The 57671-nt window shown below is 43.2% G+C and carries 54 protein-coding genes and 1 tRNA gene (1 of these 55 only partly in view); 40 read left to right on the top strand and 15 right to left on the bottom strand.

Annotated elements, in window-relative coordinates; genetic code table 11:
• The 3 genes in view from AC3WU2_RS25825 to AC3WU2_RS25815 are tightly spaced (at most 53 nt apart) and all read left to right on the top strand, a layout consistent with a single transcriptional unit that may run on beyond the window.
• On the top strand, positions 1 to 456 hold the 3' portion of the coding sequence (locus AC3WU2_RS25825; RefSeq protein WP_492457840.1) for an RsmF rRNA methyltransferase first C-terminal domain-containing protein. The gene continues 1029 nt to the left of window position 1, outside the view; only the last 456 of its 1485 coding nucleotides appear in the window; the start codon falls outside the window, past its left edge; it ends in the stop codon at positions 454 to 456.
• A gap of 4 nt (positions 457 to 460) precedes the next feature.
• On the top strand, positions 461 to 1204 hold the full coding sequence (locus AC3WU2_RS25820) for a pseudouridine synthase (RefSeq protein ID WP_492457839.1): 744 nt from the start codon (positions 461 to 463) through the stop codon (positions 1202 to 1204).
• A gap of 53 nt (positions 1205 to 1257) precedes the next feature.
• A complete protein-coding gene (locus AC3WU2_RS25815; protein ID WP_492457838.1) occupies positions 1258 to 2058 on the top strand; it encodes a Cof-type HAD-IIB family hydrolase in 801 nt (266 codons plus the stop codon).
• A gap of 112 nt (positions 2059 to 2170) precedes the next feature.
• On the opposite strand, the gene AC3WU2_RS25810 is transcribed toward AC3WU2_RS25815, so the two are convergent.
• Complete coding sequence (locus AC3WU2_RS25810; protein ID WP_492457837.1) at positions 2171 to 4006, bottom strand: hypothetical protein; 1836 nt, start codon at positions 4004 to 4006, stop codon at positions 2171 to 2173.
• Between the two features lie 554 nt (positions 4007 to 4560).
• Here AC3WU2_RS25810 and AC3WU2_RS25805 point away from each other — a divergent pair.
• Positions 4561 to 5634, top strand: coding sequence for a hypothetical protein (locus AC3WU2_RS25805; protein WP_492457836.1), 1074 nt, complete (start codon positions 4561 to 4563; stop codon positions 5632 to 5634).
• Between the two features lie 76 nt (positions 5635 to 5710).
• Here AC3WU2_RS25805 and AC3WU2_RS25800 read toward each other — a convergent pair whose 3' ends face one another.
• Both AC3WU2_RS25800 and AC3WU2_RS25795 read right to left on the bottom strand, forming a co-directional pair.
• The gene (locus AC3WU2_RS25800; protein WP_492457835.1) at positions 5711 to 7108 is read right to left on the bottom strand and encodes an RsmB/NOP family class I SAM-dependent RNA methyltransferase; all 1398 of its coding nucleotides are present in this window, start codon (positions 7106 to 7108) and stop codon (positions 5711 to 5713) included.
• A gap of 148 nt (positions 7109 to 7256) precedes the next feature.
• A complete protein-coding gene (locus AC3WU2_RS25795; RefSeq protein WP_492457834.1) occupies positions 7257 to 8447 on the bottom strand; it encodes a GGDEF domain-containing protein in 1191 nt (396 codons plus the stop codon).
• Between the two features lie 362 nt (positions 8448 to 8809).
• Between AC3WU2_RS25795 and AC3WU2_RS25790 the strand changes: the two genes are divergently transcribed.
• The 3 genes from AC3WU2_RS25790 to AC3WU2_RS25780 are packed head-to-tail and all read left to right on the top strand — an operon-like array spanning position 8810 to position 14598.
• Positions 8810 to 9940, top strand: a complete 1131-nt coding sequence (locus tag AC3WU2_RS25790) for a glycosyltransferase family 4 protein (protein ID WP_379349700.1) — start codon at positions 8810 to 8812, stop codon at positions 9938 to 9940.
• A gap of 30 nt (positions 9941 to 9970) precedes the next feature.
• Positions 9971 to 11308 (top strand): metallophosphoesterase family protein, encoded by a 1338-nt coding sequence (locus AC3WU2_RS25785; RefSeq protein ID WP_492457833.1) that lies wholly within the window; start codon positions 9971 to 9973, stop codon positions 11306 to 11308.
• Positions 11305 to 14598 carry an AAA family ATPase gene (locus tag AC3WU2_RS25780; protein WP_492457832.1) on the top strand — a complete coding sequence of 1098 codons (3294 nt, stop codon included), beginning with the start codon at positions 11305 to 11307 and terminating at the stop codon, positions 14596 to 14598. The genes AC3WU2_RS25785 and AC3WU2_RS25780 overlap by 4 nt, the downstream gene beginning before the upstream one ends.
• On the opposite strand, the gene AC3WU2_RS25775 is transcribed toward AC3WU2_RS25780, so the two are convergent.
• On the bottom strand, positions 14584 to 15612 hold the full coding sequence (locus tag AC3WU2_RS25775) for a YkvI family membrane protein (RefSeq protein ID WP_018755772.1): 1029 nt from the start codon (positions 15610 to 15612) through the stop codon (positions 14584 to 14586). The two genes, AC3WU2_RS25780 and AC3WU2_RS25775, sit on opposite strands and share 15 nt — an antisense overlap.
• A 110-nt stretch (positions 15613 to 15722) precedes the next feature.
• Here AC3WU2_RS25775 and AC3WU2_RS25770 point away from each other — a divergent pair, with 110 nt between their 5' ends.
• Positions 15723 to 16316, top strand: a complete 594-nt coding sequence (locus AC3WU2_RS25770; protein ID WP_492457831.1) for a DedA family protein — start codon at positions 15723 to 15725, stop codon at positions 16314 to 16316.
• A gap of 8 nt (positions 16317 to 16324) precedes the next feature.
• Here AC3WU2_RS25770 and AC3WU2_RS25765 read toward each other — a convergent pair whose 3' ends face one another.
• Positions 16325 to 17032 carry a hypothetical protein gene (locus AC3WU2_RS25765; RefSeq protein WP_492457830.1) on the bottom strand — a complete coding sequence of 236 codons (708 nt, stop codon included), beginning with the start codon at positions 17030 to 17032 and terminating at the stop codon, positions 16325 to 16327.
• 158 nt (positions 17033 to 17190) lie between these two features.
• Between AC3WU2_RS25765 and AC3WU2_RS25760 the strand changes: the two genes are divergently transcribed.
• From AC3WU2_RS25760 to AC3WU2_RS25735, 6 genes are all read left to right on the top strand, one after another.
• Complete coding sequence (locus AC3WU2_RS25760) at positions 17191 to 17763, top strand: xanthine phosphoribosyltransferase (RefSeq protein ID WP_492457829.1); 573 nt, start codon at positions 17191 to 17193, stop codon at positions 17761 to 17763.
• Between the two features lie 86 nt (positions 17764 to 17849).
• Positions 17850 to 18179 (top strand): hypothetical protein, encoded by a 330-nt coding sequence (locus AC3WU2_RS25755; protein ID WP_492457828.1) that lies wholly within the window; start codon positions 17850 to 17852, stop codon positions 18177 to 18179.
• Between the two features lie 59 nt (positions 18180 to 18238).
• Positions 18239 to 18460 carry a hypothetical protein gene (locus tag AC3WU2_RS25750; RefSeq protein ID WP_379349684.1) on the top strand — a complete coding sequence of 74 codons (222 nt, stop codon included), beginning with the start codon at positions 18239 to 18241 and terminating at the stop codon, positions 18458 to 18460.
• A 76-nt stretch (positions 18461 to 18536) separates the two neighbouring features.
• A complete protein-coding gene (locus tag AC3WU2_RS25745; protein ID WP_492457827.1) occupies positions 18537 to 18863 on the top strand; it encodes a TFIIB-type zinc ribbon-containing protein in 327 nt (108 codons plus the stop codon).
• 141 nt (positions 18864 to 19004) lie between these two features.
• Positions 19005 to 19226: a DUF2614 family zinc ribbon-containing protein gene (locus AC3WU2_RS25740; RefSeq protein WP_492457826.1), complete on the top strand. Its 222-nt coding sequence runs from the start codon at positions 19005 to 19007 to the stop codon at positions 19224 to 19226.
• Between the two features lie 323 nt (positions 19227 to 19549).
• A tRNA-Leu gene (locus AC3WU2_RS25735) sits at positions 19550 to 19633 on the top strand.
• Between the two features lie 122 nt (positions 19634 to 19755).
• Here the strand turns inward: AC3WU2_RS25735 and AC3WU2_RS25730 are convergent.
• Positions 19756 to 21141, bottom strand: a complete 1386-nt coding sequence (locus AC3WU2_RS25730) for an MFS transporter (protein ID WP_492457825.1) — start codon at positions 21139 to 21141, stop codon at positions 19756 to 19758.
• Positions 21142 to 21252: 111 nt separating this feature from the next.
• Here AC3WU2_RS25730 and AC3WU2_RS25725 point away from each other — a divergent pair, with 111 nt between their 5' ends.
• A complete protein-coding gene (locus AC3WU2_RS25725; protein WP_492457824.1) occupies positions 21253 to 22140 on the top strand; it encodes a LysR family transcriptional regulator in 888 nt (295 codons plus the stop codon).
• 153 nt (positions 22141 to 22293) lie between these two features.
• Positions 22294 to 23118, top strand: coding sequence for a divergent polysaccharide deacetylase family protein (locus tag AC3WU2_RS25720; protein WP_492457823.1), 825 nt, complete (start codon positions 22294 to 22296; stop codon positions 23116 to 23118).
• On the opposite strand, the gene AC3WU2_RS25715 is transcribed toward AC3WU2_RS25720, so the two are convergent.
• Positions 23100 to 23798, bottom strand: a complete 699-nt coding sequence (locus tag AC3WU2_RS25715) for an N-acetylmuramoyl-L-alanine amidase family protein (protein ID WP_492457822.1) — start codon at positions 23796 to 23798, stop codon at positions 23100 to 23102. The two genes, AC3WU2_RS25720 and AC3WU2_RS25715, sit on opposite strands and share 19 nt — an antisense overlap.
• Positions 23799 to 23930: 132 nt before the next feature.
• Here AC3WU2_RS25715 and AC3WU2_RS25710 point away from each other — a divergent pair, with 132 nt between their 5' ends.
• Positions 23931 to 24149 carry a YqzE family protein gene (locus AC3WU2_RS25710; protein ID WP_314587943.1) on the top strand — a complete coding sequence of 73 codons (219 nt, stop codon included), beginning with the start codon at positions 23931 to 23933 and terminating at the stop codon, positions 24147 to 24149.
• A gap of 58 nt (positions 24150 to 24207) precedes the next feature.
• Entirely contained in the window at positions 24208 to 24756 is a 549-nt protein-coding gene (locus AC3WU2_RS25705; protein WP_492457861.1) for a ribonuclease FAU-1 family protein, read from the top strand.
• Here the strand turns inward: AC3WU2_RS25705 and AC3WU2_RS25700 are convergent.
• The 3 genes from AC3WU2_RS25700 to AC3WU2_RS25690 form a co-directional block, all read right to left on the bottom strand.
• Complete coding sequence (locus AC3WU2_RS25700; RefSeq protein WP_492457821.1) at positions 24747 to 25733, bottom strand: hypothetical protein; 987 nt, start codon at positions 25731 to 25733, stop codon at positions 24747 to 24749. The two genes, AC3WU2_RS25705 and AC3WU2_RS25700, sit on opposite strands and share 10 nt — an antisense overlap.
• A gap of 119 nt (positions 25734 to 25852) precedes the next feature.
• Positions 25853 to 26734, bottom strand: coding sequence for a YqhG family protein (locus tag AC3WU2_RS25695; RefSeq protein WP_018755750.1), 882 nt, complete (start codon positions 26732 to 26734; stop codon positions 25853 to 25855).
• Positions 26734 to 28485, bottom strand: coding sequence for a DEAD/DEAH box helicase (locus tag AC3WU2_RS25690; RefSeq protein WP_492457820.1), 1752 nt, complete (start codon positions 28483 to 28485; stop codon positions 26734 to 26736). The genes AC3WU2_RS25695 and AC3WU2_RS25690 overlap by 1 nt, the downstream gene beginning before the upstream one ends.
• A 361-nt stretch (positions 28486 to 28846) precedes the next feature.
• On the opposite strand from AC3WU2_RS25690, the gene AC3WU2_RS25685 reads away from it, so the two are divergent.
• Positions 28847 to 31450, top strand: a complete 2604-nt coding sequence (locus tag AC3WU2_RS25685) for an adenosylcobalamin-dependent ribonucleoside-diphosphate reductase (RefSeq protein ID WP_492457819.1) — start codon at positions 28847 to 28849, stop codon at positions 31448 to 31450.
• An 815-nt stretch (positions 31451 to 32265) separates the two neighbouring features.
• On the opposite strand, the gene AC3WU2_RS25680 is transcribed toward AC3WU2_RS25685, so the two are convergent.
• Positions 32266 to 32607, bottom strand: coding sequence for a helix-turn-helix domain-containing protein (locus AC3WU2_RS25680; protein WP_492457818.1), 342 nt, complete (start codon positions 32605 to 32607; stop codon positions 32266 to 32268).
• 149 nt (positions 32608 to 32756) lie between these two features.
• On the opposite strand from AC3WU2_RS25680, the gene AC3WU2_RS25675 reads away from it, so the two are divergent.
• The 8 genes from AC3WU2_RS25675 to AC3WU2_RS25640 all read left to right on the top strand — a co-directional run bounded on the left by AC3WU2_RS25675 (position 32757) and on the right by AC3WU2_RS25640 (position 39525).
• Complete coding sequence (locus tag AC3WU2_RS25675; protein WP_492457817.1) at positions 32757 to 33083, top strand: hypothetical protein; 327 nt, start codon at positions 32757 to 32759, stop codon at positions 33081 to 33083.
• Complete coding sequence (locus tag AC3WU2_RS25670; RefSeq protein ID WP_492457816.1) at positions 33080 to 34816, top strand: TniQ family protein; 1737 nt, start codon at positions 33080 to 33082, stop codon at positions 34814 to 34816. The genes AC3WU2_RS25675 and AC3WU2_RS25670 overlap by 4 nt, the downstream gene beginning before the upstream one ends.
• A 45-nt stretch (positions 34817 to 34861) precedes the next feature.
• Positions 34862 to 35623 (top strand): hypothetical protein, encoded by a 762-nt coding sequence (locus tag AC3WU2_RS25665; protein WP_492457815.1) that lies wholly within the window; start codon positions 34862 to 34864, stop codon positions 35621 to 35623.
• A gap of 281 nt (positions 35624 to 35904) precedes the next feature.
• Positions 35905 to 36747, top strand: coding sequence for a tyrosine-type recombinase/integrase (locus AC3WU2_RS25660; RefSeq protein ID WP_492457814.1), 843 nt, complete (start codon positions 35905 to 35907; stop codon positions 36745 to 36747).
• Positions 36748 to 36877: 130 nt separating this feature from the next.
• Entirely contained in the window at positions 36878 to 37213 is a 336-nt protein-coding gene (locus tag AC3WU2_RS25655) for a hypothetical protein (RefSeq protein WP_492457813.1), read from the top strand.
• Between the two features lie 293 nt (positions 37214 to 37506).
• Entirely contained in the window at positions 37507 to 37638 is a 132-nt protein-coding gene (locus AC3WU2_RS25650; RefSeq protein ID WP_492457812.1) for a VOC family protein, read from the top strand.
• Between the two features lie 264 nt (positions 37639 to 37902).
• Positions 37903 to 38694: a VOC family protein gene (locus tag AC3WU2_RS25645; RefSeq protein ID WP_492457811.1), complete on the top strand. Its 792-nt coding sequence runs from the start codon at positions 37903 to 37905 to the stop codon at positions 38692 to 38694.
• A gap of 18 nt (positions 38695 to 38712) precedes the next feature.
• Positions 38713 to 39525 carry a helix-turn-helix domain-containing protein gene (locus AC3WU2_RS25640; protein ID WP_492457810.1) on the top strand — a complete coding sequence of 271 codons (813 nt, stop codon included), beginning with the start codon at positions 38713 to 38715 and terminating at the stop codon, positions 39523 to 39525.
• Here AC3WU2_RS25640 and AC3WU2_RS25635 read toward each other — a convergent pair.
• A complete protein-coding gene (locus AC3WU2_RS25635) occupies positions 39507 to 39677 on the bottom strand; it encodes a four-helix bundle copper-binding protein (protein WP_492457809.1) in 171 nt (56 codons plus the stop codon). The genes AC3WU2_RS25640 and AC3WU2_RS25635 overlap by 19 nt on opposite strands.
• Positions 39678 to 40064: 387 nt before the next feature.
• On the opposite strand from AC3WU2_RS25635, the gene AC3WU2_RS25630 reads away from it, so the two are divergent.
• The 8 genes from AC3WU2_RS25630 to AC3WU2_RS25595 all read left to right on the top strand — a co-directional run bounded on the left by AC3WU2_RS25630 (position 40065) and on the right by AC3WU2_RS25595 (position 50571).
• Positions 40065 to 40760, top strand: coding sequence for a response regulator transcription factor (locus AC3WU2_RS25630; RefSeq protein WP_492457808.1), 696 nt, complete (start codon positions 40065 to 40067; stop codon positions 40758 to 40760).
• A 20-nt stretch (positions 40761 to 40780) separates the two neighbouring features.
• Positions 40781 to 42214 (top strand): HAMP domain-containing sensor histidine kinase, encoded by a 1434-nt coding sequence (locus AC3WU2_RS25625; RefSeq protein WP_492457807.1) that lies wholly within the window; start codon positions 40781 to 40783, stop codon positions 42212 to 42214.
• 100 nt (positions 42215 to 42314) lie between these two features.
• Positions 42315 to 43082 (top strand): ABC transporter ATP-binding protein, encoded by a 768-nt coding sequence (locus AC3WU2_RS25620; protein ID WP_492457806.1) that lies wholly within the window; start codon positions 42315 to 42317, stop codon positions 43080 to 43082.
• Positions 43083 to 43087: 5 nt separating this feature from the next.
• Entirely contained in the window at positions 43088 to 45496 is a 2409-nt protein-coding gene (locus tag AC3WU2_RS25615) for an ABC transporter permease (protein ID WP_492457805.1), read from the top strand.
• A gap of 625 nt (positions 45497 to 46121) precedes the next feature.
• Positions 46122 to 46532, top strand: coding sequence for a YjdF family protein (locus tag AC3WU2_RS25610; RefSeq protein WP_018759789.1), 411 nt, complete (start codon positions 46122 to 46124; stop codon positions 46530 to 46532).
• A gap of 1052 nt (positions 46533 to 47584) precedes the next feature.
• Complete coding sequence (locus AC3WU2_RS25605) at positions 47585 to 48739, top strand: sensor histidine kinase (RefSeq protein ID WP_492457804.1); 1155 nt, start codon at positions 47585 to 47587, stop codon at positions 48737 to 48739.
• Positions 48740 to 48744: 5 nt separating this feature from the next.
• Positions 48745 to 49416, top strand: coding sequence for a response regulator transcription factor (locus tag AC3WU2_RS25600; RefSeq protein WP_492457803.1), 672 nt, complete (start codon positions 48745 to 48747; stop codon positions 49414 to 49416).
• Between the two features lie 123 nt (positions 49417 to 49539).
• On the top strand, positions 49540 to 50571 hold the full coding sequence (locus tag AC3WU2_RS25595) for an alpha/beta hydrolase (protein WP_492457802.1): 1032 nt from the start codon (positions 49540 to 49542) through the stop codon (positions 50569 to 50571).
• Between the two features lie 164 nt (positions 50572 to 50735).
• On the opposite strand, the gene AC3WU2_RS25590 is transcribed toward AC3WU2_RS25595, so the two are convergent.
• A complete protein-coding gene (locus AC3WU2_RS25590; protein WP_492457801.1) occupies positions 50736 to 50891 on the bottom strand; it encodes a hypothetical protein in 156 nt (51 codons plus the stop codon).
• A gap of 432 nt (positions 50892 to 51323) precedes the next feature.
• On the opposite strand from AC3WU2_RS25590, the gene AC3WU2_RS25585 reads away from it, so the two are divergent.
• Both AC3WU2_RS25585 and AC3WU2_RS25580 read left to right on the top strand, forming a co-directional pair.
• Positions 51324 to 51590 carry a hypothetical protein gene (locus AC3WU2_RS25585; protein ID WP_492457800.1) on the top strand — a complete coding sequence of 89 codons (267 nt, stop codon included), beginning with the start codon at positions 51324 to 51326 and terminating at the stop codon, positions 51588 to 51590.
• A 219-nt stretch (positions 51591 to 51809) separates the two neighbouring features.
• Positions 51810 to 52253, top strand: coding sequence for a GNAT family N-acetyltransferase (locus AC3WU2_RS25580; protein ID WP_492457799.1), 444 nt, complete (start codon positions 51810 to 51812; stop codon positions 52251 to 52253).
• A gap of 313 nt (positions 52254 to 52566) precedes the next feature.
• Here AC3WU2_RS25580 and AC3WU2_RS25575 read toward each other — a convergent pair whose 3' ends face one another.
• The gene (locus tag AC3WU2_RS25575) at positions 52567 to 54018 is read right to left on the bottom strand and encodes a serine hydrolase domain-containing protein (RefSeq protein ID WP_492457798.1); all 1452 of its coding nucleotides are present in this window, start codon (positions 54016 to 54018) and stop codon (positions 52567 to 52569) included.
• Positions 54019 to 54682: 664 nt separating this feature from the next.
• Here AC3WU2_RS25575 and AC3WU2_RS25570 point away from each other — a divergent pair.
• Both AC3WU2_RS25570 and AC3WU2_RS25565 read left to right on the top strand, forming a co-directional pair.
• Complete coding sequence (locus AC3WU2_RS25570; RefSeq protein WP_379345257.1) at positions 54683 to 55099, top strand: hypothetical protein; 417 nt, start codon at positions 54683 to 54685, stop codon at positions 55097 to 55099.
• A 202-nt stretch (positions 55100 to 55301) separates the two neighbouring features.
• Entirely contained in the window at positions 55302 to 55658 is a 357-nt protein-coding gene (locus tag AC3WU2_RS25565) for a VOC family protein (protein ID WP_492457797.1), read from the top strand.
• 284 nt (positions 55659 to 55942) lie between these two features.
• Here AC3WU2_RS25565 and AC3WU2_RS25560 read toward each other — a convergent pair whose 3' ends face one another.
• Positions 55943 to 56572, bottom strand: a complete 630-nt coding sequence (locus AC3WU2_RS25560) for a cysteine hydrolase family protein (protein WP_492457796.1) — start codon at positions 56570 to 56572, stop codon at positions 55943 to 55945.
• A 465-nt stretch (positions 56573 to 57037) separates the two neighbouring features.
• Here AC3WU2_RS25560 and AC3WU2_RS25555 point away from each other — a divergent pair.
• A partial coding sequence (locus AC3WU2_RS25555) for a helix-turn-helix domain-containing protein (protein ID WP_492457795.1) occupies positions 57038 to 57671 on the top strand: 634 nt, incomplete at its 3' end.

Below are 57671 nucleotides of genomic sequence, written 5' to 3'. Positions count from 1 at the left end.
ACAAAATTAAGGAACGAAGAACGAGAGCTCCTACAGCAGTTCTTACGCGATCATATTGTGAGTGAGTTGCCTGGACGAGCAGTCCGCTATGGGCAGCATGTGTATCTATCTCCTGTTGAAGATGAGCATCTATCAGGATTGAAAGTGGTAAGGCCTGGATTCTTCATTGGGACGTTAAAGAAAAACCGATTCGAGCCTTCGCATCCTCTTGCTACAGCATTACATCCGCAGGAGGTTGTAAGACGCATTGATCTACAATCTAGCACGGATGAAGCGGTCCGTTATTTGAAAGGCGAGACATTATCGATTCCGGTAGAACGTGTGCAGCTTGCAAATGAGAAGGTAGCTGCAAAAGGATATGTGCTCATCTGTATTGACGGTTATTCTGTTGGATGGGGTAAATGGATCGATGGCATGTTAAAGAATGAATACCCAGCTGGGTGGAGGTGGACATAAATCGATGAGAAATACGATTCGATTAGATAAAGTGCTAAGTCATATGGGACTTGGTACGCGCAGTGAGATTAAGAAGTGGGCCAAGCAGGGCAGAATTACGGTGAATGACCGCGTGGTCAAGGATAACGGATTACAAGTCCAGCCGGAAGAAGATATTATTATGCTGGATGGTGAGCGGGTACACTACCGGGAGTTCATATATCTGATGTTGAACAAACCAGCAGGGGTAATCTCCGCGACAGAAGATCGGCATGACCAGACGGTCATTGATCTACTGGATGACGAAGAACGCGTCTTCGAACCATTCCCCGTGGGGCGCTTGGACAAAGATACCGTAGGACTATTGCTCTTAACGAATGACGGGAAACTCTCCCACGAGCTGTTATCTCCTAGGAAACATGTCCCGAAGACCTATATTGCGAATGTTGTTGGAGACGTCGGGGAATCAGATATTGCGGCATTTATAGAGGGTGTTACATTGGATGATGGGTATGTCACGAAACCTGCAGAATTAACGATTCTAAGTCACGATCGTTCGGGACCCGAAGTGGTCTCCAGAATCCAATTGACCATTACAGAAGGCAAATTCCATCAAGTCAAGCGGATGTTCGAATCGGTCGGTAAGAAGGTCGTCTATCTCCAGCGGATCTCGATGGGCTCATTGATACTTGATTCAGCGCTTGAGGAAGGCCATTATCGTGAGTTGACAAAGGAAGAGCTTGCAGGACTTAAGCAAGAGCAGGAATAGCCGCGGCATATAGAAAGGTCGAACAGAGGCCGAAGAGATAGGAGCAGAAGCATATGAACCGTTTTCAAATGATTGCACTAGACGTCGATGGAACTTTGATTAATGATCATCATGAAATTACACCCAAAACAAGAGAGTCGGTTCTCGAGGTCGCAAAGCAAGGCGCAGAGATCGTATTATGTACGGGGCGCAACCCGAGTAGCACGATTCCATTGCTGGAACAATTAGGACTTGTGGGGACAGTCATTACACACAACGGCGCTGTGACGATGGAGTCGGCCACACGTAAGATTATTCATCAGTATGTGATTGCAGATAGCGAGCTAGCCCCATTCAAGGCGTATTGCCGAGAACATCACTATCATTTTGACCTCAATACGGCCAATGATCTGTATGTTGAGCGGGAAGATATTCTGACAGAAGAAGTGCTCGCAATGTACGGCAAATTCTATGTCGTGCCATTGGTGCTACCCGTGGATGGATCACTAACGGACCAGATGGTCAAAATGACGGCTTTCGGTACGAAAGAACAAATGGATGAGCTTGAAGCAGAGTGGAATACATGGATACACGAGCTCACGATTATTCGCAGTGGGGATTATTTCATCGATATTATGCATGCGAGAGCCTCGAAGGGAAATGCTCTGAAGCATTGCGCTGCAAGTCGAGAGGTAGACGCTAGCGCAATCTTGGCGATCGGTAACTATTATAACGATATTACGATGCTTCAATTCGCGGGTGTGGGGATTGCGATGGACAACTCTCCTATCGAAGTAAAAGCAGCTGCTGATGATATTACTTTGAGCAATAATGAAGAGGGTGTCCATATGGCGCTTGTGAAATATTGTCTCTAATTCATGACCATTAACTCTATGATCAGCTTTTTCTCATCGTTTTAAATGAATATGGTTGAAATGAAAAGAACTGGCTGCGAGCCAGTTCTTTTTGGTATCATCTATGGCGGATTTAGGGCTTCCAGTTGCCTAATGCGGCGTATCCGTCTGCGACGTGGTCTTGATCGAATTGGAGGATGGTCATGTACTGGCCGAGGAGATTAAAGTTTATGTCGTACACACCGAGAACAATGAATCGATCATTGATCTGTCGTATTTCCAGCTCATGATCCGACTTGAAATGGAGTGTATCCTCTAGCGTCTGCCGCCCCTGCTCAATATAATCAATCGTTCGCGGGTCAGATAATGACGTTGTGGGGTAGCCGTCGCCAGGCGTGATTCCCAGCTTGAATTCATCCACAGCAAGCCCTCGGAGAAATGTGCTGGTCGGTAAATCCATTTCGATTTCACCTTCCACGTAGTATTTTGCTTTGGGCATGATGAGACGCAGCTTCTCGCTATCTAAGGATACATGATAGCCATAGGAGAATGGCGTTGTATAGTTTGGGTTAGTCTTCAATTGGTCAAGAAGCTCTTGTTTGGAATAGGCTACTGCTGTGAAGTCAATATCATTCTTGAATACCTTCGCAGGATTGAAATTGTAATGATATTGTCCAGAGGCAAGCAACTGATTATCGCGATAAATTTCTACATTCCATACCCCCTCACGAGTGGTTATGTTGTTCTCGAATAGAGAGCAGCCTTGACTATCAACGCATCTTAGAAATGGAACCTTTTCATTTTCTCTGAAGAATAGAATTGAATCGGTTGGCCGTATCAGTTCACCGTTGATCATACCCGTTTTTAAGACATAAGAAGTTCCTTGCGTATAGGGCCCGCCAGGCTTTCCTACCTTGTGGAATTTAGATTCGAATTTCAATCCTTCTTGAATGGTTTTTGGGTGCTGGAAATAGATATAGTACACCTTAAGATTTGATCCCTCTCGATCAGACACTTCAAGCGCGATGTGATAATTACTCATCGGCGGGATAGGAACTTCGAACGTATTGTGATCATTCGTGACGGAACCCGACTGGATATATGTATTGGCCATCGTTCCTACAAAATATTTAATTGAAGCATCCTTAGATTTCGTAATCGTAAGGGTCGGTGTAATCGTTAGATTTCGCGGCGTGACGACATTGTATTGGTAAACAATTGGGTTATAGTTGATTTCCCCCGTCGTATAGCGATTCGAATCCAATTGGTTCAATGTGAGTCCAGATACAGTAATCCCTTGTAAACTCGCGGCTTTGCATGCGTCTTGGCTGCTGTCCGAGCATGGTGTGGGTTGGTTACTAGCGCCAGCACCTTGCATGAGGATGGGACGCGATTGAAAGGAGGATTCTCTGGCTCCTGCGCTTATAATAGCTAGATCGATGTTCCCTTGTCCGAGTAGTTTGGTTACAGCATTCAAGTTCAGTTGCATGATCGATGCATCGGAGCCTAGTGTAATTTCAGAATTCGTTGCAGCTAGTTCGACGTTAAGTTGGTGAATAGATCCACGGGGAACTTTTAATCTGAGGTTCGAAGCCTTGATGGCTATCGTATTGTAGTGTCCAGTCATTTGAATTTGTCCGCCGGATTGTATAGAGGTTGTCCCTCGCACAGTTACCTTGTCCAAAATAACTTCGCCTTCTTGCATGGATTCGGATAGGATTAGATTCCCTTCAATGATCGTGTTCTGAAGCTTGATGCCTGATGCGGCAACGGTGACATTTCCTTTAACCGTTTCCATTCCCGATGCAGGTCCGTAGATACCGGCTGAATTGTAGACGACCTCTTGCAGCTTCTTCATCTGTTGGTCCTCTTTGGGTGCTTGTACCGCCCATGCTGTTGATAGGATGGAAGATAGTGCGATAAAAATAATGATGCTAATCGTCTTTTTCGCGTAGTGCATGAAAGACATTTTCTTAGCTCCCTCTATAAAAGTTTAAAATGGAAAAATAACCCATAACCATCCTATTATATTTGGTACACAGGATATCGTCAAAGAGAAAATGTGATAACAAAAAGAAAAAGAGACGTTCCTTCGTAGTAACCTACGGGTGGGAATGCCTCTTTTGTGTGCATAGGATCATACGTAATCCCCATTGATGCAAGATCGAATCATCTATTTAGATGCTGGTTATATCGTACGAAAGAATCTTTAGATGCATGCACAAGATACGATTACTAACAAGATAAATAATACAAGAATAGTAGCTGCCGAAGTGAAAAATCCATCGCCTATTCCGCCCATTGCATAATTCCTCCTTTAATCTTGTTTCTGCGAAAATGAAGATCCAGGGGGCTGGGTGTATATCTCCATCTTCGAATAATCTATAGTATGAAGCCGATTTTTATAAGATTGGACGTTTATCCCGAGTCCGTAGAAATGGGCGTTCGAATAGTTCGACGTCTGGTGGGAATCCTAGAACTGGAATAAGTGGAAGCAAGAAATGTAGAAGGAGTGACGGAGGAATGAATATCAACCTACGACCTGATCTGAAGACATCTGGCGGTGAAGTGCATGATATCGTCTTGAATCATCGATATGTCGGAACAATCTCGCTCATCTATCGCGAAGGAGAACGGGTAGCAGGTTCTGTTCAATTGGAGCAAGATTCTCTGTCACGCGAGGAGAAGCCTGAAGTCTTAGAATTCATTACCCAATATGTGCAGGGTCTTGCAGGTGCGTTGTCCGCGCTTAAATGCGATGTATTTGTCTCGTACAGCCCTTTTGAGACGATTGTATCAACGAGTGAAGAAATTGAGGATCAGGCGATCGTTCATGAATGGTACCCCGATGAAATGGAACGAGAAGTAGACTTAGAAGTCGAGGAAGAGGACGAGACGGATTTTGAGCGGATTGAAGAATTTGCTGAAGACGAAATTTTAAGACTTGAGGTCATTAGCGCAGGGCGTCATGTTACCGTCTATGAAGTATACGACATGGAAGATGATCTGCTGGCTGTATCTGTGGTGAAACAGTATGGTGCAGATGCGATAGGTGAAGTTCGATGGGACCGTCTGCCAAGTGAAGAAGAGATGGATCAATTAACCGCACTGATCGTCCGTGATCTAGATGAGCAATTGATGGATACCATTCATCTGGAAATGAAGCTGGGTGACATGCAACTGCAGACGATGGCGTTGACGCATGAAGATTTGCTGGAGGACGGCGAAGACGAAGAATTTGAAGAAGATGAAGAAGAAGCTGAAATTTTCATGAATGCTTCTTTGATGGAACATACCTTTGAAGGCTATTCGATCGAACCTGTGCGTGACGACAATCTTGTGCTGACCTATGGAATATATCATCATGAACGTTATGGTTCCGTTCCCGTAGGGATTGCTACCGTAGATATAGGCGATGAAGGATTAAGCGGATTTATCGAGCTGGATGTTCCAGGCACAACGGAGGATCGTGCGCATATGTGTTCGCTGCTCATGCGCGAATTAGATAAATCGGTGGAATATGAAGCACTGCACTTGACACTGATGTTCCGGAATGAAGTCATTGATGAAATTCAGTTTGAGAATGAAGTGGATTAAATAAGACGGAAGCCCTGTCGTTCCTTGATTTTGGAGCGACAGGGCTTCTCTATGTCATGCGATGAAGCGAATGAGCTTACGGAAGACGTAAGCCTTTTGGATAGTGGTTCTTCAGTTGACCACTGCTGGCTTTGCCCCAGCCAAGCGGCAGGCCATTCACGGTCACGAGCGCCCAGCCTTTGTGATCCGGCGGCACGGGCAGTGTCTCGCCGCGCAGATACGCGGCGATCTCGGGGGCATCGGGCGCGAAGTCATAGACGAGCCGCGCCCACGAAGGGTTCACAGCGAGCGCCAGCGCATGCGCAGGCTCGATACGGTTCTTGCGAATCGTGCCGATGTGCAATCCGGCACGTGGGATGCGGAGGCCGCTAAGCTGTGCGGCCGACAGGGAGCTGCCGCCTGCTTGCGGCAGCTCGTACAGCGCTTCGCCGAAGAGAAGCGCATCGCCCTGGCCCGGCGCGAAGCCGGGCAGTTCCTCGCGGGCCCACGCGAGGAACTGGGCCATGCCCGCCGCCGCAGGAGCGGCGGGCTGGCCCTTGCCGCGCGGAGCGCGCTCCGCCTTGCGGCGGCCGTGCGCGCTGTGCGCGTCGCCCGCAGCCTGCGGCTCGCGGGTACCACCCTCGCCTGCTGCTGCGCGCAGCACGGCGACAAAATGGCCCTCACCGCGGTGCTCGTGAGGCCAAATGCGCTCCGTTCCCACTAGTGTGAACGCGGGGAACGCTGCCAGCAACCGTTCAATCGTCAGTTCATTCTCCTGACGATTGAACGTGCAGGTCGAGTAAGCCAGCGTACCGCCTGGCTTCAGCATCTTCACCGCTTGTTCCAAGATGTCCCACTGGCGCGCCGCGCACATGACGACATGGTCCTCGGACCATTCTTGAACGGCGTCAGGGTCCTTACGGAACATCCCTTCACCGGAACATGGGGCATCGAGCATAATCCGATCGAAGAACGAAGGGAAGCGTGCCGCAAGTTCATCCGGCGTGGCGTTCGTTACGACGGCGTTAGACACGCCCATCCGTTCGATGTTCTCGGCGAGTATTTTGGCACGTGCAGGGTGGATTTCGTTCGCGATAAGAAGCCCTTGTCCTTGCATTTTGCCTGCAATATGCGAGGATTTCCCGCCTGGTGCTGCTGCTAAGTCTAGAACAACCTCTCCGGGCTGTGGGTCCAGCATCTCCACAGCAGACATCGCAGACGGTTCTTGAATATAGTACAAGCCCGCGGCGTGATAGGGATGTTTGCCTGGGCGATGGTCTCCGTAATAGAATCCCGTGCTGCACCAAGGGATGGGCTCCAAGTCAAACATCTTGCGGAGCTCTGCTGTAAGCGCACTACCGATCTCTGTCTTCAAGGGATTGATTCGTAATCCTTGTGTTCGTGGCTCGTCATAAGACAGCAAGAAACGCTCCGCGTCTTGACCGAGGAGCGTGCGCATTTGTTCGATATACGTTGAGGGTAAAGATGTTGTCATTGTCGTTCCTAAACTCCTTGCATAAGATTTTAAACTTTGTGGGGCTATTTTAAAATATAAGGTCTTATAAGTTTCACGGATAAACTGTTCTTATATTTCTCGCTTAAAAGCTTTCCGTCTTTTGAATGGACGACGAAATCGTTTATGCTTATCCCAATCGGGTTTTCCGGTCAGGTTTGCTCGTTGAACCTTGGAGGTCCGCATATGCTGTTACTTTATTTTTGCCTGTTGTTTTGGAGTGATACATGGCCTGGTCGGCTTGTTTCACTAATTCTTCTGTCGTTACACCCTTGCGAAGGGTGCTGTGTCCGACACTGATGGTGACAATGCTCTCGGAGGCGACACGTCGTCGAATGGTCTCAGCGACTTCTTCGACTTTGGCGTCCTTATCTACAACGAGTGCGACGAGCTCTTCCCCGCCATAACGACCCGTAATGCCAATGCCTTCGAGCTCCTCCGTCATGATATTCGCAACCTGTTTCAGTACGCCATCCGCTCGGTGGTGACCTTCGGTATCGTTCAGCTTCTTGAAGTTATCAATATCGCTAAAGATGACACTTACTCGGAGGTTCTCATGAATATAGTGGGAAGCGACTTTGTTGAAATAACGACGGTTGTATAAGCTGGTTAATCCGTCCGTAATCGAAGAGCGGTAGACGGATTGCAGCAGCTCGACGATACGGTCGAACAGAATAAAGTAGAGCAGCGTATAATAAACAATTGGCAGTAGATTATGTGTTAGTTCAATGAAAGCCGAAGGCTTCGTTAAGACGTGGTTGCCTAGCAAATTGAGCGCGAGGATTACACCGTACAGCACAAGGCTGCTATAATATTTAAGCTGCTGCCTGATTCGTCTGCCTAGGGTCAGAGCAAAGATGAGGCACAGGACCAGATTGTATGCTTGCAGCGGCCAGACGCCTGCGAAATGATCCGTCGGAGGACCGCTTAAGAACAGCGGATCGATTAGCAGTTGAACGATCGGCAAGATGAGAATTCCCATGACGAGCAGACAACAATAAATGACGGTACGCTTCGAGTTGCGATTATATAGCTGATAGATCGCCAGGTTCAGAATGATAAACGATAAGGTCTGCAAGATTTCAACGAAGTAGCTTATCGCTCGGGCTCTTAAGATCTCATTTATGCTAAAATGGATGTTTAATCCTTGATATGTCATAATGAGTAGAAAACCGAAAATGAGATAAAGGTATGCTTTTTTTCCTTGTTTTCGATACATTCGAATGGACAGCAGGATCATGATGAACATTATGTATATAATGCAAGATGACGAGAAGGCTTGTCCGATCGTACCTGTGAAGAAATTCGCCAATGTTGACATGCATCTACGCTCCAATTAATGATGATCGATTTTTTATAAGAGGTAGTTCAAAAAGCCAACTTTTGATCACGATGTGTTTCAAAGCAGCAGATTCGATATCGAATCTTGCGTTCATCCTCGAAGTCCGGTACTCATTTAGGTTTTGCCTAAACTCCGTTCCTCCTAAAAGTTTTTCGAAGGAAAACTCTCTACGGAAGCTTAACCGAGGGTTCTCGCAACCTGAGTCCATGCTTACGAAGTAAGTTTTCTTCGAAAACTTTCAGGTGCTGAAAAGCCGACTTTTTGAACACGCATTATAATAATTCTGTGTTCAACCCTTTATAATCTACGTGTTACTATATCATATTCGGGAGGACATTGATATGAAACTGTTGCAAGCTCTGTTCTTTCCGCCAGAGCAACCGGGCGGAGTGTCTTCTATGATTCCTTTTTTTCAGGAACGGTTTCAGAAGCCAAATTGGGAGATGGAAATATTCTCGATTCCCAAACGTGTCCGCAGTAAAGGGCATGAAGAAGTAACGTTTACCACATTTGATTGGCACCAATTCGAAGAGAATTCAACGGTGCAAAAATATATTCAGACGATTCGTGATTATATATGGTGGTCCAAGATGCGTCTGAAGCAGTCATACGATGTCATCCACGCGCATCACCCGATTGCGGCGCTTGTCCTTAAGAAGCTCTTCCCGGATACGCCCGTCGTGATGACGATTCATTCGAGTTATGAGCGAGAGCTCATATTGAACGGGAAAATAGAAGAAGGCGGGATCGAGCATCAATTCCTCACATCGCTCTACCGCGAGCTTGAACATCATATGGATCAGATCCTGACGGTATCCGAGTCATTCAAGCAGTATCTGTCTACATATATGAATCACCCTGATCGTATTATCGTCATTCCTAACGGTTATGATGAGCGCCGATTTAAGCCAATCTCTCACGAGAATGAGGTGCCGCAGCTAATAACCGTGTGTCGGCTAGTCCCGGCCAAAGGACTCGACATCCTCCTGCAAGCGTGTGCAGAACTCAAAGCGCGAGGCCATTCGTACGTCTTACACATTATCGGAGACGGTCCAATTCGAACGGAGCTGGAGGAGCTTGCAGTGAGCCTTGATATTTATGATGAGACCATTTTTTATGGCTATATGCTGCATCCGGAACAGTTCATGCCGTTCTCGGATATCTTCGTGCTCCCTTCAAGAGCCGAGGCGTTCGGCTCGGTATTCGCCGAAGCTGCTCTCTGTTGGCTCGCCCTTGTCGGAACGGATGTGGGGGGCATTGCAGAGCAGATCGAAGATGGTGTGAATGGTCTCTTAGTGCCGCCTGATCAGCCGACAGCGCTCGCAGATGCATTAGAGAAAATGATGGGTGATCCGGTCTATCGTTATCAACTTTCGCGTGCGGGATGGGAGAAAGCGAAAAAATCCTATTCTCTGACACGCGTTGTGAATGAATTGAAAAATATTTATCTGCAAGTAAATCGAAAATCCTAGCGTTTGAAGTCGTCTTGGGAGGGAACTGTATTGTCTGATTTTCGATTTATTCATGCCGCAGACCTTCATCTCGACAGTCCTTTTCGAGGGATGTCTCACGTGCCGGATGCAATTCGAGAGAGGTTGCGCGCATCGACCTTTACGGCATTTACGAACTTAATTGATCTGGCGCTGCGAGAACAGGTTGACTTTGTCGTATTCAGTGGAGATGTCTATGATGCGGCAGACCGATCGCTGCGAGCGCAGCTTCGATTGCAACGGGAGCTGCAGCGATTGGCATCTGCACGTATCCCCGTCTATATTATTCATGGCAATCATGATCCCGAAGATGGGATGCATGCCGAATTAACATGGCCAGATACGGTACATTTTTTAAGTTCGAAAGAAGTTGAGACGAAAATCGTATATCGGCGTGGACACGCAGAAGCTTCAGAACCTGAGGCCATCGCAGCGATCTGCGGTATTTCGTACGCACATAAGGCCTTGCATGAGAATGTTGCGTTATCCTACAAACGTCTCGCGGGCAGCTCACTTTATCATATTGGACTACTTCATGGGAATGTGGATGGGGATGTTGGGCATGACAACTATGCACCCTGCGCGAAGAGAGATTTGATCCAAGCGGGGATGGATTATTGGGCACTTGGTCATATCCATTTACGGCAGATTCTGCACGAACAAGAGCCATGCATTGTCTATCCAGGCAACATTCAAGGTCGGAGTGTGAAAGAAGCAGGGGCCAAAGGCTGTTATATCGTCCATGTTATGGAAGGGCGTCAGACTCGCCTGACATTCGCACCGCTAGATGATGTACGGTGGTATACGGAATCCATCTCGATTGAAGGGTTAGAATCAGAACAAGCGCTGAAAGAGCTTGTGGAACAAGTGATACAGAATTGTAGAGAAGGCTCGCTTGGACGGATGTCGGTTCTTCGATTGTTCTTGCATGGTAGAGGGTTGCTGCATCGCAAGCTTGAGCAGAACGGTTTTGTGCAAGATCTGCTTCAAGTTCTTCGCGAAGAAGAGGAATATGGCGTTTCTGCAGAAGGTGAGACTTCTAATATCGTCTGGCTCGAGTCGCTTCAGGTGGATTCTGGTTCTGAGGTGGATGTGGAGCATATCCTTGAAGCGGATAGTTTCCTCGGCGAATTATTTCGGATGGCTAGACAGACCAATCAGGACCTGGATCTTTATGAGGAGATCATAGATCAAGCGATGGAATCGATGCAAGGCCATAACCGACTGCGGCATGTTATCGAAGAACTGAAGGATTCAGAAGATGGACGGGCACTTATCGGACGGGCATGTGAACTAGCGGCGGTCTTGCTGGAAGAAGCTGATCCAAGAGCAGGGGGCGAAGCTTCTTGAGAATTAATGGCCTCTATATGAACGGATTTGGTGCGAAGCACCAAGTCCATATGCAGATGGATTCAAAGGTTACAGTCATATATGGCAATAACGAGGCAGGTAAAAGTACGCTACTAGGGTTTATCCGGGCAATGTTATATGGGATTCCTTCACGGACGTATATGAGTGAACGTTACGAGCCTGTATATGGCGGTCTCCATGGCGGACGGCTCATGTTACAAGATTCTCAAGGTAATGAATGGACAATTGAGCGCTACGATCGTTCCAATACAGGAGGCTTGTCCTCTAACGGCATTTCATCCTCTGGTGGTTCACTCTCTGGAGAAGGCAAACAGCAGAATCTATTGATTCGTGTAACCGATGCGCTAGGTCAAGTGAGGTTCTGCTCGCAGCAGGACTTGGAACGAGAGCTGTTAGGCGGTTTATCCTCTGAGTTATTTCGAAGTCTATTTGCTGTATCGCTGACCGAGCTGCAAGAGCTTCGAACACTTCAGTCGGAGGAATTGAGCGGCTTCTTATATCATGCGGGCATAGGCGGCGGAAGAAGTCTTATGCAGGCGGAGCGCAAGCTATCGCAAGATATGGACAAGCTGTTCCGTCCGAAGGGTCGGAATCAAGATGTGAACAAGATTTTGCAAGCCATGGATCAGCTGGAGAAAGATATTCGGCTTAGCAAATCCTTCATACAGAGCTACAATGAACACGTCATGATGTTAGAACAGGCGGATGAGGAAATAGCAGACCTGGCGATGGAACTTGAGGCAAGTCGAGCAGAATCCTCACGAATCATGCGGGCAATGGGAATGCGTGAGAATTGGCTGCGTGCAAGACGAATTGAAAGAGAGCTCGCCGAGCTGCCTTTATTTAGAGCATTTCCTGAAGATGCTGTGAATCGAACGCAGCAGTTAACGATGGAACGCGATGCGTTAGAGCTTCAATTGAAGCAAACCGAAAGGTCGATGACGAAGCTACAAGAAGAGATGTCCGGTCTTGTATTCGACGATATGCGATTGAATGACCTCCCCGAGGTGGAGAGGCTGCTTCACTTGGCGGAGTCTATTGAAGCGAAACGATACGAATGTCGGGAGCTGCAATCGGAGCGAGAAGCGGCAGAGTGCGAACTCTCCCGATTACTTCGGATGATTGATCCGAGATGGACGGCCGATCAATTAAGGAGCTTCGCTGCCACGATTGAGTTGCGTGAACGAGTAAGAATCGAACGGGAGCGGCAGCTTGCTGCGGACCGTCGGATTGAAGGGCTGCATGCAGATAATATGCGGCTTGGCCGACAACTGGAGGCTGCCTCAGCCGATATTTATGCGTCTCAGCAGAAGTTAGTCGCGCATCAAGACGCAGGTGGCCGACGATATACGCATTTACGTCCAACATCAGCGGATGAGGGACAGCGATTGTGGTCCATGCTTCAGCATGAAGTTCAGAAATGGAATCAGCAGATGCTCACATATCGTGCTATACGTGCGCAGCGGGAAGCGGAAGAACACGCACAGGTGCATTCCTCACAGCAGGTGCGCGCATTACACGCTAAAATGCAAATTGGAGCTGTGGTACTTACCGTGTTGATTCCATTGTTTTTTGTCATGGCTAAGCAATGGGCATTCGGTATTGGCTCGTTGCTTGGGTTTCTGATATTGGATGGATATCTAATGTTTGGGACTCGCAGTGGATCGAGACAGGTGCGGAGCCATTCGAGAGGACGCTCCCGCCGAGGGAATGTCAGGTTTTCAGAGTCGGATTCGGATACGGAATTAAGGGATCTAGGACTAAAAATGATCAAGTCGATCCAAGAAATTATCGACGTGCCAATAGATCATGAAGCTCAGCCATCGCTTGAGCATGCGACCCTTCACGATCTGGAACGGTTCATTGCAGATCAGATGGTGCAGTTACAGAAATCGGTTGATCCTTGGCTGCAATGGATCCGCGAGGAGAGACATCTAACCGAACGACATCAAGAGTATCGAAGCATTGAGCAACGATTGCGGGATCAATTGGTGGAGACGGAAGAAATGATCGAACAGAACTTGATAGAGGAAGAGGCGCATCATCGGAAGTGGGAAGCTTGGTTAACCAGTCAAGGGTTACCAACGACGCTGTCCCCTGACGCGGTGCTTGAAGTATTTCAGTGGACGGAACAAGGGTTGACCTTACTACAGCAAATCGATCGACTGCGGTTGAAAGAGCGTGAAGTATTGGGTCAAATGTCAGCGTTCGATATGTCCGTCGCTGAGATAATCGAGGATCCATCACTTCTTCGTGCAGAAGAACGCATGTTTGCGCTTCGGTCGTATAAACAGCAATTGGATCTATATGCAGAAGCTAGACGGCTATGGAGTCAGAAGAATAAGCAGTTCGCTGAGCTGACTTCGGCACGAGAGGATGTCATCTATCGTAAAGATCAACTCGATCTGAAATTGAGATCCTTGTTCGAGGAGGCTGGTGCGAAGGATGAAGAAGGTTTACGTCGTCATGCGCGGCTGGTGGAACGTAGAGAACAGTTGGTGGCCATGCAGTGGGAACTGGCGAATCAGCTTGGAGAACAAGATCAACTCACCGCAGATCTGATTGAACTTCTGGAGATCGATGATCCTATCCTACTTGATCACCTGCTGGTGGAGTCCGACGAACGCATCAAGCAATTTGAATTCACATATCTAGAAAAGCAAGAACAACGCGGTCGTCTTCTGAATGAACTTGACTCCATCAGGCAGCGCAGTGAACATGCTGATGTGCTTCAGCGATTGGAGGAGCAGCGTGCAGAACTGCGCGCTTTAACAGAGCGGTATGCTCTATATGCCATTTGCAACACCCTCTTGCGCAAGACGCGTCGTATTTATGAAGACGAGAAACAGCCGCAAGTGCTGAAGCTAGCGTCGCAATATTTTGCTGAGATGACAGAGGGGAAATACAATAAGATCATTGCGCCGCTCGGCGAACGACGGATGCTAGTAGAACAAGCACAAGGCCAATTGGTCGATAGTTCACTGTTAAGTCGTGGGACCGCCGAACAATTATATCTCGCGATGCGGTTTGCACTTGCAGAGACGTTTGCGAGTCATCCGCATATGCCATTATTATTGGATGATTTATTCGTGAACTTTGATGCGGATCGATTAAGACAAACTTTACGTGTGCTGAAGTCTCTTGCAGAGCGTCATCAGATTATTCTAATGACCTGTCACGCACATATCGTCGATGCGGTAAGACAACATTTTTCGCATGCCGATATTCAGTATTTGGAAACAGAGTCAACGAACTTATCGTTTCTTTAAGACAATCATGACGAGCCAGACAAGGCTGAATAATCCGAATAGCGGATATAATACGGACAATAGTGAACTAAATCCGAACTGACTGATTAGATAAGAGATGATCATGAGCAGCAAGGTAATGACGGGTGTCGAGAGGCGGATGCGCTGCTGAATTTGCAGGGTAACTCCGTATACATCGGCGACGAACGTAGTGAAGATCTCAGAGAAGATCAACAGTAAGTAGACCATTTGAGCGAATAATCCTAATTGGTAGGCGATTTTACCCATAGGGATTTCAAATTGTGTAATGCCTGGCATATAGGCCGAGAGTGCGAAATGTCCTGATAAGAGCATGAATCCAATCCCAATTCCGCCAAGGATGCCCCCTGTACGAATTACACCGCGTGAGGGCATCTGGGCACCTAGTGGGACGAGCACAGCTTGCGCCATCGCGAGATTAAAGGCAGAATAAAGGAAGGGTGCGGCCCAAGTGGCTGTCCAGCTTTTGTCCACAATTAAAGTAATCCAGCGGTTCGCCGATGGAGAATCGAGCGTATTTAGCACAATTAGGCACGTAAATATGAGCATTAGCGGTACAACGATGGAATTTAAGGTCAGAATTGCGCTCATACCTTTGCGCAGGAGAAAGAATGTAGCAATTAGCGTAAGCAGCAGCCCCGTCTGGTAATGGATATTAAAATGTTCCACGAATAGGGAGCCTGCACCTGCGAGCATAATGCTGTTCACACAGATGAGCACGATCATCAAAAATAAGCTTATCACTTGCCCAGCGGCTTGTCCGAATAAATGTTTGTTCAAATCTTCATAAGAATTTGCTCGAATTTCATGGGCGATAAGCATAATTTTCGTGCCAAGCCATACAAATAGCACTGTTGCGATAAGTATTGTCCAAGGGGCGAATCTTCCATATTGCGTGAAGAATTGCAAAATCTCTTGCCCAGTGGCAAATCCAGCGCCGACAATGGTTCCGATATACGTAAAAGCAATTTGTAATACTTTGATGATATTTCTCAAGCAGCTTCCGCCTCCAATGACGCAGTTTGTCCCTCTTTACAGCCTATGATGGGTTCGGATGGGACATGACTCGAAAGATGAAGGGGATGGGGAATGGAAGGGGTTTTCTCATGCAAGGAGCATTACATTTTCTAAGTGAGTATGGGTATATAGCTTTGTATTTACTGCTAGCTGCAGGAATTGTGGGTATTCCTGTTCCAGATGAGACACTGATGCTTGCGGTGGGAGGCTTGTCCGTTCATGGACACTTTTCATACAGCATGGTGCTGTTCGTGAGTTTTTTCGGTAGTATGACGGGGATGTTAATTAGTTATACCGTCGGCAGAAAGGTCGGGAGCAGTCTATTGCAGCGTTACGGGAAATGGATTCATTTGCCCCCGGAACGTCTCGTCAAAGCAGAGCGTTGGTTCCATAAATATGGCGGGCTAAGTATTGTGTTTGGATATTTCATTCCAGGCATCCGGCATGTTACATGTTATTTTGCGGGTGTTACTCGTGTACCATTTGCCAAATATTTATGCTTTGCAGCGAGCGGTGCGCTCATATGGTGTTTCGTCTTCATTACGCTCGGCCGGTTCGTCGGCTCGAATTGGAATGTGATTCATCGCTTTGTGCGGCATCACATGGTACACAGCATCTCCATTCTCGCGATTCTGATTCTTGTTATTGCGTTAATCCTCGTAAGACGCAAAAAAGCTGTGTAGACATCGTTCTACTCAGCTTTTGTTACTTGAAATAACTTTATCGATTGTACGAGATGCGTCATCGGATCAACGTCGAGTTTAAGCAACGCATCTTTGGCATTATAGCTAATAACATAGTCGGTTTCACGGTCGGGCTTGCCTAGTGCTTTGATGACTTGATCTGCATGTTGATTGATCCGAATGCCGCGTAGTCCAGTAGCGACTTCTTTCTGGAATACTTCGACGAACTCTACGGTATTCGATTCGTTGAACCCAATGGACATACCGTTATATTCATAGATTTCAAGTGGCGCATCTTCATCGTCCATTTTATAATGATCACTAGGTTTACCGAGTTTATTCGTAATTTTGTCTTTGGACTCGGATAAGGCAATGCTGGCTAATTTGGGATTCTGAGGGTCAAAGGCAGGCTCTTCCTGTTTCTTCGATGCTTTGCTCGAATCCTTAGAATCCTTAGAATCTTTCGTGTTTTTGGTATCTTTGGAGGATGAGATTTCTATTTTATTCTTACTTGGTTGATCGATCGCATCGTTCGGGTCACCGGATTCTTGATTGGAATCGGCTAGCTTTGCGGGTTCTTTGTCAGTTGATTGCTGAACCTTGGATGATGTCTGGCCGTTCGTTAAGGATGATGAATCCATGAGACTGCTGCAAGAAGGCAAGATCGCAAGGCTTAAGATCAATCCAACATAAATCAATTTTATCGGTATTTTCATTTGGGTAAGCTCCTAAGTGAAAAATTATGTATCTGTTCTACTTAATTAGACGGATTCTCGCTCTAAAAGTTACGGATGATAGGTTAATTTTTTTGCTTGAATGAATTTCAATCGTATGTTAACTTAACTTACATAATCCGCATTCGGAGGTATAACGTATGGAAGCGTTGAAACAGCGAATTTTAGAAGAAGGTATTGTCTTATCCGATCAAGTACTGAAGCTTGATGCGATTCTCAATCATCAAATTGATCCTATGCTTACCACAGTCATGGGTAAGGAGCTTGCTGCAAGGTTTCGGGATCAGCAGGTGACGAAGATCATGACGGTAGAATCATCGGGAATTCCCATTGCATTTGTCGTTGCTGCAGAACTTGGTGTTCCGCTTGTATTCGCGCGTCGGAAGAAAACACTTGTCGGGGATACAGAGACTTACAGCGAACGTGTTCCTTCTTTTACCAAGGGCATTGTAACGGATATTATGGTATCGCGTCAATTCCTTCATGCGGATGATCGCATTCTGTTCATTGACGATATTATTGCGAATGGCGATGCGGCACGCGGTTTGATCAAAATCATTGAGCGTGCAGGGGCATCCCTCGTAGGTATGGGTGTTGTGGTCGAGAAATGTTTCCAACATGGCGCATCTTCGATTCGAGAACAAGGCGTAAGGCTTGAAGCTCTAGTAAGAATTAAATCTCTAGAGGATGGGCAGGTCCATTTTCAAGAGTAATTTCACAATTCCCGGGGGAAAGAGTCTCTTTCATCCCTGTCAGTTTTGACTTATAATAAGGAATATGGGAAGGGAGGCGACCAACTATGGGGAATGAACAGGTTTCTGAAGCATTTTTCATGAACAAGTTAAATGACGCGAAAGTCCATTTTGAACGTGCCTTGGATTGTAAGCATACCGAATTTGACGATCTTTATCCCTATATGATTGAACACCCTCAATTTTTCTGGTACAAACGCTATGTTGCTTGGTCGGAGCTGCTCACGATTGTTAAATTATGCGATGAGCTTGGATATGAATGGAACAGTCATTTCACGCCGCATCAAGTGTCATATGTAAGAAATCGGGTAATGTCGTCGAAGGTGCTTGATTACTGGTTCGAGACGAATGATTTGAAGAAGCATGTAGAACAATAATCAACTTACAGGGACTGAACAGCTTGCTGTTCGGTCTCTTTTTTGAAGGAGAATATACGATGGAAGTATTAACAGATGAGCAGTTGAATCAATATCGAATCGATGGAACGAAGGTCCGTGTGGTGCGTGATGCGCTTGAAATCAATGATGTTATAGGGATTGTTGTCGCTTGGGATGACAGTACCGTGATGATAAGACGGCCGAATAAACGAATTGTGAAGCTCGACCGAAGCTATTCGATTACGCCTTTTACGATGGAACGCATAAATCCGTTCGAATAAATGAAACCCACGGGATTGGGACAACGTAATATAATCTAGCCCTGCGTGTGAACAGGGTCCGAAAGGGAGTGTAAGAATGAATTGTCCAGTATGTCATGATACGCGAATGCGTGAGGTGGAGAAGGATGGGATCTTAATTGACATCTGTCCAACTTGCAAGGGCGTATGGCTTGATCGTGGAGAGCTTGAGAAGCTGATGAGCGGTGTTCGTGAGATCAGACCGGCATTCAATCAATGGTATGATGATGAGCATGATAAGCACGCTAGAAGAGACTCCTATGATGATGACCGACATCGTTACGACTCACACAATAATCAGCACAATCACAATCAACCACATTACAATAACAAGCATAAGAAGAAAAAATCGGTTCTGGACGTATTCGGGGACCTATTTGATTGATGGATGACGTCGTCTCTTCAAGGGGCGACGTTATTTGTGGCGGAATTGGTAGACGCGCACGGTTGTACAGTTGCAATTGAAGCATGGAAATTAATATTCTTAAACACCGCCTCTATATGGTAAAATGATGAAAAAGTAGAGGTGATACATATGCTTAAATTGATCATTTTTATTATTTTTATAATATCTGCAATAGCAGTTCTGATTGGGATTACTATGGGAAATAAGAGATGGAAAGCAGCAGAAGCGGTGGATTGTCCAGTATGTGGAAATAACTTCAAGTTAATCGGCGGGAGCTTCAAATGCACACAATGCAGAAAAAGGATCGTTAAGACATCTGATGGTCAAATAAAAGTTGCTTAAAGCACCTTTGAAGTGCACCCCTTAGAATAGACATTGGAAAAACCCTAGGTTAATCCGATGTAATTCTAGAGGGTGCATAATACGAACTTATATTCGTGTTGTTGGCGCTGATTAAAGAAATTTGCAACGTATTGACGTCCATAAATTGGCGTGGTATTATAAATCTCACGTAGTTGAAGGTGCGCACGGCTAAAATAAAGCGCGGTCGACGGAAAAGATTGACGATAATCTATCGTTAGCCTTTCGTCAGCCGTCCGAAAAAGTCTTACGCCGGAACTTCGAATATTACGCGGTGTGAAATCGCGAAATACTACGCCATATATGCGGTCATGGCGGAATTGGCAGACGCGCACGGTTCAGGTCCGTGTGGTAGCAATATCGTGGAGGTTCGAGTCCTCTTGACCGCATCATCTGAATCAATTAAACGGGTCTTTAAATTACGAATGAGTAATTTAAAGACCCGTTTTTTATGCTGTCGAGATTTGAAACGTATTGCTCATCTCTTGGGCCGACAAAATTCTTCGAGCTGTTACGACTCTCCCAACTGCCCTGATTCCCGTCGCCGCCGACTCATGAATACCAAGGACAATGCAATGACCGTGAGGATCATCCAAAGCACCCGAAATCCTTCGAAGGTGAAGTTACCTCCCATTACGATGCCTATCAACAATGAAGAGAGAATGGTTCCCAGGTATCTTGAAGTATTAAATATTCCAGATGCTACACCGATCATTTCTTTTGGAGAACTTTGGAATAAGGCCGCTTGCATACCGACATTGTTCAACCCGTTGCTAATTCCAAATGCAGCTAACGCCAGGCATACACTGATAACCGGTGAAGTTTGATTCAAGGTCACGATCCACACTGACCCGAATGTCATCAGAATTCCAGACACGAGCAATGCGGGCCTGGGTCCTGATTTATCGATCCATCGGCCTGCTATTGGAGACGTGATGAGTGAGCACAAGCCTAAGCTTAGCATGAGAATCCCTGTATGGAACTCGCTGACATGACGTACCATTTGCAAGTAGGACGGAAGCCCGAAAAAGAGCGAATAAAAAAGTACGTTAACGAGCATGAATTCGACATTGACCCAAGTCATCGCAGGATATTTGGCGAATGTGCGCAAAGGAATAAAGGGTGACTTCGCTTTTAACTCATGTCGTACGAAAGCCACAAGCACCACGAGGCCTATCGACCCGACAATGACATGCCCAACTGAGATTTGCCCAGATGATTTTGCTGACAGTAATGAAGCGAGCAGGGCAACCAGACCCACTGTGAATAGCAGGATCCCTGATGCATCTATCAAATCCAACCATTTACGAAAGGACATGCCCTGTGCAACGGATGTGGATGGTTCATCCTTAGGAATATTCCTCCAAGCTAATAGAAAGCTCACCACCACGAACGGAATATTAACAAAGAAGATAGCAGGCCAGCCCCACCAGTGAAGGATGACCCCGCCAATAAAGGGTCCAATGGCTGCCGCTCCCGATAGGAATATGGACAAAACAGACAGTGCAGTTGCTTGGTTCTCCGTAATATGAATTCGCACAATGGCCATGCCAACGGCAACCATCATGCTTGTTCCGATGGATTGCACAATTCGGAACACGATGAGCCACCCAAAGTTTGGTGATAGTGGAGCTAATAATGATGCAACGAAGGCTACAACAAGCCCGGTAAGAAATATCCTCCTGCGACCAAATAAATCGCTGGCCTTTCCCATGACAGGTTGAGCGATGCTACTCGCAATGTAGAAAGAAAATATAATCCAGGAAACAACGGTAAAGTCAAGTTGGAACACATGTTGCAGCCTTGGAATAGCCACTGAAACCATTGAAGAATTTAAAGGGTTCAACAGTATCCCAAGGCCAACGGAAATCATCAACCACCTGCTGTGAACATTCATTTTTGGCCCCCTCCAGTGTATTGATGTCATCGTACTTGAAATCGGTTATTTATTCCAACGCATTCTATGTTATGATTTCATTGATTCAAAGGAATGAATGGAGGGTGCGAAATGGAGCTTCTTCAACTGCAATATTTTATCGAGGTCGCTCGAGTGGAACATGTGACCGAAGCTGCACGAAGTTTGCACGTTACGCAATCATCACTAAGCAAAACGATTCAACGCTTGGAGGAGGATTTAGGGGTTCCTCTATTCGATCGAATAGGGAGGAAGCTGCGACTGAATGAGTTCGGAAGCAGCTTCCTTCGCCGTGCAGAAAGGACATTGTTTGAATTGGAACAGGGGAAGCAGGAGATTAGAAATTTATCCAGCCCGGAACATGGTACACTCGAATTGGCGGTGACCGCCGCAAGCACGTTACCCAATATCCTTCGAGAGTTTCGGAAAAAGCGGCCCCATATTCAATTTCATGTGCAAATGCTGACCACACAGGAAATGGTTACGCTTCTTCATCGAGGAGAGGTCGATTTCTGCTTGTCCTCACCTCCTATACAAGGGGATGACATTGAATGTCAAATCGTGTTCAATGACCCTATCCTTGTAGCTGTTCCCAAGGGGCATCGGTTGGCAGACCGAAGCAGCATATCCTTGATTGAACTAAGGGATGAGTGTTTTGTCGGTGTAAAGAGAGGCTATGGTACTCGCGATTTAGTGGATGCTGTATGCAAATCGGTGGGGTTTGTACCTAGATATGTGTATGAGGGAGATGAACCTGCAAGGCTAAGTACGCTTGTAGAAGCAGAAATTGGCATAGCCTTCATGCCAAGCACGGCAAGGAATTCACGGGAACATGTCTCATATCTCCAAGTTGAAGATCACGAGTTGGTGCGAGAGATCGCGTTAATATGGCATAAAAGCCGATACATATCGCGGGCTGCTCTGGAATTCCGTGAGGTCGTTGTAGATTATTTTGGGGCGATATCCAAACAGACAATCTAAGCAAGTTGCACCACTTTACCGAACACTCCGGAAATGGCCGGAGTGTTTTTGCTGTTCTTAAGCCAAGTATTGGAGAAGCTTGTTTGCCCTGCATACTTTGGACGGTTCCATCAAAAAATGAAGGTATTCAGTTTTGAAATTGGAGGGAGCATTATGAAATGTAGAGGATATAAAACGCGTCTGTTTGCCTGCTTGATGGTGATTGCTATGGGCTTAATGCAAGCTGTTCCCCAAGTGGCAACCGCTACAGGAAATCCCGATCCCGTAGATCCCGTAGGTCAAGCGCTGCAGCAGAAGAAAATTGCACTCGTCATTGACGACTTCGGGAACAATATGAAAGGAACAGAGCAAATGCTCAAGCTGCCGATCTCCTTCACGGTAGCAGTCATGCCGTTCTTGCCAACGACCAAGCAAGATGCAGAGATGGCGTATAAATTGGGGCATGATGTCATTGTTCATATGCCGATGGAGCCAAAATCCGGAAAGGCCAGTTGGCTGGGACCAGGGGCGATCATGACGTCCATGTCGGATCAAGAGATCCGTAAACGGTTGGAAGCGGCCATTCAAGAAGTCCCACATGCCATCGGAATGAATAATCATATGGGCTCCAAAGTCACTGGAGACGAGCGCGTGATGCGCGTTGTGCTGCAAGTCTGCAAGGAACGGGGGTTGTTCTTCCTCGACAGTCATACCAATTATCATACGGTTGCGCCACGAATTGCCAGAGAACTGGGTGTCCCGATTGCTGAGAACCAGATGTTCCTGGATGATAGCATTACAGTAAAGCATATCTCAGGTCAGGTTCGTAAAGTCGAGGCGTTCATGCAGAATCATGACCAATGCATTGTCATTGGCCATGTCGGTACGGGCGGTGTGACGACGGCATCGATCCTTGCCGGTTCACTGCCGAAGATGAAGTCGATGTTCCAGTTCGTAAGAGTGGCTGAATTCGCCAAAGCTCACAAGAGCGATAAGTAGTATTGCAATGCACCTGCAATGGTGCTTGCGATTGCGGTCTGTTCCTTCGGGTCGCATAACATGCGGCGATCCTCGCTGTTGCTGATAAATCCGGTCTCAATAATCACAGCAGGTTGATTTACTCGGCGCAGCAAATAGAAGGGTTTACCGCTTTGCATTTCCATATGGGTGCCGTAGTGTTTGTTAAGCGCATTTTGAATAATGTTCGCGAGCATGATACTACGGCCTTCTTCTTTATATAGCACCACGGGCCCGCGACGGCTGCGATTTTTGTTCCAATTGACGTGTAGACTGACGAGCATTTCGGTTGGAATTTCTTCCGTCAATTGTCTGCGTTGTGCAAGGTCTCTGCGATGTCTGGATTTATTGTTCAACCAATGGTTATCTTCACTCAGTGCATAGTCGCCTGTACGATTCAGAACGGCATGAATACCATGCTTCTGAAGCATTAAATACAAGCGTGTTCCGATTTCTAGATTAATGTTCTTCTCAAGAATATTCTCATGGCTTGTTCCGCCATCAATTCCGCCATGACCAACATCAATCACAATGACGGGATGGGTGAATACTTCGTTCATCGATGCAGGTTCCGCAGCGACTGATGAACTCCAGGTATGACAGCTAATAATGATAAGGATACTTGTAAGAAGAAGGCGATGGAATGTTCTCATTTGATTCATGCTGCATTAAATCCTCCTTGAAAAAGCTTCCTGAATAGGATGTGCAATATGAGAGAAATGATGCGCTAAGTTTATTTTTTGTACCAATGGAGCATGCTAAGAGTAAGGAATCCAGCAAGGAGGTTATATACAATGGCCAAAAAAGGCGAAGAGCTCGTCAAGTATATTACGGAACGTGTTGTTGTCTATATGGAGACCCCTAAAGATGTCCGTAAGCAAAATCGACAAACGCGTGAGCCATGGGTATTACGATGGTTCGGATACGTCCCGTATAGTATCCTAAAATGGGCTCAAGGGACATTTAAGGTTAGTCGCGCACACGAAGAAGCACCTCCTTCATCGAAAGGTTGAAGGTAGGCGCTTCTTTTTTTGTATAATGAAATGAGGTGAGGGGGGAAGAATTGTGAAAATGAAACGCAAAATTGCGGATTTATCGGATTGGAACCGAAAGCTTCAGGTGACTTACCGTCAGATGTTTGTGGAGGAAGCGGATTTTAAAGGATATGTCACACGCGTTCAATTTGATGATGTTCAAGGCCCGATATGGTATCAGCCAGCAGCACATCACCGGTATTTGCTTGTAGACGATCGATATGTGTGGCTTCAATATTTTCCGAGCAACGCGAACTATGCTGTAACGACAGTCATTGATCCGCAAGGCGCGCTTGTCCATCATTATGTCGACATTCATGCGGGAAGCGGGGTAACGGCTGACGGGGTGCCTTATTTTGATGATTTGTTCTTAGATCTCGTGATACTGCCTTCTGGTGAACGATTTGTACTGGATGTAGAGGAACTGGAGGAAGCAAAGGAACAGGCTGTGATTACGTCGGTGCAATGGAAGCTGGCTTACAAGACATTGCATGAATTGCAGCAAGAGATTGAAAAAGCAGGTACGGCATGGTTAGGTCGATGGAAGCGGGATGCGAAGCGGCTATCGGTCATCCATCATTTATAGAATTTCCCGAAGGCGGCAAGAGATTGGAAAGGGATCCATCGTGCCCCTTCATCATGAACCATAATATAGGTAACGTTTCGCCAGGTCTGATAACCAGAGACAGCCAGTGGGATCATGTAGGAATCTTGGTACCAGTTCGACACATACGTGATTTTCGCCTTCTGATCGAGCTTTGTGGACAAATGAGCAGCCGTTTTAATTTCTAAGGGCGCATGGGTTAACCAATTGATCCGTTCGAACGGGTCGAAGGTGGGTATCGGCTGAGCGCTCTTGTTAGGCATGATCACTTCTTGCATTCCAGCTTCAAGCGGTGATCCTTGCGTAAATAGCTTCTTCTGCTGGTCCCATTCTTGGTCCGTGATTAAGAGCTGCTCTCCTGTCTTGGCATTGTAATAAGTAGCAGGCTGATCCTGTGGTTCGACGCGCCATACGGCAAGCATAGGGTGGAGATAATAACGTTCGATATGCAAGGTATCCGTTGTAAAAAGCTGATTGCGTTTGATCGATGAAGGAATAATGCCGTGCTGCACCAAAGAGAGGTACAGCGTATTCGTGCTGAAGAGCGGGCTAGGACCAACACCGTATTCGGACAATGTTAGCTGCTGCGTCTCCGTTGCGCTGACGATCAGATAACCGAGTTCTTTCTCCTTCTTCGTCAATTGCACGAGCCAACTGTGCAAGCCAGGTCCGAGAGGGGAGATCTCATATTTCGCTCCTTTCCAGACGGTGAAAGGTGCATGCTGTGACAAATCTTGAATCCAGCCTTCAACGTGCTGAATGATCATTTGTTGATCAATGGCAGGGGATGTTATTGCGTCTTTTTCAGCTGATTGTGTCAATTCTGAAGCGGAAGCAGCGATAACTGGAGAAATGGTCGTAAATATCGCGCTATATAGCAGTATAGCAATAGCACAAGTTGACAAGAGTATGCGAATGAATCGCGATGGTTGCATGAGCGCATCACCTACTTGCATCATATTTATGATCCTATGTTCCTTATTGTAGCGGACAAGCCTGAAAAAGGTTGTTAGAACGTGTCGGCGATGCCGTGTCTGTACGCGTTCTATTTTTGCGATGTTTTAGCGAGTTTCGTCTGTTATTGCTTGGCCACCGACCTCAAATGAAAGAATCCGCAATTCATGACGGATATTCGAATACGCGGTTCGTATTGCCATGTCAGTTCTTGTTTGCGATTCGCATATTGTTCTTCTACAGATTTCTTTATTTCATCATCTTCCGTCTTGAGCAGCCCTTCATAGTAACTGTCAATCCGCGCGATTTCGTCATCGAATCGGATTTTTGCTTCGACCGCCCATTCATCATCATAGGTTCTAATTTTTTTCTCGATATAACTCTCGAGTTGATTTCTCGCTTTGGTTAAGGTTAGGGCGCTTCGCAGTACATGAACATTAGCTGGGAGGCGCGGTGACATTTTGCGAGTCAACATGTTGTCGCAGAACTGCTCGATAATGTCTCCCGTAACCATAGATATGCCTAGCGCATGGATCTCTTCACGCTTCATATCGCAGGCAAATTCAATCTTCATATTCACGCCAAGCCATTGCTCATAGGGCGTTGAGAAGTTCGACGATTTCTGCTCTGCATTGGGCAGTTCAAATAGATTAACATAAGAACCGCCCGCCTTCGCCGCTTGAAAAAATTGATCCAATCTCCGACTGCCGTAGGTGACTTCTTCCTTCAGTAATCGATGGGCGATATATCCAGGTCCTGGAGGAGGATCTGGTGGAAGCGGAGGCATTTTGTCTTTATCGAAAATAAAACAAAATTTCATCGTCTCCGGTTCTGTCCCTGTACGATCGACGAACCCCCAGTAATAAGGGCGATTGGTAAGCTCACGGTCCGCCTGAGGCGATAACTTGACGATGACATGTCCCGGAGATTTCTCGATCAAATGGCAGTTCGTCGCATCCAAATAGCGAAGAACAAATTGCTGGACTTGCTTGGCGCTCATCACCATTATTGTGCTTCCTCCTGTGGTGCATCCTGAATGTAAGGCTCATTATCGGCAACCGTTTTTGCAATGTCTTGAAATGTTTTGCCGATCGACTCTACGTTCGCTCGAATATCCTCATCTGATTTCGACTCTAACATCATTTTATAGAGCCTTTTCTCGAGAGAGTCCTGCTTCTCCATCCGTTCGAGGATGACATCCAGCTGACCAATGACCAATTCAAACAAATTGATTTTTTCGTGGAGCAGGTTGAGAATATGTTCTTCGATCGTTCCTGAGGTGGACAGGTTATAGATTTTGACATCATTCATCTGTCCAAGACGGTGAACACGGCCAATCCGTTGTTCCACGCGCATCGGGTTCCAAGGGAGATCGAAATTAATCATGTTATGGCAGAATTGTAGGTTAATCCCTTCGCCGCCGGCCTCCGTTGCAATCATCACTTGCGCACGGTTGCGGAATAGATCCATCATCCAGTCCTTCTTCCCGCGGTTCATGCCGCCGCGATAGGGGACAGCCACCATATTTTTGCTGCGAAAGAAGTTCAGGAGATAATCCTGGGTTTGCCGGTATTCGGTGAAAATAATCACTTTGTCGTTCATTTCCTCAATCAATTCGAGCGCTTTCTCGGCCTTGGTATTCGCCTTGATCTGTCGAATCATATTTACGAGTTCCCAGATCTTCGCATGGATAGGCGAGTCTTCCGGCATTTTCTTCGATAGATTGATTAAGGTTAGGAATACCGCATCGCGGCTGCTGCATACTTCACGCTGCAGAGTTACGAGGGAGAGCATGCTGCTCATATCGCCGTTCAGCTCGTTATAGCGATCTTTGACGAAGGCCGTTACCCCGTTGTACAACGCCATTTCTTCATCGGAGAGCGTCAGCGGCACATTTTTGACGAATCGTTTGGTGAATCCGATATTCCCGTCGCTGCGACGATTGCGAATCATCACTTTGGAGAGCTCACTCTGCAGCTGATCTTCATTCTTCGGCAGTCGCTTATCGACAATGAAATTCGCAGCAAAATCACTGACACCGCCCAGCTGACCAGGCTTCAATAGCGTGATGAGATTATAGAGCTCGCTAAGATCATTCTGGATTGGCGTGGCCGTCAGAAGCAGGCAATATTTTTTGCGCAGTTGGGTAATGAACTGGTAGTTGGTTGTTTTTTTGTTCTTCAATTTATGGGCTTCATCAATAATCAGCATGTCGTATTCGTTCTGCAAGAGCAGGTCTTTGTGCGGATCGCGTTTAGCTGTATCCATTGAGGCGACGACAACATCATAGTGCCACGTATATTCTTTTTTCTGTGCAACGGCAGCGATGCCGAATTTCTGGTTCAGCTCGCGAACCCATTGCAGGACGAGAGACGCAGGCACGAGAATGAGCACTTTGCGTGCTAGGCCGCGAACGAGATATTCTTTGAGAATGAGCCCCGCCTCAATCGTCTTGCCGAGTCCCACCTCATCTGCGAGAATGGCTCGTCCGCGCATTTCGTGTAAGACCTTCGTAGCTGTCTCAATCTGGTGCGGTAGAGGACTGAGGTTGTTCAATTGCGTGAGGCACTGAAGCTCATCGAAGGTGGAGACGACCTGAGATTGTTCCGCTTCATAGTTAAGAGCGAACAACGTAAAGTCATCCCAAGGGCCGTTCTTCGCAGTGCGTTCTTCTAATTCCGAGAACCACGTACGATCGAAATCGATCGGAGCGGAGGGTTGTTTGGAACGTGAAGTCGTTGCAGAATTTATGGACATGATGGATTAGCTCCTTCTTGATGATGTGCGGATAATGATAAAAAAAATAGTGAACTGTTCTGGTTAGTATGGACGAAAAAGGGCGGGTTCATAACTCACTTGCAATATTCTCCAAGTAGAAGGATTTAGAATTGCAAGTCTAGAAATAGAGCGTGTGATAGAGAAAAAAGAAGCTAGATGGGACATGCTGCGGATTCTTGGCATTAATTCCACATCACACCATTAGAAAGTACAATATGTGGTATAGTATAATGATAAACGCACACAATATATTGTAAACTTTACATACAATAAATATGCGTTTTTGTGCGGGAAATCATAGGTTTATTGGTTGTTAATATGCTAGAGGAGGTTGTTTTTGTTGAATACGACGCATAAGCAGCGGTTGGAAGGATTAAGTGAGAAAATATTTTTGGATCGTTATGCATGGAAAAATGCAGACACGAACGAGACGAAGGTCGGAGATGTCGTGCTCGTATTGACCAAGGATGATCCGAAATTTCCAGCTAAAGAAGTAGGGGAAGTCATCAAGCGTGAAGGCCGTTCTGTTACCGTGAGAACACGCAGCGGTGAAGTGGTCGATTCGACGGTTGAGAAGCTGACTCTAACGGTTGAGAAGACGCCTGAGGAAATGTGGGATCGTCTGGCAGCGGCAATGGCATCGGTGGAGAAAACTCCAGAATTACAAAAACAATGGACGGAAAACTTCAGATATATATTAGATGATTGGAAATTGGTGCCGGGTGGACGGATTGCTGCCGGTGCAGGTGCAAGTGAAGAGTTGACGTTGTTCAACTGCTACGTTATTCCTTCTCCGAAAGATAGCCGTGGCGGAATAATGGCGACATTGTCCGAAATGACCGAGATTATGGCACGCGGCGGCGGTGTCGGCATTAACTTATCCTCGCTGCGTCCGCGTCGTGCGATTGTTCGCGGTGTGAATGGATCGTCGAGCGGTGCGGTATCGTGGGGCGGATTGTTCAGCTACACGACAGGTTTGATCGAGCAAGGCGGTAGCCGCCGCGGCGCGCTGATGCTGATGATCAATGACTGGCATCCGGACCTCATGGATTTCATTACGGTTAAGCAGACGATGGGTCAAGTGACGAATGCGAATTTGTCAGTCTGTGTGAGCAACGGCTTCATGGAGGCCGTGAAGAAGGATCTAACGTGGGATCTTGTATTCCCTGATACTTCGGATCCAGAGTACGACGAAATCTGGGACGGCGATATGGACAAGTGGAAGAAGCTAGGCAAGAATGTCATCCACTACAATACGGTACGCGCTCGCGACGTATGGCATACGATTATGGAATCCGCTTGGAAATCGGCTGAACCTGGCGTCGTTTTCATGGAATACTACAATCAAATGTCGAACAGCTGGTATTTCAACCCGATCATTTGTACGAATCCATGCGGTGAGCAAGGTCTTCCAGGTTGGGGCGTATGTAACTTGTCCGCTATGAATCTCTCGAAATTCTATGATGAAGCGAATCATGATGTCGATTGGGCAGAGCTAGGCCGAGTAACGCGTTATTCGGTACGTTTCTTGGATAATGTCATTGATAAGACGCCGTATCATTTCGAGGAAAATAAAGAAAATCAGCAGAAGGAACGCCGCGTAGGTCTGGGAACGATGGGACTCGCAGAGCTGATGATCAAGCTCCAAATTCGTTATGGAAGTCCAGAATCGTTAGAATTCTTGGATAAATTATATGGCTTTATCGCCAAAGAATCTTACCTCGCATCAGCGGAGATTGCAGGTGAGAAAGGTTCCTTTAAGGCATTCGAGCTTGAACCGTTCATGCAGAGCGGATTTATGAAAAATATCGTCGACGCGTATCCAGAAGTAGGTGCGGCGATTGAGAAGCAAGGTATGCGTAACGTGACGGTGATTACGCAAGCACCGACAGGAAGTACAGGTACTATGGTAGGGACATCGACGGGGATTGAGCCTTACTTCGCGTTCAAGTTCTACCGTCAGAGCCGTCTAGGCTTCGATGAACAGTTCGTTCCGATTGCACAAGAATGGATCGATGCGCATCCAGGTGAAGAGTTGCCAGCATATTTCGTAACGGCAATGAGCTTGTCAGCCGAAGATCATATTCGTTCCCAAGCTGCGATTCAGCGTTGGGTGGATAGCTCCATCTCGAAGACAGCGAACTGTCCTTCGGACTTCACTGTTGAAGATACGAAGCGCCTTTATGAACTTGCCTTTGATCTTGGTTGCAAAGGGGTAACCATCTACCGCGACGGCAGCCGCGATGTGCAGGTCCTTCAGACAGAGAAGAAGGAAGAGAAGAAAGAAGCTGTGGTCCAAGAAGAAGCAGCTGCGACGAATGAAGAGAAGGGTGCAATTCAGACCCTGGATAAGTCGCTTCCTGTGAATGTCGATGCGAACACAAGACAAGTGTTCGACAAGCAGTACAAGAGCCGTCCGCAAGTATTGCGCGGAGCGACGTATAAGATTAATACGCCATTCGGTATGGCATATATTACGATTAACGATAATGAAGGAATTCCGAGCGAAATCTTCTTGAACGTGGGTAAAGCAGGATCGGATGTCTTCGCTATGGCGGAAGCACTCGGCCGCGTATGTTCCTTGTTCTTGCGTTACGGGGACCATGGTCAGAAGGAAGCACTCCTTATCAAGCACTTGAAAGGTATTGGCGGTTCCGGTGCGATCGGCTTTGGCGTTAATCGGGTAGAGTCCATCGCGGATGCCGTAGCCAAAGCGCTCGAAGCGCATATTGAGAACAATGAGCTGGCAGCATCTTCCGATATCGCGCCAATCGCAGCGACGATTGCGGTTGAGGAGTCTGAGGCCAATTCACATGCGGGACATAGCCATGATGAGAGTGCATACACATCACGTGACTTATGTACATCTTGCGGCTCTGCTTCGCTGATTAATGTTGAAGGATGCAAGACATGCTCGAATTGCGGATATAGTCGTTGCGGGTAAGTTAATAATTAGAAAAGTGTAATAACTAACTTTGTTGTGATATTCCATAATTAATTAGAAATGTTTCAATATTGATTAGAACTTTTATTTCATAATTACTGGAAATGAATAATTATTCAATAAAATGTTTTCTTCTAGGTGGGGGTTATATTGTGGGCTCCCGCCTTTTAATTTTGTCTTAACTGAATAGCGGTTTACTTGACACTTATGAATCAAAGCGAATTTATTTGTCCTATGGACTTTTATATTTTGGTGTATGCTTTAACGTTGATGAGGCTCCGTCTTATTGTAAATGCAAATGAAAAAAGGGGTAAATAAGCTTATTTTTGACATGATCTGAGAAACCTATTGCAAAAGGGACATCTCACTATACACGGGATTTCAAAGATCAATCGTAGAGCTGTATAAAGATGGGTGAAATTGGGTTTTATCTCAGTTGATAAGGTAATTAATTCGGGGTGAGTTTCAACTTATCACAATAGCTATTAGGATTTTAGAAGAGATTACATTCCAGCCATAGATATAGTTAGAACTCATCCTTAAATTCATTCAACAGAAAAGTTAATAAGAGAGCTTCGAAAGTCAGGGATATATCCGGTAAATCAGAGAATCAAATTAGTGATGCTTCCTTTATTACGAAAGAGTATACTAAAGTCGTTGAAATACTAAAAACGTAAGACTACTATATGTAATTAAACAAAGAAAGAAGATTACAAACTTTGATCATATAGATAGATAGATAGATAGGTAGATAGATAGATTGATAGATTGATAGAAGTCAGATAAATAAACGGCGACCTCTCTAGGGTCGCCGTTTAATTTTTATCGAAAACTTCTATTAAAATGTTTTTTGCTTTTCTTACTTCTTTAGGGTTTAGTGCAAGGAGAAGATCTATGATTTTTTCCATATCATGAGATTTGCCTTTTGTTTGATTGCTTAGCCTTGTATAAGAAAATAATTCATAAACGCCAACATTCAAAGCATTGGCGATTTTTGCAAGGTTAAGTACGGATATATTGGTTTCAGCACGTTCGACTCCCCCAATATATGTATAATTTAAATTGGCTAACTCTCCTAGCTGCTCCTGTGACAATCCTCTTTCTTTTCGCAAATCCCGTATACGTTTTCCAATTAATTTCAAAATTGATTCAGACATAAGCTACACCTCTAATTGAAGTGTAGTCAACCAGCATTTAGATAAACACGGTAGAAAAATAGTGTTTTTAATTAAATACTATATATATGTATTGTTAGTCTTGTGTTTGGTAATAATATAAATAATAGATTAATAGGAGGTAAGTAATCGTGGAAAAATTATACGACTTGTTTCCACTTGAGCAAGCTGAGATAACGGAAAAAGGGATTCTCTTTAATGATTTTATTTACTCCTGCAGTATTGCTATAAGAGAACAGTGGTATGGTACAAATAATTTAAGAAGCATTCCAATTTACTTTGACCACTATAATGATGACTACATTCTTGTTTTGTTAAAGGACGGAAATTTAGTAATAGCATACCGTATTTTTAATAATGGAATAGCTGACGAACAAAGTTATGAAAGTTATCAAGCTAGGATACGGTCGATAAAAGAACAACTAAAGAATCGAAAGAGAAGAAGCTGGAAGAAATGAAAAATGATAACACGCGGACTCTATTAATTAGGCCTTTTATCCGAAGTAATGAAAGTTTATCAGGTTTTCTATATCGAGTATCAAAAATGAATAATTATCTATATTCTTATCTTAAGAATTATCTGAAGCTTTCAATTTACCAAGCACAAAATAATGAAATTCATCTAGAGGCACTACAACAAATTGCTGACTTAATATTAATTAAAAGTGATTCCATTACTGAAAAGAATGGATACAACTTAGAAAGCTTCTTTGGATCGGAGATATACTTAAAAATAATTATGAAAAACAAAGTGAAATATTGTCCTGTATGCATTCAGGAAAATAATTATCATCATATTGAATGGTGTTTCATGCCAATTCATCTATGTATTAAGCATAACGTATTGTTGATAGATAAATGTCCTGAGTGCGGTCACAAAATTAACTTGGTAGCCTTTACAAATAGAAGATGTGAGATATGTTCGTTTAGTTACGAAAATACAGTTCCCGGTGAAGTGATTGACAATTTTATTTTTATTGAGTCTCAGCAACAATTAACAATAAATCTGTGGAAAAAAGAATGCTATGTAATACCGAATTGTAACTTTGAACAATTTGTTCGTTTAGCTTACTATAGTCTTCATTTACTTATTGGTGCCGTTGATTATACAGCGATGACTACCGAAAAATTAACTTTCTTTTATAACCGTTCAATGGCTGAAAAAAGTGGATATAAGTTAGCAAATGCATTCGCAAATGTTTATTGGATGTACTTAGACTTTCCAAAACATTTTTACATCGTTCTGGATCATTTCCTAAGTCGAAACAAAGGAAAGCACCGATATGAACGTCTGAAAGCCTTTGAAATCATTTTTGATAATCAAGATTTTACTTGGGTTCAAAAGGCATACAATACCTATTTTGTTGAACAGATTGATGAAGGTAGTGTAAGAAAAGATTTTTCTGTATTTAAAAAGAACCCAAAATTATTAGCTGATAGACGGAAAATTCGAAGGGAGGAAGTGAGACGGAATACAGGTATTACATACGAAAAACTTCATGAGTTAAATGATACTCATGAGCTACAGATTGAAATGAAATATATACACGGTCAACAGAGATATTTGGTCGAGAAAACGACGCTAGATGTTTATTTGAAAAATAGACAGTCTTTGATAACAAAAAAAGAAGTTGGTTTGATTATCGGAGTGTCCCCAGATTCCGTTCAAAAGATCGCTAATGCAGGCTTTCTAACACCAATTAAAGTTACTAATTCCCGTAAAGTATTATTTCATATTAAAGAAGTAAATATATTGATGCAGGATTGTCTAGGAGAGTATACGTATGAAATAAGTCCCTCAATGATTAAATTTCATAATGTTTTGTCCAAGTATGCCAAATACGCTTTTACAATACTTGAAATTGTAGCATTAACATATTCTGGACACCTAAGACCTTATCGCGGCTCCGAAAACCAGACGTTAGCTGAGAATTATTATGACGAGGTGCAAATTAAGACATGTTTGGAAATGTTAAAGAGAAAAAGAGAATACGAGAAAGGGTTATTCTTCAATGATGTGATGAAAAAGCTGAAAATAGGAGAAAAAAGGCTATGGAGAATACTTAGAGAGCAGGAAATTGAGGCGGATTTTACTTTAGTTATGAAGGATGGGAGGAAAAGGTACTATTTCAAAGAAGATACCGTTAATAAAATTAGAAAGTGTGCAATACTCTTAGAAGGGTTGAGTTAATTGGGCCTAGACGAAATAAAGAGGTTTATTTTAGATGGATCATACATGGAACTAAAACAGGAAGAAGAAAGGTTACGTATATTAAAAAGCTTAATTCGAGAAGAGCAAGAGAGTCTGGATCTAAAACGCATTGTTTGGACAGAATTAGGTGTCGTTGGAGAGTTTAAAATCTATAAGGTGTATGATTACAATCATGAGGAATTAAACGCGTTGCTATATAATGTAGGGCTGCTCCCGTTTGTTACATTTATAAAAAGCAATGTTCTATCTGAGGTGGAATTAGGAAGACTAGCAAATATCCCCTCTCAAAGAAAAAGATACTTGCGGTTTACTCCAAGTAATGACTTTAAAAAGCATGAAAATATCCCATTGTTTAAAAATAAAGTGGACGAGCTAAGCTTGTTAGATAAAGTTGTAATGTGGAAAGAAACTAATAATCGATATGTGCAATTAAATACTGTATGGCAAAGAGAAAAATTAAGGGCTGTAGTTTCTTCAGAGTTAAAGACATCAAAAAGATTTACTTTTGAGTTTGGTACATTTTCATTGTTGGAAAGCCCCAAAAAATATAGAACAGATAAGGTTCTTGAACTTTTAAATGATGAGACAATATTTAAATGTGCGCGAGGTAGTTTTGACAGGATGGACGAAATTAGAGCGAAAGGCTTTATTAAGAAACAAGAACTCAACGGTATTAGAAGAGTTGTTGATGTGCAAAAAAGATACATAATTATGACAATACAAAAAGAAAAAGCGGTGAGAGATTATTTTTATTCTAGAATAAGAAAATGGCATGGCTTAAGTTAATGATGTACTATAGATCAATAAAAGACAAGTAACGGCTATTGTCTAAAAACGCATCCTTATCGAATATAATAAAGAGGCGGAACAAGTTTCAGTTGCTTATTTTGAAGCTGTTTACTCCTCTTTAGATAAATAGACAAATCATTTTGTAAATAAGCGACGGTAATCGCATTAAAAATATGAAATATAAGTAATTCAAGTAACGGGAAACGCTAGTTAAATAGATTAAAACCTTCCATAAGAAGAAAAACTAGATTTAATAGCTCTTATGGGAGGTTTTATTTATGATTATAAGTGAGTTATGGCGACTTTACGAAGCTGATAAACGTATACAGGGCTTTAGTCCAAGTACATTGAAAGCCTATGACTTGCAGCTCAAGATACTATTAAGAGAACTAGGGGACCTGGATATTTCTGAGGTTACACTGAACTTATTGAAGGAATACTTAGCCAAACAGTCCGATCGATTGAAACCCAGCAGTTTAGGACATCGTATCCGTTTTGTTCGTTCTCTATTCCGCTTTGCCTATGAAGAAACACACTTAACCTCAAATCCTTCTTTAAAGTTGCGGGAACCCAAAATGGACAAGCGTATTCCTAAGTTTTTGATCGAGGAAGATGTCATTCACCTGAAGATCTCTTGCCATTCCCTGAGGGAAAGGGCACTTCTGGAGTTCCTCTACAGTACCGGCTGCCGGGTTGGAGAGGTAGAGAAGTTAAACATCGAAGACCTGAACTGGGAGAACAGCTCCGCTATTGTAAATGGCAAAGGTTCAAAACAGAGAGAAGTATACTTTACAACTGAGTGTAAAGTGTGGTTGAAGAAATATCTCGAGAGTCGTGAAGATACTTGTAAGGCCTTATTCGTAACCGATACACGTCCAACAAGGCGAATGTCTATCCCGACGATCAGGTGGGCATTAAAACGGCTTGCAGGTCGGGGAGAGGTCGAAGCAAATGTATATCCGCATCGCTTTCGTCATACCTATGCGTGTCAGCTCCTTGATAACGGAGCACCATTAGATTTCATTCAAGGCATGTTGGGGCATGAAAAAGCATCAACCACTCAAATTTATGCCCAGCTGCGTGGGGAACGCCGACGAGAACTCTACCGCCGGTTTTTTTAGGATTTTATATTATAAAAAGATAAAATGTACCTATGTAAACTGTTACTAACTAAAAGGCAGGATAGCTTAATCATTTCACGAATACTTCATATATTTCAATAAAAAATGAGGTGATTACAACTAGAGTTTAATGCGAATAAAAATTCCTGTAGGCTATGCGATTACTTACAATAAATTTCATGATGTAGACCCAATTCTTGCCGATGGAGCAGAAGACTTCTTAAGTAACTGGCATTACTTCACAGAAGATATAATGCAAATTCAAAAACTCGATATAGTAGATGGAAGACACTTTATTCCAGAAATTAATAGATTTATTATTGATTTAGGGTGGTATCCAGACAGTAGATTAAATGGCGAATATATATTAGTTCTGGTCAATGAAAACTGGAAAGTATATAAATCAAAGCGATCCAAAGACAGATTTGAAATAAGAGATACAATTGAAATTTGGTTGCGGAACTAAATAATAATCAAACTGATGATGGATTCTAATCCCGACGTTTTCAATACGGGACACTATACTCAAAAATCACCAGAAGAGGCTGCCTGTAAAAGACCGGCAGCTTTTGTTACGCTAACGGGGACGAACGATATTATAACAACAATAGGTTGCCGGGAAATCGGCAGCCTATTAAACTAACGGGCAGATTAGTTTAACTCGTACAAGGGTAAAAAAGTTCATTATGTAGGAAAATTTTGGATTATAATAGAAGTCAGTTGGTGAAATCGGCATAAAAATAACTGGGAGGAATGTAAATGAAAACAACGGCGGGAAGCAGGCTTGAAAAACGAGTAGGCTCGATCTTTATCCACGTTTCAGACATGAAACGAGCAGTTGAATGGTATAGCCGAGTGTTTGATCTGCCATATAACGATGATTACAAGTAGGGGCTGCTTTCGAATAGGCGAGAGGATGCCTATCGTTACGGCATGTTGACCGCCGGGATCGCCGTTTTTTTCATGTCATTTGTTGGGGTCCTATTGTTTGTGTTCTCCCCTTATGCAGCAACACTTAAGGCGCTTTGAGAGGCAGGTCAACAAGGAGTCAACATATTCAACAAGTATATGGAAAAAAGCTATTGACCTTAAAGCAACTTTAAGGTGTATGATGAACTCACCTGGAAACATTCCAAAAAATGGGGGGTTGTATAAATGGTGACATCTAATTTAAAGTTTGACGGCGGTTTTATTATGGTGCCGTGGGATCAGTTCGATGAGGCAGTAGAATGGTATGGCGATAAAATGGGTTGGAAATTAATTGGTACGGGCGATGGGCCGGTCGGTAGGAAGGCTTTCTTCAAAATGCCTGGATCTGGACAAGCCAATTTGAAGTCGTTCGAAAGCGAATTAAGCCACTTTACGTCCGAAGATTATTTCGAAGGAAATTGCAGGTTTTGTTTTCGCACGGCCAATCTGGATCAGACATTGGAATACTTCAATAATCAAGGCGTCAAATGCACCGCGCCGTTAAAGATGCCGGACGGAACGCGGTCTGCCGATATTATCACATTCGGGAATGTTCGCCTGACGTTAAGCGAAGACAGGAAGTTGGAAGGTAAATTCCCTGAATCGCGCGTCATTCAATACGCTGCCAAGCCATTGTGGTTAGGTGTCACCGATTTGGAAGCTTCAATTAATTGGTATTCGCGGATATGCGGTTGGGAAAGTTCGAAGAAAAATTTTCAAGACCGAGGATTTGCGTTGATGCGCGAAACATGGGACTTCGTCTGGCTAGAAAAAGTGAACGTCGAGCGATCATCAAAAAAGGCCAATCCCGGAGCCAGGTTATACTTCAGGATTAAAAAGCAAGAGGATCTGTATAAGACGAATGAATGGCTCAAGGGGCAGGGAATTGATGTATCAGAAATTATAGGGGAGCGTTGGAAAGGATTCCACTTCTATGATCCGGACGGGAATCGATTAAACGTGTGGAGTTATTATTAATGGTAGGAGGAGGAACCGTTGAAAACCAACATGACCATCCAAGGCTTTTCCGAGCGGACGGGTCTTCCTGCCAGTACGCTTCGTTATTACGAAAAAGAAGGGTTGCTGCAGCCGAGTCATCGGGCGGATAACGGGTATCGATACTATCGGGAGGATCAGATTCCAAGCGCCTTGAAGATTCATACGCTGCGCCAAGCGGGAATTGGCCTAATCGAGATCCGTCATTATCTTGCTGCGGATGCCGACGGGCAAGCAGGATGGCTGCGCAAATGGCGTCAGGATGTCGATGCGAAGCTGTTGGCGCTGAATGTAGCCAAACAGTACCTGGATGGTGTCGATTCCGTTGATGAGCATATCCGGTTGGTTAGATGGTCTCAGTCCACGAGGATGCTTTGGTTTCGGCATCGTGTCAAGCGCCAGCTTCATCCGTTTGCACAGGCCATGGATGAGAGTGCGGCATACTTGGAAAAGCGAGGGCTTTTGCATGCGAAAGAGGCTTATGTACGGCAGGAACGAATGATCGGAGATGAGATGCTCGGCAAAGTCGGTTTTCGCTTGCCTTTGAAGTCAGCCTTACCGGACGAATGGAAGCATGAAACGGAGCATGAAGTTGAGCTTGAAGTCATACAGCCCACACTGTTCGTTACACTTGATTGCTTGTCTACCGATCCTTACGCTTGTTTTAGTTTAATGCTCGTTTTGCAATCGTTCGGATTCGAGCCGGCAGGTCCAAATATGGAGCGGTATCAGCTTCACGACAAGCTGCATTACCAATGGATGATTCCAGTGGTTCATGGTAAAGAAACGGGACCTTATACATCAGACCAATGAAATAACAATTCCGCAGTTGGAGTGGTTGGGGTTCGTATATATAAGGTATCGATGCAGTCCCGGAGCAGATTAATACAATTCACTCTCGCTAGTACATCCGGTTCTTTCAAACAGGAAGTAAGGCATTCATCGCAGGGGAGTTTATAATGCATGGTTTGACAGACCCATAAAAACGACTGCAGATATAGTTCATAATTTCCGAAAGGTGTTACCACACTTAAAAGAGGCATATTACGCAGCAACTGGTAAGAAAGATTAAACTAACGGGAAACTATAGCTTAATTAAAACGCGGCTGCCGGCATGGATCGGCAGCCGCGTTGCGCTATTCCAGCTAATAGCTTGTCAATATTTAATTATTAATGACCGATTCCAGGAGTGGTATACTTAAAAAAGATATGACAAATAACCGTCCCCTTCGGCGATGGCGCTTATGCGGCATATTATGCTGCAAATGATCAGAACCAGGTGATCGGGGTCAAAATTATTTTTATTAAGAACGCAGATCTGTAAATTATAAACACATAGCGGAGATTAGACGATGAATCTACCAAGGAAAGTACTCGTTATTGAAGATGAACAGGACATTTCCCGTATTTTGAAAGATTACATAACGATCAGCGGATATGAGGTATGGGTTGCTGAGAACGGTCAAGATGGCTTGAAATTCATAGACACCTTGTCCCCCGATTTTATTATTCTGGATATTATGCTTCCAGATGCGGACGGGATCGAGCTTTGCCGCCAAATTCGCGAGACATGCAATACGCCGATTCTGATTTTGAGCGCTAGAGGCAGCGATACGGATAAGGTGCTTGGACTCGGATTTGGCGCGGATGATTATATGACAAAGCCGTTTTCTTTAAGCGAGCTCGTCGCCAGAATTAATGCCCACCTGCGGAGAGGAAGCATGGAAAATAAGCCGAAGCAAAATGAATTGCTGCAGTTTGGGAGCCTTATCATTGATAAAAAAGCCTACAAGGTAACCGTTGAAGGTCAAGAAATTTCGTTATCTGCCAAAGAATTTGAACTGCTGTACTACTTAGCCAAACATAAAAATCAAGTGTTCTCCAAAAGTCAGCTATTAGACGCAGTATGGGGATACGAAACATTTGGAGATGAAAGCACAATAACTGTTTATATTCGAAGATTGCGAGAAAAGCTGGAGCCGGCCCCTTCAAACCCAATATATATTAAAACGGTCTGGGGCGTTGGCTACAAATTCAGCTCGGATTAGATCAGGGGATGGGGACTACCATGTATGTAAGCCGCTGGTTAAAAAAGTGGATTATGGCCGTATGTTTATGCCTCGTCATCGTGATCGGTTGTGGAGCGTACATCATATGGACCGGGAAAGAAGACAATGTTCAGACGAACTACGTCATTAATCAAGTGCGGATCAAGGTCAACGAAATGATGTTATTTCTTGAAGAAAATCATAAAGCGATCGCTACGGATGCGACAGTGCGACAGAACTTGCTGAAGATGAGCGAAAGTAGCGGCGTTAGCATTCTGTTTGCTCAGTTGGATGGCAGAGTTATTTTTAATTCCGCACCTGAGACGAAGGTCCAAACCATCGATGTAAGGACTTCACTTCATTATGATTTATATGATTCGAAGGTAGATAAGGATCTTTTCAAAATTGCTTTTCCCGTCATCAACCCAGAAATACAAACTCAAATCGGAAACGCCATTTTTACATTGCCAGCAGCACTTGTCATTCCAATACAATCACATCAGACCATCCTTTTTCCTCTCTTCCTGATGGTGACATGTTTACTGCTGGTATTCATTTTATTGTGGTTCCTTAGAAGGAAAATCAACAACGATACCATCAGGCCCATTCATAAATTAAAATATTATTCAGAAGCGATTTTAAAGGGAGATTACGAGCACAAAGCGGAGTATGGCCGTATGGACGAAATCGGAGAAGTATACGCCATGTTCGAGCAAATGAGGCTGGAAATCATACATCTTAATAAGCGAAGAGATGAGCAAGATAAGGCCCAGAAAGAGCTGGTATCGAATTTATCCCATGAACTCAAGACCCCTCTAACTACGATCAATGCATATCTAGAGGCGATACGTGCAGGGATTTGTCCCGATATGGATTCGGTGATGGAATATATTCAAGTGATGCAGACCAATACGCATAAAATGACCGTGCTTTTGGATGACCTGCTCTTGCATGCATTAAAAGAATTAGGGCAAATTTCAGTCCATCCGACAGAACAATATAGTAAAGAGTTCCTGCTGCGAATCATTAAGCCGATGGGCCACAACGTTCGTACAGCAGGCATTACCTTTATCGAACCGGCAGAAATTCCGAATGTGCTCATCAACGTGGATGCGAACCGGCTGGAACAAGTTATTTCCAATCTCATTGCGAATGCCTTGAAGCATACATCCCCGGGAGATTCCATCCGAATTAGCATTGAAAAGGAGTTGGAGCAGCTCATCATCACAATCGCAGATACGGGAAAAGGAATTCTTCCACAGGACATGCCGTTTATTTTTGAACGTTATTTTAAAGGACATGCTGGCGGTGGGGCAGCAAAAGCAAAAAATGAGGGTTCGGGATTAGGTTTGTCCATATGCAAATATATTATTGAAGCGCACAAAGGTTCGATTTCCTTTAAAAGCACGCCGGGTCAAGGAACAACCTTTTATTTTTCCATTCCATTAGGCTGATTCTCCGCTTGTAATACTTTATTAATAATTTGATAAGCAGCATGCAAGAAATGCCCTTTACAATGACGAATATACTGAAATTGCAGGAGGGCTTGAATAGATGAAGGATAAAAAAACGATGATTCATGCTGCAAACCTCTGTAAAACCTACTCTACCAGCAGCGAGCAATATCATGCCATTCGTAATCTGGATATCGAAATTTACCAAGGAGATTTTACGGTCATTATGGGGAATTCCGGTTCAGGAAAATCTACCTTGATGTATCTCCTGAGTGGACTGGATAGTGTGACGACTGGAGAGGTGTATTATCAAGAGCAGCGTATCGATACCTATAGCGAAAAGAAAATGGCGGACTTTAGGGCGCGGAAAATCGGATTTATTTATCAAGGGATTCATTTAGTGCCTGATCTCACTTTTTTGGAAAACATCGCATTACCCGGCTATATCGCCGGCAATAAGAAAAATGAAGTGAAGAAAAAGGCGCGTTCTCTGATGGAAGCGATGCAGATTGAGAGCCTGGGCAATCGCTTGCCAGCGCAAGCTTCGGGGGGACAACAGCAGCGGGCAGCTATAGCAAGAGCTCTCATTAACTCTCCAGAGGTCATTTTTGCCGATGAACCGACAGGCAGTTTGAATTATGACCAAGGCGTCGCGATATTAGATATTTTAACGGAGATGAATCGCAAAGGGCAATCGGTTGTCATGGTTACGCATGATATCAAAGCGGCTTGCCGGGCGGATCGGCTTATTTTAATCCGGGACGGCAAAGTTGGCGGCATTCTGGAATTTGATAAATATGAACCTGACAATGAGGACATTCAGGACAGAGAAAAAATCATCTTTTCTTATGTGTCAGGGAAGGAGTGACTGTGATGAATGCGGTCTGGACTCTTTTCCGATCTAACCTAAGAACGAAGAAGCTGCAAAACGGGCTTACAACCTTGCTCATTCTGTTATCTGCGCTGATGTTGTCGACATCCGTGATTGTGATCTCGAATACACAAGATTTATTTACGGACATGCATAACCAAACGAACGGTTCGCATCAAATTTTAACTTTAGAACACGGCCTGCATGATCCGAAACAGCTTAAGCAGTGGTGGGACGAGCAGCAAGGGGTTACGGCGTCCGAACTAATGCCCTATCGAAATTTATCCGGAATTGTTCATCAAGGAAAAGAAATCAATTTATACTTGTACATGATGAATACACCGGAGCTTCCCTTTAAGGTTGATAAGCTGGTCTGGGCTCAAGGAGAGGAAAGAAGCAGCCCTGAAGTCGGGACTGTATGGATACCCACTTCACTCTCTTATTCCAACGGAATTAATGTTGGTGATAAAGTAAGCTTTAAAACAGGTCAGGGTACATTTGAGTTAAAGGTAGCGGGCGTAGTCGTGGATATTCCTTATGGAGCTCCGTTCACAACAAATGCCCGCATTTGGATGAACGCGCAGGATTATGAAAAGCAGTTTCAGTCCATTCAGGGAAAAGACATGTATATGATGGGGCTTCGGTTCGCAGATTACGACGCAAATACTCAGTATTGGCAACTCTTCGAGCAGAAGTTCGGTACCCCATACCTTGAATCTAAGGATAGTTTCGAATCGATATATTCATTTTATTTCCTTATGAATAAAGTGATCGGATTCGTAATGATTTTTCTTGGAGTTGTCATGCTGCTTGTGGCGCTATTCACGATTGGGTTCACAATTTCTGACGCGATATTGGCTAACTATCGAACGATTGGCATATTGAAGACCTGTGGCCTATCTTCAGCTGGAATTATCGCTACCTACATGTCTCAATATGCTTTGCTTTCGATCATAGGCCTTATTCCCGGACTGCTTTCCAGTCATTTTTTATCCAAAATCATTATCGAGAGTTCCCTTTCATCTTTGAAAACAAACCGTTCAGGTCTGGCGATGCAAGGCAATACTGCGGCTATAGCTGTGGGAATATCTGTATTCCTCCTCGTCATTTTATGCGTGTTGATTTATGCCAATAAAGCCCGTTCCGTACAGCCTGTGCAAGCGATCCGATATGGCATGTCTGAAATGGATAACAGCAAGCGGACAAGACGTTTAAGTACTAATGGAACGCGCCAGGTTGGATTCGATCGTTTTCCCGTTATGCTCACCATTGGGTTTCGTAATGTTCTGAAAAATGTAAAAGGTTCTCTCTTAATGCTCGTTCTTACAACGATAACTTCAGCCGTCCTTGTGTTCGGATTTGTCCTAGTATATAGCATCATTTCCATACCGAAGACGGCGTCCTTATGGGGATATGATAATTCAAATATCGCTGTAACCATCTTTAATGGATCGACTTTTTCGCACGAACAATTTGAAAAAGACATGCGGTCCGACCCCAGAATCAAAAATTTCGGATGGTATAAATATATTTCGGGAGTGATTGCCTCAGAAAAATCCGAGGACTCTGGTACGGCAGACGCACCATCCATGAATGTATATATAAGCGTCGCTGGCGGGAGTTATGATCAGGCGGGATTTTCTGCATTCAAAGGAACCAACCCTCATCACAAAAACGAGATAGCCATTGGAGTTAATATATCCAAGAAACTGAATAAAGACATTGGGGATGTCATGGAAGTATACATCTATGGGAAGAAGCATTCCTTTATTGTTACGGGGATTTATCAATCCATCGCCAACATGTCTTATTCCGCAAGGATAACAGCCGATGTGATCTCAGGGGAGAAATTCGGCAACAGTAATGATGAAGTGTGTTTTGTCAATGTGCATGATATCGACCAAGCCGATCAAGTCGTACGCGATATCAATGAGCATTATAAGGAAGCTCTCGAAGCAGTGACACAGAAAACGTTAATCCATTCTGTATTTAAGGTGGCCGTAGGGCTACTCATTTTACCGATGGGTATCATGGACTTGATATTTATTGTGGTCACTTGCATCATCATCTACAGCACTTGCCGGATCAATATTAGAAAAGAAAGCAAAACCTATGGCATTTATAAATCGATTGGCATGACCGCAAATCGAATCCGAATGTCGGTAGCTTTGGGAATCGCGGCTTTATCCGTCATTGGGGCGATCATCGGCATTTGTGCCGGAATTTATGTCCTGCCGATCCTACTGGAACAAATCCTGGCCACCTTTGGGCTTGTAAAACTCCCCCTTGTTATGAACTGGGGCGGTATTCTTCCTATTGCCTTCATCAGTATCGTATCTGCGGTGTTTGGTTCATGGTTATCAACGAGAGTGATTGCCAAAACAGCCCCTAGAATTTTGGTGATAGAGTAGAGTTGTCATATCGGGTTAGAGCGCGCCTGCGTTCTGACCCGATTTTTCTTGGATTATCTAAATTCGGCTAACGAAACTGGGGAGCGTTATAGTAGCGAAAAAGATATCGATTTAAATCTAACGAAACTACATATCGTTATATGAACGAAATACGGCCTAAAGAACCTCTATTGTGGTTGTTGTTGCGAAACCACTGGGGTGAGAATTTCAACACTCCCCTCATCTCTACACAGCTACGACTACGACTTTAGGTGATAATGCAAGTGTAATTAAACTAACGGGACACGTTAGTTCAATTGTATGTAGGCTGCCATATGGCAGCCTTTTTTTACTAATGGGAGGTAGAGCTATCAACCGAAATAAACTTTGAAGGTAAAGAACAGAATACTTCGTTCATTGCCATGTGTTTTATCCGAATCATTATTCAAATTAACCAGCTCCAACTAGTTTAAGTCCATCATTGATACTAAGCAGCAAGGCATGTATAATTTTTCATGGAACGAGAAAACACAGTCTGGTTGGTAGTCCAGGCACATGGACAACTCTTATTCATAAGAGTGCTATGTCAGTAGCCTTCCCCCCTTGGGATGTCCATCGTTTCGATTCATGAAATAGGGGGATTTATATGAAGCTTACTGTTTTTTACGATGGTCAGTATTGGGTTGGAGTTATGGAACAACAGGAGCAAGGAAAGTTGAAAGCAGCTAGGTATATCTTTGGTACAGAGCCGAAGGACGAGGAGATCCTAAATTTCATCAATAAAGAGATGTGGGGGCTTGTAAGCGGACTTTCACAAGAGGTGGCTGTCAAATTTTCTGCAGCGAAGAAGGTTAGCCCGAAACGGATAGCAAGGAAGGCTGCAAGTGAAGTAAAAAGGAAAGGTGTCTCAACCTACGCACAAGAGGCTCTACAGTTGGAGTATGAGAAGCGGAAGAAGGAAAGACGGGACATCTCCAAGCAGCAACGGGAAGCAGATAAAGCACTTAAATGGGAAATGAAGCTACAAAAGGCGAAAGAAAAGCATCGCGGCCACTAGTAGAAAACGTGTACTAAAGTTTCCAGGTAGGATATGACGTTACACAAAGGGCACCCGATCGGGTGCCCTTAATTCTGACTTTACTGACTACACAGAGAACCGTATCACAATTCATTAAGCTAACGGAGAACGATAGTTCAAACAACCAGGGAGCAGACCGCTACGGGCAGCTGCTCCCTTTCGCATTGATGTAACGGCAGGATAGTTCAAAACTGCCGGCGTCGGATCCGGCAGCTTTTGTCGTTTAAAAGGTCGAACGAATATTTCAGGTATCTCTCGGTTTTTGATACATGTTCTTGTCCTTTAACGATATATGCTCTTGTCTGGGCCGGGCGGCGTCACAATTCGGATCGGACATTAATGCGGCATGCGGTCAGTTGTACCGAACCGATAGTGAACGTAGCATGATTTTAAAAAACTTTGCCTTTAGCCGAATTCACCTAAACTGGAAGTTGAGATGAAATGAGGAGGCTGGCGTATTGGAACACCATACAGGTAGTTGCTATATCCGCAATATTATCGGGATGGAGACGTACAGTGCAAGGAAAATCTGTATTGCCGAATTTTCAATTGACTTTATTTTCATAAGACATCTTTTGTAGAATTGAAAGATAGATGTACCATTTTGAAAAAAGTTATAGCGTTTATAAAAAGTTGCACGGTTTTATCTACACTTCACTGGATGAACACGGTGTTTTACCTTTTTGTTCCATCTGTTTGTATATACCTGCAATCCGTTATTATCGGTGCAGGTTTTTTTATTAACTTGACTTAGAGCTAACTCTAAGTTGTAAACTAACTTTAATCAAAAGGAATGGATGATGTTATTGTATTCATGGTAAAAGATTTTCCTGCTCCTGGGGCTCCAATAAAAAGACCTATTCCCTTAAAGTATAGACAATTCCTCAAAAAAAGTTATATCCTTTAGTTGATATTGAAACACTTCATTGGGTTTGATTTCTTAGGCTTTAACATAGGAAAATACAAAATTCACAAAGGGGAGTAAGGTTCATAATGCAGTTACATTTATCATCTCCAGGCATGATTCGAAAATGAGTGATCAAAGAAAATGGCATTGGCCCGACTATTTTCTATTTCTCATGCGTACGGTATGGTTTTCTTTTAATGGATACGCGATATTCGTTAGTACGATTGGTTCAGAAAAGTGGATTATACTTTTATGGGCTAGTTGCTCTTATATAATACCCCATCTATTTTATCGGCCTAGGCTTATTAAATTCCAATATTATTTAATGGCTGAGGTGTTGTTAACGGGTTCTTTGTTTATTTACTTATCGAGTCAGTATGATATATCAGTGACTTACAGTTTTCTACTTGTACCTATCCTTACTCTTGCTTATGCCTGTCAAGTCAAGCCATTAATTTGGTTAGGACCTTTCGCCGTATTAGCTAGTACATGGGCAGGCAGTCTCTTCACGAATCAGGATTTCTTTAAACTCTGCATTGACACAACTATTTTTTATGGTATTGGGTTTTGTTTAGGAAGGATGACCATTGTCAACAAAGCTAATAAAGAGTTAATTGCCTCAATTGAGGAAAAAAATAAGGATTTGGAATATTACGCAAAAAAAATTGAGGAACTGACGATTAAGGAAGAACGCAATAGAGTTTCGCAAGACTTGCATGATACAGTTGGTCATATTTTCACATCGGTCATAACAAGCTTAGATGCCCTTCCTTTTCTATATAAGGCAGATAAATTAGAAGCAGAAAAAAGTATAAAAGAGATTTCAGATTTAGCACGAAATGGCTTGAACGATGTAAGAAAAACAATTCACCATATGTCGCCAACGAGTCATCGAACGCTTGTTGAATCAGTGACAGAATTAATTGATGATTTTATGAAACATACGGCAACAGATATAGAACTGAATGTTGAAGGGGAAGCGACCAAAGTCAGTGAAAGAGTAAAGCTTGCCATTATTCGTTGTATCCAAGAAGGACTTACAAATGCGAAAAGACATGGTCAGGCCACTTTTATTAAAATAAATATTTCGTTTAAACAAGAAGAATTGATTGTTCTTATTGAAGACAATGGGAATGGTTGTAATGAATTGAATTTAGGATTTGGCTTACGCTCCATGAAAGATCGAATATCGGCATTAGCGGGTACGGTTAACTTTGATTCTAAATTGAATAATGGTATGAGGATCACGTGTAGCATACCTATGGCAAAGGAAGTTTAATGATCATGATTAAAGCAGCAATCGTTGAAGATCAAGAGATTCTAAGAAAAAGTCTAAAAATTGTGATTGAAAATATTTCTGACATTGAGATTGTTGGAACAGCAGAAAATGGAGAAGCGGCAATTGCTTTATGCGAAAGGGAGAACCTTGATATTCTTTTAATGGATATTCAAATGCCGGTGATGGATGGGGTTAAGGCAACAGAAGAAATAAAAAAACGTTGGCCCCATATAAAAGTGATCATCCTTACTACTTTTCAAGATGTCACTCATGTGTTGAATGCCTTAAATGCTGGTGCAGAGGGATATATATTAAAGGCTGTTGATCCTGAATATTTAGTTCAGGGAATTAAAATGGTGTATCACGGGGGTTCCCTCATTCCTCAGCAATTAGCAAAAGAGGTGTTTGGACAAATACAATTAAATAATAACTCTCACTCGGAACAAGACCATAACGCTATGAATCATCCCTATGATTTAAATAATCAAGAAATCAAAGTTCTCAAATGTTTAACCCAAGGATTGTCCAATAAAGACATTACAGAAAAGATGTTTCTTTCCATGGGAACTGTGAAAAATTATGTTTCTGCCATTTATTCGAAATTGAATGTAAAAAACAGATCTTCCGCTATTACTAAAGCAATGGAAGAGAGTCTTATAGAAGATAAGAAACATTGAGTAAGAGAGTGTAGATGAAGTTAAATCGACTTTGTCTACACTTTTTTTATGACTTATTAGTGACTTACCGGCACTACCGTATATTACTTTTTATTTGTAGAATATTGAGTAAGGAGGGATTAGATGAAAAATATAAAGAGGTTAATAATGTATATCGGAGTATTTATTATTATCATACTGGTAATCGCGTTTTTCAGGCCCACATGGACTTCGAGTATAAAAGGGGATAACAGTATTAGTGTTCTAGAACAAGTTGAGATCAATGGTACGAAACAGCAAATCATGATTAGAGGTCGTGATCTAAATAACCCGGTCATTATTTATGTACACGGGGGGCCGGGGTGTCCCGAAATTCCTTATGCAGCTGAGTACCAAAACTTGTTAGAAAAGGATTTCACTATCGTTAATTACGATCAAAGAGGAAGCGGTAAATCATATCATTTTAATGAGGATTATTCTAAGTTAACGGCAGATGTACTTGTAGATGATTTATTAGAACTTACCGATTATATCTCGAAACGATTAGGTAAAGAGAAAGTGATCTTATTAAGTCATTCTTACGGTACATATTTAGGAACAATGGCTGCTTATAAAGCACCAGAAAAATATGAAACCTATATTGGGATTGGTCAATTGGGTAATATGCAAGAAAGTGAAATTGATAATTTGAATTACACAATAAATGAAGCGAAAAAAGCCGGAAATACAGAAGATGTGAAGTATTTAGAGGGGTTCACTGAAAAAGTACATAATGGAGAGGCAGTAGCTCCAAGAAATTATGTAGGGAAATACGGCGGCGCTACAAGACTTATCAATATACCGGATGGCAATATACTTGAGATGCTATTAAGTAGTGAATATAATCTGTTAGATTTAATTCGCTATAGCAATGGACTTAATATGTCACAAGCACAACTTGTAAAAGGTACTTTTGATAAGCCACTACCTAATATAGTCACAAAGCTTGATTTACCATTTTATTTTGTAATGGGTAAATACGACGCTATGGCATCATCTAATGCAGCAAAAAAATATTTTGATATGATTGAAGGGGATCACAAGGAGTTCATTTCTTTCGAGGAGTCAGCTCATTATCCACAATTTGAAGAGAAGGAAAAATTTTATAAATGGATGTGCGATACATTTATAAAGTAATATAAATCGAATAACTATGTTGGTTCCTAACTTTCTTAAAGAGTTGAATATCTTGTATTCTATTAATAAGCCGTTTCCTGGCAAAACGCATCACATTCAATTACGCGAAATCGTTTATTTTGAAATTGCAGAAGAGAAATAAGCCATGAGCCTGCACTCCGTGATTATCGGCGCAGAACAAGAACTGAAAGCAATGACGAAACATGATCAGGTGAATGGGAGAAAGAGAAGGGCTTTTTCACTTGTACGCCATAGGAAGTGAAGGCAGCGGTAACGCTCTTTCCCTTCGCAATATCGATACTTAAAACAGGTTGATTCATATGACCTCCTTGGATGACACTAGAACCCAAAACAAATGTTCTCCACAGGTTGGCACGGTGATACGGGCTCTAGGCCCAACCAACTAAATCGGGGTATTAACATTGCTAGGGCTGAAACACTTGAGGTCTAAGTCCCAACACCACATTCGTTCTTAACCCAGTGCTAATCTTTTAAGTATAAAAAGAAAAGCTCATCCCCGATGAACTGGGATGAGCTTAATATACCAACACCATATTCAAGCATTGGGGCTATCGCCCCTCGGTCTGCCCGAGGATTTCGGAATTAAGCTAACGGGACACGATAGATGAATACTATACATTGCTGAGCAGACAACCGCAGTCTGCTCATTTTATTGAACTAACGGGCAGGATAATTTAACCATTTCACCGAATAATTAAATATCAACAAACGGAATGGAGTAAGAATTTGAGATGTTGAAAAAAGTCATACGGAAAACAGTTTTGATTTATACTATTTTTGGTTTGATTGTTGGTATTGTATTACTGATAGCTTCTTTCTTTACGAATGAAATAGTTGTTCAAAGTGGCGAAAAAGTAATTGCGAGTGGCGTTAAAGCAGGTATGATAATCCTTCCAGCTTGCGTATTAATTGCGTCGTTTATCGGACTCATCCACGCCATTATTTTGTGGTTTCCAATTGTCTGTATTTATAAGAAATTATCCAATAGAAAAAGTTAATACTTTGAAAATCCAATTTATCTGTTCAACTACTATGAAAGAACGGGTCAACTTTCATGCTCTGTGGTGCATTGTAGAGGATGCATGGGTGGCTAACGGGACACGATAGATCAATAATAGACAGAGTATCGGCAGCCATTCAACTGCCGTTTTCTAAAGTTTGCTTCATCAATTGTCGAATCCTTAGTTCGTGAATATTTTTAATAACGGGGGTAGGGTATGGAAATTAAGATACGAGAAATTGTAGTCAATGATTATACTGAAGTTGTTTTTTTATGGAACGATGTACTTGGAGTTCGCAATGTTAATAGTGAAAACTTTCAAGTTACTATGGAAGACATGAATAAGGAAGGAAATTACAAAACATTCGTTGCATTATTTGAAAATGATGTGGTTGGTTTTGTCACTATAGTTCACGCGTTATCAGTAGGGTCTTCGACTGGTTATTTACATATTCAAGGGCTTGCTATTAAAAAGGAATTACAGCATAGTGGGATAGGTACAAAACTACTAAAACACACTGAAAATTATGCTAAAGAAATGGGAATATCAAGTATTATTTTATGTAGCGGATTTAAGCGAACCGACGCTCATGCTTTTTATGAGCATAATGGTTATGACAAGGAATCATACTGCTTTGATAAGATTATTAAACTTGACTAATGAATAACCATTTTGCATTAAACTACTATGAAAGAACGGATTAACTTTCATTCTCTGTGGTGCCGAGCGTTCTGCGAGGCATGGATGGCTAACGGGACACTATAGCTTAATAAATAAACAAAAACGCGGCTGCCGGCATGGATCGACAGCCGCGTTGTGCTAACGGGCAGGATAGTTTGAGATCATTTGCGGTGAACCCTACCATAAGTAACGGCGAAAAATAGGGAGTGTGCAGACACTCCCTTTGTGCTAACATTGTTTGTTATCAAATGTCTACTTCACAATAATCCAATAAGGCGAACGAACAAAATGCTTATTTTCGGAGCGAGGCATTATATCGGTGAGTGTATACAAACCATGTAATGCTTGCTGTTAATAATGCCGACGAAATCAAAGCTGTAAGAACACTATATGTTTGCCAAATAAGTATCGTTGACCAATCTAATGCACAGCACATTATACACAGGGCAATCGTAGCAATCAGCAAAATAGCTGTTACGATTATTCGCTTTTTTGTCATTGGCTGCCGCTCATTCGTTTTCCTTCTGCGTAATCCTAAGAGAAAGAACAGAACGGCCAATAGGCAAAGAATAATTGTGGTAGACGATAAAATGATGTCCAAAAGCTGTGTGCCGCTTATTTCATATGACTGCGTTTGATTGCCGTCTAATATATCTTTGACTTTTAGTACCATGCTTCTATTGATATTTGCGCCGTTGGTCAGCAAGCAGACGGCTGTTCGTTCAATTGGCATTATGACCACTTCGGTTCCGAAATTGGGATTGCCCCCTGGGTGCTCTATAATCGTTTGGTTGGCGTTTACCGACCAGCCCGCCGCATAATACATTTCATTGACAGCCGGAACAGACATATCACCCTGATGTGATTTTTCGATAACCGTATGGAATATTTCGGGTATGTCCTGCACAATACCCATCTGTATGCCCATCCAACGCGCCATATCTTTTGTACAAGAAATGATGTAGCCTGCGGGTTTATTCCCGGAATAATCCGGCGCGTTATATGGAGTTGTCATAAAAAAGGAAGAATGGTAGCCCTGTGCCAACTGTCCGGTGGCTTGAGCATCTTCTTTATAAACATACGTCTGGTGAAGACCTAACGGCTGAAATACCTGTTCCCTCATAAAGTCTTCATAGCTTTGTCCCGACACAATCTCAATAACCAAGCCCAATACGTCATAATTAACGGTTCCATAGTTATACTGTTCACCGGGAGGGAACGCCAACTCAGCATCTACCAGCATTTCCACAGTCTTTTGCAGCAAATCTGGCGTATTGCCTTGTGGAATATTTTGAGTATGCCTAGCATTTGTTAGGCCGCTAGTATGGTGAAGAAAGTTATTGAGTGTAAGGCTTTGCATATCAACAGGTTTCCCTTGATACTTTAACGTAAACCAAGGTAAATATTTTTGGACAGTGTCAGTCATTGACAGCAGACCTTGCTCTTCCAACAGCAGAATACCCATGCCGGTAAAAGCTTTACTGACCGAGGCCAACTCATATAGTGTATTTTCACTTGCAGACAACCCACTTTCACGGTCTGCATACCCGGAAGAAAAGTAGAACACTTCATCATCAGCAAGTATTGAGATTGACATTCCCGGCACACCTGATATACGACTGGCATCATCCAGCAACGCTTGTATTGCCGCAGATTGCGTATCTGACAACGACGCATAACTTTGTGTTGTGAATCCTGAGAATAATATAAGTATCGTTAATACAAAAACAATAGTCTTTTTCATAAACTCTCCATTTCGAAAAAATTATGCGAGGATAATATAAACAACCCGTAGTACGCCTTATCCGCCAAATGTGTCATTTCACTATATTTAATACTAGATGTTCAATGATCAGATTACTATTGTAAACTGCACACTCTTATGGATATTATTTTTAGGAACACAAGAAGACCCATCTGCTTCATCAGCAGAAGGGTCAATTGTCTGAAAGTATTCCTCAACGTTCTCATCAAAGGTTAACTGGATCTCTTCAATCTGTTTCGTTACAAAATCCTATTTATTTATAATATTATACAAACAATCTTTAATCCTCAAGATATATACCTTGTTCATTAATTTATTATCCATCATCTAATCGATACATTCATTAGTATTGCTAAACTTGAGTGAATTTTGGTGCGATTTTGCAGAAAAAACGCAGGTTGGCCATTAGAATTGCACCGGTAATTAATTAAGCTAACGGGACACTATAGCTTAATAAATAACTAAGACGCGGCTGCCGGCATAGATCGGCAGCCGCGTTTTACGCTAACTGGCAGGATAATTGAATAAGACCTATAATTGAAATAAACCCTTAAAACCGAAGGAAGGGCAGTTATACGCAACTATAATTGTATTAATAGCGTCAACATAAATGGGATTATTTTCTTGCCAAGGGAGGACTACTATGAGGAAGTTACTCACTGCCTGTCTAGTCTTTGTTGTTATCTTTGTATTTTCAGGTTGCACAGGTGAATCAGCCAGAACATTAGATAAAGAGTTTGTAAAGGAAAAAGCAGAAATTGGTCTTTCGAAGTCAGAAGTAGAAAAAAGATTTGGAAAAGACTATATCTCAGGTGATGCAGATGGTGGCCTACTATGGCTTTATGATACCACCAATGAGGACACAAACTATGAACGAAGATTAGATGTGGTAGCCCACGAAGATATAATCGATGGCAATGTTGTAAACCAGTTATTTATTAACTTCCAGAAGGAAAAAGCTTTTATGTATTCTTTCTTCTACAAGGGAGATGACGGAAAAGTGTGGGAATTTGTATTATACCCTGATAGAACCACGCTTGAAATACCTGTAAGTCAATAGCGATGTCATACCTGAATTTGGTTAAGCTAACGGGACACGTTAGTTGAACAGAGCGATGAGCAGTTTGCTACGGCAGCTGCTCCTTGTTTTATTAAGCTAACGGGCAGTTTAAAGAAATAAACGAATGCCCTTATTTTACCAAATGTTATGGTACAATATATTATATATCTTGATATTACGATAATTAAGGAGTGTGAAAAATGTGAGTATTATTTTAAGTAAAGTGGGAGCCGTTTTTATCCCAGTGAGTAACATTAGAGAAGCAAGGGAATGGTATTGTTCCATTCTTGGTCTAGAACCTACGTTTGATATTATCGCTGGACATCTTTGTTGTATACCAATGGATAATAATGGATTAAACCTCGTTTTAGATAGCAATATTTACAATGGGGATTCATACTTTAGAGAACCTGCCTTCCATTTTAACACTGACGATATACATATGGCTTATCAATTCATGAAAGACCGTAAAATTGAAATTATCACTGATATAGAGAATGGTCATTGGTTTAATTTTAAAGATCCAGACGGGAACATGTTGATGATTTGTAAATGTTAGATCCAATATTGTTGTTGCACTAACGGGACACTATAGCTTAATAAATACCTAAGACGCGGCTGCCGGCATGGATCGGCAGCCGCGTTGTGCTAACGGGCAGTTTAGTTGAAGAATGGAAATGGCTCCTTTATGTTTGTGCAAAGCAAGAATAACCCCTCCGAACAGATTAGAGGGGGTTGCGCTATCTAAATTCATCCGTTATTCCAAGCCCTTATTCTGACCAAACAACCACTTGGTGACAGTTCGGACAAGTTGTATAGGAAATTACCATTGGGGATACTGATTTATAAGTTTGAAATAGCCTCCTGTGTCGTCCAAGTAGCACTGGCAAATACTTTATAATTGGTAACGGCAGCTTGAAAATCCTCTTCACTAATTGTTGCGGTGGCATCGTATACAACAGCTGTTTCAAAACCAGTTTCGATTAGATGCCTCATATGTGACTCTACACAAACGTTGGAAAGCACCCCTGCAATAATTATCTTCTCTTTTCTATGTTGTCGTAACTGATATTCCAAGTCATTTGTTTGTGGGCTGGCAACCTTGTGAGGAGTTGCAATGACGGTTCTTCTATCAAAAATATAAGGTTTGAAAGAATGAACAAAATCAGCTCCAAATGACGGTGGTGTGTACGCATTTGCCACTTGATACATTCTAAGACCTAATAGCATCTTTTGTTCATTTCCTGTAAATTGCCAGCCATAATCATGAGGGTATAAATAATGGGGCGATATGAAAAGTTGGTATCCCTTATTCATGGCAGTTCTCATTAATAGTTCAAGGTTTTGTATAGTATTATTTCGTTCAATAGTTCCTTTAGTCAGATGATAGCCTCTTCCCCCAGGACTCATAAAGTCATTTTGTGGGTCTGTGATTACAATAGCAGTATTATTGGGATGTGGTTTAAACGGCAAATTACTTACCTCCCTCGCAGCATAAGCTTGCGGAAATGTTTGCATCCTGTTCAGGGAAGATAGAGAAGTTGTTTTCTAAAAAAGTTCAGCATTGACACGACAGCTGCACCGAACAAGTACATAGTCATTAAAAACTCTATAGGCATCTATATGTATTTGTAGTTTGTTTGGTTCCCTTTGTTATAGAAATTAGTGTGCAACTTTGACGAATTGTTTCAAGAAGGTATGCTAACGGGTAACATGTGCGCAGGAGCTGCTCTAACGCGGCTCTTTATTGCTCATTGAAGTAACGGGCAGTAGAGCGTGTTGGCAACTTCAGTGGTTAGTTGCGGGTAATAGTGACCTCATATTACGCTTTCAGCCAGTAAGCTTATACCATCGGTTGGAAGCCACATCAAGTTATACTTGTAACTCAAGCATAACTTGATATACAAAATTGAGAGTAATAGATACACTGAAAGTATCATGAACGAAGGGGTGATGATAGTGTTTGATATGTCGAAAGTAGGCAGGAATATTGCGAAGTTAAGGAAAAGATCAGGGATTACCCAAATGGGTCTAGCTGACCGACTTAGTATCAGTTACCAAGCGGTAAGTAATTGGGAACGAGGAGAAACGATGCCTGATATTTCTAAACTTCCTCTAATCGCAGAAATTTTCGATGTAAGTATCGATGAGATTCTCGACGAAGGTAAAGGGACACAAATACTTAAAAATATGCTGGTTAATACAACTAAGGATTATTTACAACATAATGAGGTTTCTCTCGAAGAGATTTCGGAAATCGCACCATTACTCAGAACGGAGCAAGTTAATGAATTTATTGAGAATGTAAAGGACAGAGTTGAAATAAGCGATCTCCTGTCCATAGCCCCCTTTGTCAGTGAGGAGATCATAAACAGATTTGCAAAACAGGCATTTGAAAAAGAAGGTATAGGTGCACTGGTGTCGATGGCTCCATTTATGAGTGAGGATGCAATTGACGAATGTGCAAAGAAAGCCTTTGAAAAAGAAGGTATAGGTGCACTGGTGTCGATGGCCCCGTTTATAAGTGAGGATGCAATTGACGAATGTGCAAAGAAAGCCTTTGAAAAAGAAG

The organism is Paenibacillus sp. EB106-05-06-XG162 (assembly GCF_058791655.1).
Note: the sequence above shows the minus strand (reverse complement) of the source record. Positions and strands in the feature narration are given on the sequence as shown.

Excerpts from the sequence above, each read along its gene's own strand:
- AC3WU2_RS25820 (WP_492457839.1), top strand. The coding sequence starts at position 461 with ATGAGAAATACGATTCGATTAGATAAAGTGCTAAGTCATATGGGACTT.
- AC3WU2_RS25815 (WP_492457838.1), top strand. The coding sequence starts at position 1,258 with ATGAACCGTTTTCAAATGATTGCACTAGACGTCGATGGAACTTTGATT.
- AC3WU2_RS25810 (WP_492457837.1), bottom strand. The coding sequence starts at position 4,006 with ATGTCTTTCATGCACTACGCGAAAAAGACGATTAGCATCATTATTTTT.
- AC3WU2_RS25805 (WP_492457836.1), top strand. The coding sequence starts at position 4,561 with ATGAATATCAACCTACGACCTGATCTGAAGACATCTGGCGGTGAAGTG.
- AC3WU2_RS25800 (WP_492457835.1), bottom strand. The coding sequence starts at position 7,108 with ATGACAACATCTTTACCCTCAACGTATATCGAACAAATGCGCACGCTC.
- AC3WU2_RS25795 (WP_492457834.1), bottom strand. The coding sequence starts at position 8,447 with ATGTCAACATTGGCGAATTTCTTCACAGGTACGATCGGACAAGCCTTC.
- AC3WU2_RS25790 (WP_379349700.1), top strand. The coding sequence starts at position 8,810 with ATGAAACTGTTGCAAGCTCTGTTCTTTCCGCCAGAGCAACCGGGCGGA.
- AC3WU2_RS25770 (WP_492457831.1), top strand. The coding sequence starts at position 15,723 with ATGCAAGGAGCATTACATTTTCTAAGTGAGTATGGGTATATAGCTTTG.
- AC3WU2_RS25765 (WP_492457830.1), bottom strand. The coding sequence starts at position 17,032 with ATGAAAATACCGATAAAATTGATTTATGTTGGATTGATCTTAAGCCTT.
- AC3WU2_RS25760 (WP_492457829.1), top strand. The coding sequence starts at position 17,191 with ATGGAAGCGTTGAAACAGCGAATTTTAGAAGAAGGTATTGTCTTATCC.
- AC3WU2_RS25755 (WP_492457828.1), top strand. The coding sequence starts at position 17,850 with ATGGGGAATGAACAGGTTTCTGAAGCATTTTTCATGAACAAGTTAAAT.
- AC3WU2_RS25750 (WP_379349684.1), top strand. The coding sequence starts at position 18,239 with ATGGAAGTATTAACAGATGAGCAGTTGAATCAATATCGAATCGATGGA.
- AC3WU2_RS25745 (WP_492457827.1), top strand. The coding sequence starts at position 18,537 with ATGAATTGTCCAGTATGTCATGATACGCGAATGCGTGAGGTGGAGAAG.
- AC3WU2_RS25730 (WP_492457825.1), bottom strand. The coding sequence starts at position 21,141 with ATGAATGTTCACAGCAGGTGGTTGATGATTTCCGTTGGCCTTGGGATA.
- AC3WU2_RS25725 (WP_492457824.1), top strand. The coding sequence starts at position 21,253 with ATGGAGCTTCTTCAACTGCAATATTTTATCGAGGTCGCTCGAGTGGAA.
- AC3WU2_RS25720 (WP_492457823.1), top strand. The coding sequence starts at position 22,294 with ATGAAATGTAGAGGATATAAAACGCGTCTGTTTGCCTGCTTGATGGTG.
- AC3WU2_RS25715 (WP_492457822.1), bottom strand. The coding sequence starts at position 23,798 with ATGAATCAAATGAGAACATTCCATCGCCTTCTTCTTACAAGTATCCTT.
- AC3WU2_RS25710 (WP_314587943.1), top strand. The coding sequence starts at position 23,931 with ATGGCCAAAAAAGGCGAAGAGCTCGTCAAGTATATTACGGAACGTGTT.
- AC3WU2_RS25705 (WP_492457861.1), top strand. The coding sequence starts at position 24,208 with ATGAAACGCAAAATTGCGGATTTATCGGATTGGAACCGAAAGCTTCAG.
- AC3WU2_RS25700 (WP_492457821.1), bottom strand. The coding sequence starts at position 25,733 with ATGATGCAAGTAGGTGATGCGCTCATGCAACCATCGCGATTCATTCGC.
- AC3WU2_RS25695 (WP_018755750.1), bottom strand. The coding sequence starts at position 26,734 with ATGGTGATGAGCGCCAAGCAAGTCCAGCAATTTGTTCTTCGCTATTTG.
- AC3WU2_RS25690 (WP_492457820.1), bottom strand. The coding sequence starts at position 28,485 with ATGTCCATAAATTCTGCAACGACTTCACGTTCCAAACAACCCTCCGCT.
- AC3WU2_RS25680 (WP_492457818.1), bottom strand. The coding sequence starts at position 32,607 with ATGTCTGAATCAATTTTGAAATTAATTGGAAAACGTATACGGGATTTG.
- AC3WU2_RS25670 (WP_492457816.1), top strand. The coding sequence starts at position 33,080 with ATGAAAAATGATAACACGCGGACTCTATTAATTAGGCCTTTTATCCGA.
- AC3WU2_RS25665 (WP_492457815.1), top strand. The coding sequence starts at position 34,862 with ATGGAACTAAAACAGGAAGAAGAAAGGTTACGTATATTAAAAAGCTTA.
- AC3WU2_RS25660 (WP_492457814.1), top strand. The coding sequence starts at position 35,905 with ATGATTATAAGTGAGTTATGGCGACTTTACGAAGCTGATAAACGTATA.
- AC3WU2_RS25655 (WP_492457813.1), top strand. The coding sequence starts at position 36,878 with ATGCGAATAAAAATTCCTGTAGGCTATGCGATTACTTACAATAAATTT.
- AC3WU2_RS25650 (WP_492457812.1), top strand. The coding sequence starts at position 37,507 with ATGAAAACAACGGCGGGAAGCAGGCTTGAAAAACGAGTAGGCTCGATC.
- AC3WU2_RS25645 (WP_492457811.1), top strand. The coding sequence starts at position 37,903 with ATGGTGACATCTAATTTAAAGTTTGACGGCGGTTTTATTATGGTGCCG.
- AC3WU2_RS25635 (WP_492457809.1), bottom strand. The coding sequence starts at position 39,677 with ATGCATTATAAACTCCCCTGCGATGAATGCCTTACTTCCTGTTTGAAA.
- AC3WU2_RS25630 (WP_492457808.1), top strand. The coding sequence starts at position 40,065 with ATGAATCTACCAAGGAAAGTACTCGTTATTGAAGATGAACAGGACATT.
- AC3WU2_RS25625 (WP_492457807.1), top strand. The coding sequence starts at position 40,781 with ATGTATGTAAGCCGCTGGTTAAAAAAGTGGATTATGGCCGTATGTTTA.
- AC3WU2_RS25620 (WP_492457806.1), top strand. The coding sequence starts at position 42,315 with ATGAAGGATAAAAAAACGATGATTCATGCTGCAAACCTCTGTAAAACC.
- AC3WU2_RS25615 (WP_492457805.1), top strand. The coding sequence starts at position 43,088 with ATGAATGCGGTCTGGACTCTTTTCCGATCTAACCTAAGAACGAAGAAG.
- AC3WU2_RS25610 (WP_018759789.1), top strand. The coding sequence starts at position 46,122 with ATGAAGCTTACTGTTTTTTACGATGGTCAGTATTGGGTTGGAGTTATG.
- AC3WU2_RS25605 (WP_492457804.1), top strand. The coding sequence starts at position 47,585 with ATGAGTGATCAAAGAAAATGGCATTGGCCCGACTATTTTCTATTTCTC.
- AC3WU2_RS25600 (WP_492457803.1), top strand. The coding sequence starts at position 48,745 with ATGATTAAAGCAGCAATCGTTGAAGATCAAGAGATTCTAAGAAAAAGT.
- AC3WU2_RS25595 (WP_492457802.1), top strand. The coding sequence starts at position 49,540 with ATGAAAAATATAAAGAGGTTAATAATGTATATCGGAGTATTTATTATT.
- AC3WU2_RS25590 (WP_492457801.1), bottom strand. The coding sequence starts at position 50,891 with ATGAATCAACCTGTTTTAAGTATCGATATTGCGAAGGGAAAGAGCGTT.
- AC3WU2_RS25585 (WP_492457800.1), top strand. The coding sequence starts at position 51,324 with ATGTTGAAAAAAGTCATACGGAAAACAGTTTTGATTTATACTATTTTT.
- AC3WU2_RS25580 (WP_492457799.1), top strand. The coding sequence starts at position 51,810 with ATGGAAATTAAGATACGAGAAATTGTAGTCAATGATTATACTGAAGTT.
- AC3WU2_RS25575 (WP_492457798.1), bottom strand. The coding sequence starts at position 54,018 with ATGAAAAAGACTATTGTTTTTGTATTAACGATACTTATATTATTCTCA.
- AC3WU2_RS25570 (WP_379345257.1), top strand. The coding sequence starts at position 54,683 with ATGAGGAAGTTACTCACTGCCTGTCTAGTCTTTGTTGTTATCTTTGTA.